Origin of the sequence: Bradyrhizobium sp. I1.14.4 (assembly GCF_050435825.1) — a bacterium.
Taxonomy (GTDB): Bacteria; Pseudomonadota; Alphaproteobacteria; order Rhizobiales; family Xanthobacteraceae; genus Bradyrhizobium.
In genome coordinates this window covers 112,404-166,198 of record NZ_JBNDLA010000005.1, presented here as the reverse complement: position 1 = coordinate 166,198, position 53,795 = coordinate 112,404, and the positions used below count along the sequence as shown (strand labels likewise).

Here is a 53,795-nt window from a genome sequence, read left to right as displayed (position 1 = left end):
CGGCGCCGTGCGAGGCGTCCTGCACGCTCAACATCGACGACAACCCGGTCACCATCAAGACCATCGAATGCGCGATCGTCGACCGCGCCTGGGACAATGGCTGGGTGAAGCCGGAGCTCGCCGCGCAGAAGACCGGCAAGAAGGTCGCCGTGATCGGCTCCGGGCCCGCCGGCATGGCCGCCGCGCAGCAGCTCGCGCGCGCCGGCCACGAGGTGCATGTCTACGAGAAGTTCGCCAGGGCCGGCGGCCTGCTGCGCTACGGCATTCCCGACTTCAAGATGGAAAAGCACATCATCGACCGCCGCGTGGCGCAGATGGAAGCCGAGGGCGTCACCTTCCACTACGGCAAGGCGGTGGGCGGAAGCACGCCCGGCGCGATCGACCCGCAGGAGCTCGCCAAGCAGTATGACGCTGTGGCGCTGACCGGCGGCGCGGAAGCCCCACGCGACCTGCCGATCCCCGGCCGCGACCTCGCCGGCATCCACTTCGCGATGGACTTCCTGCCGCAGCAGAACCGCCGCGTCTCCGGCGAGCCGCTGAACGGCGACGCCGACATCCTCGCCGGCGGCAAGCATGTCGTCGTGATCGGCGGCGGCGACACCGGATCGGACTGCATCGGCACCTCGTTCCGCCAAGGCGCCAAGTCAGTGACCCAGCTCGAGATCATGCCGGCGCCGCCCGAGCATGAGAACAAGGGCGTGACCTGGCCGAACTGGCCGCTGAAGATGCGGACCTCGTCGAGCCAGGCCGAAGGCGCGGTGCGCGAATACGCCGTGCTGACCACGAAGTTCGAAGGCAAGGACGGCAAGGTCACCAAGCTGCATTGCGTCAAGGTCGACGACAAGTTCAAGCCGCTGCCCGGCACCGAGTTCACGCTCGACGCCGAGCTGGTGCTGCTGGCGATGGGCTTTGTCCATCCGGTGCACGAGGGCCTGCTCAAGACGCTCGGCATCGAGCTCGACCAGCGCGGCAACGTCCGCGCCTCCTTGCAGGACTACCGGACCTCGCAAGCCAAGGTGTTCTCCGCCGGCGACATGCGCCGCGGCCAGTCGCTCGTGGTCTGGGCGATCCGCGAAGGCCGCCAGTGCGCGCGCTCAATCGACAGCTTCCTGATGGGCAAGACCGACCTGCCGGGGTAAGCGCCCCGGCCGTTGCGCTGGACTGCACATCACAAACTGAACTGTCATCGCCCGCGAAAGCGGGCGATCCAGTATTCCAGAGATGTTAGAGCTTGAACGGATGGGCCGCGGCGTACTGGATGCCCCGCCTTCGCGGGGCACGACACCTCATTTGGGATGCGACTTACGCATCCTCAGCAGCTAGTTCTGCACCCGCACACCCAGCATCACCACCGTCGATGCCGAGCTCTGTCCGGCCAGGTTCGAATCCAGCCAGTCGCGGCGGACGGTGCCCTTGATCCACAGGCTGCGAGTCATCTTGTAGATCAGGTCGGCGGACACCGAGTAGATCGTGTCGTTGCGGTTGTCGCCCTGGTAGTCGAGCGTGCCGTAGGTGAACTTGCCGATCGCAGTCAGCCAGCGGCGGAAGTCGTGGTCGACCTCGACGGTGTAGGTGCGCGACAGCACGCCCGAGGTGCCGGGCAGCGTGGTCTCGCCGATCTGGGTATCGGAATAGAATTTGGCCGTGGTCAGCGGCGTCGCGGTCCAGGTCAGCGAGGCGGTGGTGAGCAGGCCCTCCAGACGGTTGAGCCGCGTGTCGGCATAGTCGCGCATCGCGTAGCCGATCGAGACCTCGCCGAACAGCAGCCGCGTGAACTCGAAGGACGTGCCGACCTTGGCGTAACCGCCTGAGGAGTTGCGCGCGTAACCATTGCGATCGAGATAAAGGTCGTGGAAGCGGCTGTCGCCCTCCACCTCGACGAACGGCTTCACGGCCGGATTGAGCTCGTAGCTCACACGGCCGATACCGCCATATTGCGTGAAGTTGCGGTCGTCGTTCGACGACGAGGTGCCGTCGGTCAGCTTCGACCATTGGTAATCGGTGCGGTCGACGGTGGCGCCGAGCGAGACCTGCATGCGGTTGAAATTCTGGTCGATGCCGAAAGTGCCGCCGACGGTGGTGTAGATCGGATATTTGGCGAGGCCGGCCTGCACGTTCGGGCTGCCGGGATTGTCGGTCGAGACCAGCAGGCGGGCCTGCGCCGTGAGATGCGTGTATTTGGAGACGTCGAGGCGGCCGTCGATATGGCCGGTGAAACTCGGACGGTCGACGTCGAGCGGCGCCGACAGCGGCGTGCCGTCAATCGGCGTGAGCTGGGAGCCGTAGCCGGTGAAGGAGCCGCGCAAATCGGCGACGACGGCGTGCCGCTCCCAGTCCGACATCGCGACGAATTCCGGCGCCACCATGTAGAAGGCCTTGCCCTGCGGCGAATTCAAACGGCCCGGATTGGTGTCGTAGCCGGCCATCACTTCGACCGCCGTCTTGACCATGAACGAGCCGGCATAGTCGCCGACCGCGCCGAACGGATCGTCATCGATCCTGAGCCGCTTGCGCGGCGGCTGGCCGACGATGGTGCCCGCCATCGCCGGCGGCAGCGGCGTCTTGTTGGCGGTCTCCGATGGCGGGATCGACAGCCGCAACTGCCCGGCCGCGGTCGGCGGCGGCGTCGTGGGCACCGGCGAGCCGGGTCCCGGCCGCGGCTTCGGCCTGGCCTGACCGGGATAATATTTCGGCTTCAGGCGCTTGCGGTTGAGCGAGTCATAGCCCGATGTCGCGGCGCCGTTCGCGGCCGGGAGGCCGTAGGTCGGGATCTGCCCGATGCGCTGGGACGTGGACGTCGATGACGATGAACGTCGGTCGCGATCGGCGTCCGGCAGCTTTAATCCGTTGAGGGGATCGAAGGCATCGGCCGTGGTCCGGCGCAGCGGCGAATCCTGTGTGATCACCTGGCTCTGGCGGCTCGGGCTGAACAAATCCGGCGTCACGGTCTGAGCGCCGGCGAGCCCGGTGGTCGCGGTCAGCGCAAGAACAGTCGGCAGAAGGCATGGCAAAACCACGCGAACGAGGCGTCCGCGCCGATTTGGGCCGCTTGCTGGCCGCCGCCACACGATGGAAATACTCCAACGAATTCATATGCTTGACGCACGCATCCCGCCGGGCAGCGAAAAACGTCCTTAATGGAGTTAAAACAATTATGGTTAATGAGCCGTTGAGGATCGGCCGCCGCGCGTCGCATCGCGGAATCGAACGTGCTAAGGGAGACGCCCGGGTGCAAAACCCATCTCCTGGAATCCGAAATGGCCAAACCGAAACCGCTGATGACCAAATCATCCGGCCCCGATGACGGCGCCGTTCAATCGGCGCTCCGCACCCTCGATGCCGAAGCAAGCGGCGTCGCTGCGCTCTCCGCGGCACTCAAGTCCGACCTCGGCGCGCCGTTCACGGCAGCGTCTGAGCTGATCTGCAAGGCCAAGGGACGGCTGATCGTCACCGGGCTCGGCAAATCGGGCCATATCGGCCGCAAGATCGCCGCAACCTTCGCCTCGACCGGCACGCCGGCGTTCTTCGTGCACGCAGCCGAAGCGAGCCATGGCGATCTCGGCATGATCACCACTGAGGACGTGATTCTGGCGCTGTCATGGTCCGGCGAGCAGCCGGAGATGCGAAATTTGATTGCCTATGCCGCGCGCTTCGGCATTCCGCTGATCGCGATGACCGCCGACAAGGACTCGACGCTGAGCAAGGCCGCCGACGTGCAGCTGACGCTGCCGAAGGCCCGTGAGGCCTGCCCGCACAATCTCGCGCCGACCACCTCCTCGCTGATGATGTTGGCGCTCGGCGATGCGCTGGCGATCGCGCTGCTCGAAGGCCGCGGTTTCACCTCGACCGATTTCAGCGTGTTGCATCCGGGCGGCAAGCTCGGCGCGCTGCTGAAATATGCCCGCGACCTGATGCATAGCGGTGACGCGCTACCGCTGAAGCCGCTCGGCACCGGGATGTCGGATGCGCTGGTCGAGATGACCTCCAAGGGCTTTGGCTGCGTCGGCATCGTCGACCGCCACGGTCATCTCGTCGGTATCGTCACCGACGGCGATTTGCGCCGGCAGATGCGCCCCGACCTGCTGACGCTGTCGGTCGACGAGGTCATGACCAAGACGCCGAAGACGATCGGCCGAGACACCCTGGCCGGCGAAGCGCTGGAGCTGCTCAACGCGTCGAAGATCACGACGCTGATCGTCACGGATGCGAAGAAGCCGGTCGGCATCATCCATCTGCACGATTTGCTGCGCGCGGGCGTGGCGTAAGAGTCACGCTCCGTAGGGTGGGTTAGCCGAAGGCGTAACCCACCTCTTCTCCCGCCGCCGCGCAAATGGTGGGTTACGCTTCGCTAACCCACGCTACGCATCTCACTTCGGAAACTGCGCCGCGGTTGCTTCCAGCGGCAGGGCCAGCGCGTTGGCGAGGTAGGAGACCGTGCGGTAGAAGCCGCACAGCAGGATGATCTCCAGGATCTGATCCTCGTCATGATGCGCCGAGAGCGCGGCGAATTCCGCGTCGTCAAGCGTCGCGCGCGCGTGCAGCGCATCGACCGCCGCGATCATCGCCTGTTCGGCCGGCGACCAGCAGCCGGCATCGGCCTCGCCGCGCACGGTGGCGTGGACCTGCTGCTCCGACAGCCCGGCGGCCGCGCCGAACGCCGTGACATGCACGCCCCATTCATATTCGCAGGCATTGAGTGCGCAGGTCCGGTTGATCACGATCTCCCGCTCCCTGATCGAGAGCGGTCCGCGGTCCAGCAGGCTGCCGCCGCGAAATATCTCCCAGGCGCGTGGATGGCCGGCCATCACGCGGAACAGCAGCAGCGGCGGCTTGCCGCGCATGATGCGGTCGAAATGCTGTTGAACGTCCGCCGCGTAAGGCGGATCGAGCGGCGCGATGCGTGACAAGGCCTGACCTCACTGCTACATTTACTGTAGCCACACGCTACAATATCTGTAGCGATCGACGCAAGAGACATTCAAGGGGGGACTCGCGACATGCCGAAGCAGGCTCCGGCCACAAGACGCGGCGTCCGCGGTTCGCGGACCGGCCGCCCGGTCATGGCGCTGCTCGATTTGCTGGGCCGGCGCTGGACCTTGCGCATCATGTGGGAGCTGCGCGAGGGCGCGCTGACCTCGCGCGCGCTGCGTACCGCCTGCGACGAGGCCTCGCCTACGATCCTGCAGACGCGGTTGACCGAGCTGCGCGATGCCGGATTCGTCGAGTTGACGGACGATGGTTACCGCCTCACCGCGCTCGGCCGCGAGCTGTTCCAGACCTTCACGCCGCTCAATCGCTTCGCCGAGCGCTGGAGCAAGCAGGGTGGCAGCTAGACCGCGGCGACCGTCAGACTCGCGCCATCGGCGCGGACCACCTTCACCCGGCTGCCGGCCGGCGCATCGGGGCCGGCGACACGCCAGACTGTATCGTCGATCCGTACCGTGCCTGATCCGTCGATGATCGGCTTCTCCAGGGTAAATTCGCGGCCGACCAGGGCTTCGTTGCGGCGGTTGAGAAACGGATTGGTCTTGCTCGCCTCGGTCGCGCCCCGGGCGAAATGCCGCCACGCCGGCACCGCCAGCGCGGCGAACACCGCGAACATCAGGAGCTGCATCTGCCAGGACGGCGTGAACACGAACGACAGCAGTCCGACCACCAGCGCCGCGAGCCCGAGCCAGAACAGGAACACGCCGGGTGCGGCGAGCTCAAGCGCCATTAGGATGAAGCCGAAGATCAGCCAGTTCCAGGTACCCAATGTCGAAAACATCTCGGCCATGACTTGACCTCTCACATTGCGGGCCTGCTGCCGTCACGCCCTCACCGCTGCGGCGGCACCGGCGGTGGCGGCGTCGAGCCGGCCGGCGGCACCGAGCCGCGGCGCGCGGCGGCTGCGGCAGATGCGGCGCTCTCGCCGAAGGTGGCCTTGGCGATCTCGCCGATACCGGCGAGCGAACCGAGGATGCTGGTCGCCTCGATCGGCAACATCAGCACCTTTTGGTTGGGCGAATCAGCCAATTGCCCGAACGCCTTGATGTACTTGTCGGCGATGAAATAATTCAGCGCGGCGACGTCGCCCTTGGCGATGGCATCGCTGACCATCTGGGTTGCCCTCGCCTCGGCCTCGGCGGACCGCTCACGCGCCTCGGCGTCGCGGAACGCAGCCTCCTTGCGGCCTTCTGCCTGCAGGATCTGGCCCTGCTTGGCGCCCTCGGCGCGCAGGATCTCGGACTGCCGCTGGCCCTCGGCCTGCAGAATGTCGGCGCGCTTGACGCGCTCGGCCTTCATCTGCCGGCCCATCGCCTCGACGAGGTCGGCCGGCGGCACGATGTCCTTGATCTCGATGCGGTTGACCTTCAGGCCCCAGGGCGACACCGCAGCGTCGACCACGCGCAGCAGCCGCTCGTTGATCTCGTCGCGATGCGACAGCACCTGGTCGAGATCCATCGAGCCCATCACCGAGCGGATGTTGGTCATGGTCAGCACGATGATCGCCTGGTTGAGATTGGCAACCTCGTAGCTTGCCTTCGCGGCATCGAACACCTGGAAGAACGCGACGCCGTCCACCGTCACGGTGGCATTGTCCTTGGTGATCACCTCCTGCTCGGGGATGTTGATCACCTGCTCCATCATGTTCATCTTGCGCCCGATGCGATCGAAATAGGGCACGATCAGATTGAGGCCGGGCGACAGCGTGCGGGTGTATTTGCCGAACCGCTCGATGGTCCAGTCATAGCCCTGCGGGACGGTCTTGATCCCGGCGAACAGCGTGACGATGACGAGAAGAACAAGCGCGATCGCGAAAATATCGAAGCCAGTCATAAGTCCTCCCAGGCCCGCGAGACCGGCGAGACCGTCGCCGGGCACGGTCGTGCATTGGTCGGCAGGACCGCTCCGCCGGTTCAGCCGGCTGTTCTTATCCCTAGCACATAGGAAGCTGCCGTCGGACTACCAGATGCAAACGAACCGCCGTGTCCGCTGTCACGGATCGTTAACAATCAAATCCGGCCTTGCTAGATCCAGCCCTGAAGCTCGCGCAGTACGAGCTGGCGGATCACGTCCATACCGCCGGCGCTGTCGTTGAGGCACGGGATGGCCGCGAACTGCTCGCCGCCATTGTGCCGGAAGATTTCGGCATTCTCCTGCGCGATCTCCTCCAGCGTCTCCAGGCAATCGGCGGAGAAGCCGGGCATCACCACGGCAATTCGCCGTACGCCGTCCCTGGCGAGCTTCTCGACGGTCCTGTCGGTATAGGGCTGCAGCCACTCGGCATTGCCGAAGCGCGACTGGAAGGTGAGGATCAGCCTGTCGGCATCGAGCCCGAGCCGCTTGCGCAGCGCATTGGTCGTGGCAATGCACTGCGCCTGATAGGGATCGCCCTTGTCGACATATTCCTTCGGCATGCCGTGGAACGACGCGACCATGATCTCGGGCTCGAACGGCAGCGTCGCGAGATGGTCATTGATCGAGACGGCAAGCGCCTCGATGTAATCAGGGTCATCATAGTAAGGCGGCGTCACCCGCAGGATCGGCTGCGCGCGCATGGCGGCCAGCACGCGAAACGCCTCGTCGCAGACCGTCGCCGACGTCGCGGCGGAATATTGCGGATAGAGCGGCACCAGCAGCAGCCGGCCACAGCCTTGCGCGGCCAGCGCCTCGATGCGTTCCTTGATCGAGGGGTTGCCGTAGCGCATCGCCCAGTCGACCACGACGTGATCGTGATCGGCGATCGCCTCCGCCAGCTTGTCGGCCTGCGAGCGCGTGATGGTCTTCAGCGGCGACTCGTTCCGCTCGGTGTTCCAGATCTTCAGATAGTCGCGCGCCTTGCGGGCCGGCCGGACGCGCAGGATGATGCCGTTGAGGATCAGCTTCCAGAACAGGCCCTGATCCTCAATCACTCGCGGATCGGACAGGAATTCCCTTAGATAGACCCGGACGCCCGCGGCATCAGCCGTATCCGGCGTGCCGAGATTGACCAAGAGCACGCCGACCCGTTCCGGCTTCGGCGCCGCGGCAGGCTTCGCGCTCTCGAAGGGGATCACGGTGCTCATGATGGCCTTGCGCTTGGCGTCCTTCGCTTGGGGTCTTTGGGCTTCGCGCGTTGCTCCAACCTTGTCAAGCCGAGTGCGGGTTGGCTACGTTCCCGTCCCAAATATGGGGAGGAACCATGACGATCGCCGAATGGTGCGTCTTCGGGACGCTAATGCTCTCGCTCCTGACGATCGTATCGGTGAAATGGGCCGGCTTCCGCGGTTTCGACAATTCGAAGCCGCGCGATCCCGACTTCTACGACAATCCGATCCGCTCGCGCGCGCTCGGCGCGCACCAGAACGGCATCGAGGCCTTCCCGTTCTTTGCCTTCGCCGTGCTGCTCGCCGAATTCCGCGTCGGCCCGCTTCGGCTGATCGATGAGCTCGCGGTGCTGTTTCTGATCGTGCGGATCGCCTACGTCTTCACCTATGTCGGCAACCGCCCGACGCTGCGCTCGATCCTCTGGAGCATCGGTTTTGCGATCAACATCGCGATCTTCTTCCTGCCGGCGATCAGGGGCTATCTGACGAGTTGAGCTTTGGTCTGCTCCCTCTCCCCGTTCTTACTGGGAGAGGGTCGGGGTGAGGGGCTGCTCCCACGAGTCTCGGAAGCGGAGATACCTGTACCCCCTCACCCGGATCGCTTCTCGATCCGACCTCTCCCCGCAAGCAGGCGAGGTAACCTCAAAGGCACGTCGCCCGTTCGGCCGCGACGTAGCCGAACAGCAGCCCGAGCCCGAACAGCAGCACCAAGCCTGCGGCGGCGAACTCCAGGCCGCGCATGATGACCATGCCGCCACCGTCGCGCGCCGCGCTCAGTCGCTCGGCGATGCCGCGCGCCGACACCGCGACGAGTGCGATCGCCGCCACCGTGATGGCGGTGCCGAGCCCCATCACCAAGGTCGCGGCAATGCCGGCCCAGAACAGGCCCTGCGCCAGCGCGAACACCAGCACCAGGATCGCGCCCGAGCACGGCCGGATCCCGACCGTGAGGATCGCGCCGAGGCCGCGCCGCCAGCCGCCGGGACCGGCGAGCTCGGCCGGCGTCGGGCCGTGCGAATGGCCGCAGTGCTCATCATGGACGTGCTGCGCGTCATGACCGTGATCGTGGCCATGATCATGATCATGGCCGTGATCGTCATGCGCGTGACGATGATGGTGATCATGGCCATGATCGTGATGGCCATGATCATGGTGGTCGTGATCGTGATGCTGCGCGCCGGCCATCGCCAGCGCCGGGCGCGGCACCTGCAGTGCGCGGAAGAAGCCGCCGCCCTTGACCCAGACCAGCCGGGCGCCGAACGCCGCGATCAGCGCGTAGCTTGCGATCTCGATCGCCTTCTCCGCCCCGCACATGGTCTTCGCCGTCGCATTGAGCAGCCAGGCGCAGACGCCGACGATGAGAACGGCGACCAGCGACTGCATCAGGGCCGAGACGAACGACAGCACGATGCCGCGCCGCGCGGTCTCGCGATTGGCGACCATGTAGGACGAGATCACGGCCTTGCCGTGTCCGGGGCCGGCGGCATGGAAAATCCCGTAGGCAAAGGAGATCGCAAGCAGCGTCCAGACCGCCGATCCGTCGGATTTCGCGGCGCGGATCGTCGCCGAGATCTCGCGATAAAACTCCGACTGCCTGGCCAGCAGCCAGCCGACCAGCCCGCCCTGCGGCTCCGCTGCGCGCGGCGCGCCGAACGGATTTTGCGCCAGCAGCGCATGAGCCGCCCCGTCGAGCACCGCGAATGCCGCCAGCACGGCAGCAGAGACGGCGAGGCCGCGCAGCGCGCGGGAGACGATCGGCATCATGGGCAATCCACCGTGATCTTGTTGGCGAACATCATGCCGAAATTGCCGTTGCCGCCATCGAGAAAGTTCTGCTCGCCGAGTTTCTGCGCGGCGGCGGTGCCGTCATTCGGCCGTTCGAACTGCATCTTGCAGTCTACAGCAGCGCCGACCAGCTTGACCGGCTCCTTCTGCGCGAACTGGAAGTCGATGAAGTAGGTCGGGTCGAACACTTCGAGCGAGAGCTGCCTGGCCTTGAACGGCGTCTTCACCGGCAAGGTGAAGTGCAGCGTCAGGGACGAATCCTTGTATTCGAGGAAGTAGTCGACCGGCTCGGTGAACTTCTGCTTCTTGCCGTCGCCCTTGGCGAAGGTGAAGTAGGCGTATTCCTTCAGCGACTCGACATTGGTCTGCGCCAGCGGCGCCAGCTCCTCGCGGCTGTAGGCGCCCTTGACCTTGGTCTCGATGCCCTGCAACGCATAGGTCGAGAACATGTCGTCGAAGGTCCAGGCGTGGCGGACCCCGGTGATGGTGCCGTCGGGCGCGTAGATCAGCTCGCTTTTTGCCACGATCCAGACATGCGGATGGGCCTCGGCGGCCGCCGTGCCGAGCACGACTGACAACGCAAGCACGAGCCCGGCGATCAGGCGATTCACGGACGACCGCACCTTCAGGCCGCCTCAGGCGTGTCGAGCAGGCCGCGACGGCGCAGCAGCGCATCCGGCTCGGGCTCGCGGCCGCGGAACGCGACATAGGCCTCCTCCGGATCGCGCGAGCCGCCCGACGAATAGATGTCGTCATGCAGCCGCTTGGCGGTCGCCGGATCGAAGATGTCGCCGGCCTCCTCGAACGCGCCGAACGCGTCGGCGTCCATCACCTCCGACCACATGTAGCTGTAATATCCGGACGCATAGTGGTCGCCGGAGAAGATGTGGCCGAACTGGGTCGGCCGGTGCCGCAGCGAGATCTCGGCCGGCATGCCGATCTTCTCCAGCTCCTTCTGTTCGAAGGCGCGGACGTCCCAGCTCGCCGCCGCCGGCTGGGTGTGGAATTCGAGATCGACCAGCGCCGAGGAGACGAACTCCACGGTGGCAAAGCCCTGGTTGAACTTGCGCGCGGCGAGGAAGCGCTTGAGCAGGTCGTCCGGCAGCGCCTCCCCGGTCTGGTAGTGACGGGCGAAGCGCTGCAGCACCTCGGGCCGCTCCTGCCAGTGCTCGTAGAGCTGCGAGGGCAGCTCGACGAAGTCGGTGAACACTGATGTCCCCGACAGCGACGGATAGGTGACGTCAGAGAGCATGCCGTGCAGACCATGGCCGAACTCGTGGAACAGAGTCCGGGCGTCGTCGGGCGACAGCAGCGACGGCGCGCCGTCGGCGCCCTTGGCGAAGTTGCAGACGTTGATCACCAGCGGCGCGACGTCGCCGTCGAGCTTCTGCTGGTCGCGCAGCGAGGTCATCCAGGCGCCGGAGCGCTTCGAGGACCGCGCGAAGTAGTCGCCGTAGAACAGCGCCTTGTGCTGGCCGTCGCGGCCCTTGACCTCCCAGACCCGGACATCCGGGTGCCAGACCGGCACGTCCTTGCGCTCCTCGAAGGTGACGCCGAACAGGCGGGTGGCGCAGTCGAAGGCGGCCTCGATCATGTGGTCGAGCACCAGATAAGGCTTGATCGCGGAATCGTCAAAATTGGCGCGGCGCTGGCGCAGCTTCTCGGCGTAGTAGCGCCAGTCCCAGGACGCCAAAGTGAAATTGCCGCCCTCTTCAGCGATCAGCGCCTGCATCGAGTCGCGGTCGGCAAGCGCCCGCGCCCGCGCCGGCTTCCAGACCCGCTCCAGCAGGCCGCGCACCGCCTCCGGCGTCTTCGCCATGGAATCTTCGAGGCGGTAGGCGGCGTAGGTCGGGAAGCCCAGGATCTTCGCGGTCTCCTCGCGGAGCGTGAGGATCTCCACGATGGTCGCGTTGTTGTCGTTGGCGTTACCATTGTCGCCGCGGGCGACGAAGGCCTTGTAGATCTTCTCGCGCAGGTCGCGCCGCGACGAGCTCTGCAGGAACGGCTCGACCGAGGAGCGTGACAGCGTCACGATCGCCTTGCCACCCATGCCGCGCTCTTCCGCCGCAGCCTTGGCGGCCGCCACAAATGTGTCGGAGAGGCCAGCGCGATCGCCCTCGCCGAGCTCCATGAACCACTCCTGCTCGTCGCCGAGCAGATGATGGCTGAACGAGGTGCCGAGATGGGCGAGGCGCTCGTTGATCTCGGCCATGCGGGCCTTTGCCGCATCGTCGAGCCCGGCACCGGAGCGGCGGAAGCGGGTGTAGGTGCGCTCCAGCAGCCGCATCTGCTCGCCGGTGAGGCCGAGGGAAGCGCGCTTCTCGTGTAGCATGGCGATGCGGCCAAACAGCACGGCGTTCATCATGATCGGATTCCAGTGCCGCGCCATTCTCGGCGACACCTCCTTGTCGATCTCCAGGATCGCAGGATTGGAATGGGCCGAGACCAGGTCGTAGAACACCGCCGAGACCTTCGACAGCAGCTTGCCGGAGCGCTCCAGCGCCGTGATGGTGTTGTCGAAGTCGGGCAGTGCCGGATCGTGGGTGATCGCAGCCACTTCCGCCGAATGGTCGGCGAAGGCCTGCTCGAAGGCGGGGAGGAAATGCTCCGGCTTGATCTCGGCGAAGGGCGGCGTCTCGAGCGGCGTCTGCCATGCCTTCAGGAGGGGATTGGCCAAATTCCGAACCTCGGCCTCTGCGCTGGTTTCTGACATCGAATATCCCGTTTTCGCCTTGAAAATGCGGACCAATCTATATCACGCGATACAGCATTTTTGGGCCTTTTGCGCTTGATAGATGGGCACTTTTCGGAGAGATTGCGCCCCTGAACAGGACCTATTTCATGACCATGCAGCCCTCCACCTCAGGCAACCGCACCATCGTCTGGCCGAGCGTCATCACGGTGATCTCGGCGGCAATCCTGATCGGCGCGGAAGTGTTCGGCGCGGCGTTCGCCGGCGGCTGGGCGCTCGCGATCCTGCTCGGGCTCGACGATGTCGCCGCGCACATCCTGCAGGCCGTGCTGTTCGGCATCGGCGTCCTGATCATGATCGCCTTCATCCGCGCCGCGCAGCGCGTCGAGCCGTTCACGCGTCGTGCGTGAGACCCGCGATTCAAGAAAGCGCTGCGGCACAGGGCTAAAACGCACAGGCTTTCGTTAGTCATTCTTAACAGCCGTTCATCTTCAACACGTGCTGCGCGCGAGATCGCAAGCACGCGTTAGGGAAATTTGTCGCTATCGCAAAAAAATTCTTGCGCCACGAAGTCAAAAGATTTATTTCCTGCCTTGCCCAATTTCGCACGTGCCTGTGGTCGTGTGTCAGTCGGTAGGTATCCGGACAAGAGGCCGGACAGCCGCCAAGGGGTGGAAGAACCGAGGGTCGCTTACGTCCATCAGGACACGAGGCGGCCAGCATCTCTCTCCAGGGATGCCGTTGAAGGTCTCGCCACTCTTTGCAACCGTGACTGGCAGCCGGAGGCGAACCGGCGCACCCCGCTCTCCACGGGGGACGCGACTTAAAGCAACGACGGATCGGGCTTTTTTGGTCTCTACCGGCAGTCCAACGCCGGCCCGGGCTACTGAAAAGGCTTGTCCTTCATTGCCAGGTGATCGGGCGGGAAACTCTCCCAACCAATCCACGGCAGCACAGTCTGGTTTGAGTCTTTTGGCTTCGTTGCGCCTCCATCGCGCGATGTGGCCGGAGCGCTCTCACCCGACGTCATGTTGATGCGGTTCCCGTCGCTGGGGCCGTTGGAGAGTGCCATGACTGAACGTATTCAGGAATTCCTGCGCAACCGCCGCCAGGATGGTCTCGACACCGAGCCGTGCCTCGTCGTCGACCTCGAGGTCGTGCGCGACAACTACCAGACCTTCGCGAAGGTGCTGCCGGACAGCCGCGTGTTCTATGCGGTGAAGGCCAACCCGGCGCCCGAAGTGCTGTCGCTGCTCGCCGCGCTCGGCTCCTGCTTCGACACCGCGACCGTCGCGGAGATCGAAATGGCGCTGGCCGCCGGCGCGACGCCGGACCGCATCTCCTATGGCAACACGATCAAGAAGGAGCGCGACATCGCGCGTGCCTTCGCGCTCGGCATTCGCCTGTTCGCGGTCGATTGCACCGCCGAGGTCGAGAAGATCGCCCGCGCCGCTCCCGGCGCCAAGGTGTTCTGCCGCATCCTTTATGACTGCGCCGGCGCCGAGTGGCCGCTGTCGCGCAAGTTCGGCTGCGACCCGGAGATGGCGGTCGAGGTGCTCGACCTCGCCAAGCGCGTTGGGCTGGAGCCGTGCGGCATCTCGTTCCATGTCGGCTCGCAGCAGCGCAAGGTGAAGGCGTGGGACCGTGCGCTCGCGATGGCGTCGACCGTGTTCCGTGACTGCGCCGAGCGCGGGATCAACCTCTCCATGGTCAACATGGGCGGCGGCTTCCCGACCAAGTATCTCAAGGACGTTCCGCCGGTCCTGCAGTATGGCCGGTCGATCTTCCGTGCGCTGCGCAAGCATTTCGGCAACCAGATCCCGGAGACGATCATCGAGCCGGGCCGCGGCATGGTCGGCAATGCGGGCATCATCGAGACCGAAGTCGTTCTGATCTCGAAGAAGAGCGATGAGGACGAGGTGCGCTGGGTCTATCTCGACATCGGCAAGTTCGGCGGTCTCGCCGAGACGATGGACGAGTCGATCCGCTACGCGATCCGCACTCCGCATGACGGGGCGGACATGACGCCGTGCGTGCTCGCGGGTCCGACCTGCGATAGCGCCGACGTGCTGTACGAGAAGCTGCCGTATCCGCTCCCGGTGACGCTCGAGATCGGCGACAAGCTGCTGATCGAAGGCACCGGCGCCTATACGTCGACCTACTCGTCGGTGGCGTTCAACGGCATTCCTCCGCTGAGGACCTACCACATCTGACCCGCCTCCTGATCGAGGCCTGATAAACCGGGAGCCGGCCCCGCCGGCTCCCTCCCGATCATTTTTGATTTTTCTGAACGACGCTTGCCGCGGCGCACGACATGCCGTTGCAAGCGAGGACTGACGTGCCATGACTGCAAAACGGAACACCCCCGTTGCCCTCATCCGAAAGGCCGCCCCGTTCGCGATCCGTGCGGAGCGTGCCTCGGACGTCGTCGCGCGCGAAGCGCTGCTGGATGCCTGCTTTGGCGAGAACCGCCATGCCCGCATTTGCCAGCGCCTGCGCGACGGACGCGCGCCCGCCGAAGGCCTGAGCCTTGCGGCCGTGCGCCAGGACGGCCGGCTGGTTGGAACCGTGCGGTTGTGGCACGTCAGCGCGGGGGGCCGCAGCGCGCTGATGCTGGGGCCGCTGGCGGTCGATGACGACTGCCGCGGCCTCGGCGTCGGCGCTGCGCTCATGCTGCGCGCGCTCGCTGTTGCCAAGGCGCGTGGCCATGGCGCGGTGATCCTGCTTGGCGATGCGCCCTATTACACCCGGTTCGGCTTCACGGCCGCCACGACCGGCGAGCTGTCGCTGCCGGGTGCGTTCGAGCGCGAGCGGCTGCTCGGCCTCGAGCTTGTCGAAGGGGCGCTGGACGGCGCCTGGGGCATGATCACGCCGACCGGCGCGATGCCCAAGACGAAGGCATCCCGGACCCGGCGGAAGGCACCGCTGGCCATGCCGCACGCGGCGTAGGGCGGGCGCCATGTCGGAGAACCTTCCCGCAATCGACGGCGCGCGTCCGCGCTGGCGCGGCCTCGTCACCACGGTGATGCTGGTCCTGATCTCGGTCATGATCGTCAGGGACATCCTGATCCGGCGCTGGTCCGGCACGCCGCCGTCGCCGCCGGACACCACGCAGCAGTCCCACTAGCGCCGGCCGCAAGGCCCGAATCCCAGGTCAGACTCCAAGGGGTTGCGCGGGCGCCAAAAATGCCCGTAAACCCCGCACAAAGCCTTTTTCCACCGAGGTCCAACATGCCCCGCCGCCTGATTTCCACCGGCTCGCCCTTTGAGAAGACCGCCGGCTACAGCCGTGCCGTGATCGACGGCGACTTCGCGTTCGTCGCGGGAACGACCGGCTACGACTACACCACGATGACCATGCCGCCCGATGTCACGAACCAGTCACGGAACTGCTTCAAGACCATCGAGGCCGCCCTTAACGAGGGGGGCTTCACGATGGCCGACATCGTCCGCGCGACCTACTATCTCACCGACGCCCGTGACGTGGATGCCCATTTCGCGGTCTGCGGCGAGGTTCTCGGCGACATCCGCCCGGCCGCAACGATGCTGATCGTCGCGGGGCTCTACAAGCCCGAGATGAAGGTCGAGATCGAAGTCACCGCGAAACGACGCAATCCCTGATCCACCCTACCGCCGCTAGGCACTCTCCTGGAGAAAACGATGAGCCCCTCCTCGCAGATCCACGCGAAAATCACCGGCCCCATTGTCATGATCGGTTTCGGCTCGATCGGCAAAGGCACGTTGCCGATGATCGAGCGGCATCTCGATTACGACAAGTCGCGCATCACCGTGATCGATCCCAAGGACGAGGGCCGCAAGGCACATTGCGAGAAGCACAATGTGCGATTCATCCAGCAGGGCGTGACCAAGGACAATTATCGCGACTTGCTGACCCCGCTGCTCACTGAAGGCGGCGGCCAGGGTTTTTGCGTCAATCTCTCGGTCGATACCGGCTCTACCGACATCATGGAGCTCTGCAACGAACTTGGCGCTCTTTATGTCGACACCGTCAACGAGCCCTGGCTCGGCTTCTATTTCGATTCGTCGAAGGGCCCGGAAGCGCGCTCCAACTACGCCCTTCGCGAAGCGACGCTGGCCGCCAAGAAGGCGCGCCCCGCGGGCTCGACGACGGCCGTCTCCTGCTGTGGCGCCAATCCCGGCATGGTCTCCTTTTTCGTCAAGCAGGCGCTGCTCAATGTCGCCGCTGATCTGAAGCTCAATGCCCCCAAGCCGAAGACCAAGGCCGAATGGGCGGACTTGATGCGGCAGGCCGGCGTCAAGGGCATCCACATCGCCGAACGCGACACCCAGCGCTCCAAGTCGCCGAAAGAGCCGGACGTCTTCGTCAACACCTGGTCGGTGGAAGGTTTCCTGTCGGAAGGCGTGCAGCCGTCCGAACTCGGTTGGGGCACCCATGAAAAATGGATGCCCGAGAATGCGCGCACTCACGAAGCCGGCTGCGGCGCAGCCATCTATCTGATGCAGCCCGGCGCCAACACGCGCGTGCGCACCTGGTGCCCGACCCGCGGCGCGCAGTATGGCTTCCTCGTCACCCACAACGAGTCGATCTCGATCTCGGATTACTTCACGGTGCGTGACGCATCGGGCACGGCGATCTATCGGCCGACCTGCCACTATGCGTATCATCCGGCAGACGATGCCGTGCTGTCGCTGCATGAAATGTTCGGCCGCGCAGCGAAGATGCAGGAAAAGCACCACATCCTCGATGAGAACGAAATCGTCGATGGCATCGACGAACTCGGCGTGCTGCTGTTCGGCCATGACAACAATGCCTACTGGTACGGCTCGCAGCTCTCGATCGAAGAGACCCGCAAACTCGCGCCCTATCAGAACGCCACCGGCCTGCAAGTGACCTCCGCCGTGCTCGGCGGCATGGTGTGGGCGCTGGAGAACCCGAACGAAGGCATCGTCGAAGCCGACGAGATGGATTTCGATCGTCTGCTGGAAATCCAGCTGCCGTATCTCGGCCCGGTGAAGGGCTTCTACACCGGCTGGACCCCGCTGACGGATCGTCCGGGACTGTTTCCGGAAGATATCGATACGAGCGATCCGTGGCAGTTCCGGAATGTTCTGGTGCGCTGATCGCGCAGCGCAGTCGATCGATCAGAATGCCCGGCTTCGCGCCGGGCATTTTCTTTTCATGATCTATTTCGCCATGTAGTCGAACGCCACCGAGCCGAGGCCGAGCGTCAGGTCCGCCTTGTAGTGCAGCGCCGAGATCACCTCGCGCACCGGCAGGCGGGCGACGTCGCACAGCGCGTGCGGAAACAGGCCGAGCGCGGCCGGGCCGGTCCAGACCTCCTTCAACGTAATCTCCTCGAGATGAAACCGCACCAGCTCGCAGATCCGCGGGCTGCCGTCGACATGCGGGATGATCTTCAGGATGAAGTTCGGCGCCTTCATCGATTTCAGCACGGTGTCGTGGTCGACCTTGCGGTGCTTGTAGCCCATGGTGGCGGAGGCGCAGAGCACCGAGCCGTAATGCAGCGAGCCGACCAGCACGTCGCTCTCGACCGCGATCTTGGGCTTTGCGAGCTTCTTCGGAAATCCCCACAGCTCGCGGCCGCCGGCGATCGGGCCTTCATCGTCGAGGTACATCGCGTGGGTATAGGCGCCCTCCTCACCCTTGAAGCGAACCGGAATCACCTGCCCGGTCTCGGTGTAGTCGCCGAAGCCGGTCGAGTCGGGCATGCGGATGAATTCATACTTCACCACGGGCTCGGCGACCTCGAGCGGCTCCGGCACCACCGCCGCGAGCGCCTCCGGGTCGGTCTTGTAGGTGATGATGAAATATTCGCGGTCGAAGAACCGATACGGCCCCGGCGGGAACGACGGGTTGGTGAGCGGCATCGAATAGGCGGTGCGCCGGATATCCTCGATCTTCATGAAAGGCCCCATCTGTCGTTGGCAAGACGACAGATTATGGCGGGCACGAGCGGCGGAGGCGAGACCGTATAATCGGCAGCGTCCGTCAAATGCGCATCACACGGCGGCCGAACGCGGCTATTTCTTCTCGATCGGCGGCGCGGTCTTCTCGGCGGGCGCCGGCGGCAGCACCGGCTTGGCGCCGGCCTTCTGCGCCTCGTCGTCGGGACGCGCGGGCTGCGGCGCCGGCGTGGTCGGCCGCTCGCCGCCGGGCTTCGATTCGGCTGGCGGCGCCGTCTTCTGCGGTTCGGGCGAAGGTGTAGGTTGCAGCGGCTGGGTCGCCTGCGCCATCTCCTGCGGCGGGGCGACGTTGATCGCGTGCAGCGACAGCACCGCGATCGCGACGCCTGCCCCCACCAGCGTCGAGGCGATCAGCACGTCCTTCCGCAGCTTGCTCCGATCCACAGCCATCTCGTTCACCCGCGTAGCGTCCGCGAGGTCAACGATCGTGTCACGGCATGGTTCCTGAGCGCAGCCTGCGGGAACCTCGCCTCAGTCCGTGGTGCTGATTTCCCAGGTCGCGTGCCGCACGCCGGGCTGATGCTGCAGGTCGACCACCACGGCGTTCAGCTCGTTGGGGTCGACAGCCGTGGAGACCAGCGTGGCGACGATCTCCAGGAAGTCGTCACCGGCCTCGACCACGTCGACATCGGCGACTGGATAATTCGCGGCCTCGAGCTTCTCGACCAGGCGGTCGCGCATGTCGGGCAATGTCTCGGGGGTGACCGCGAGCTTGAAATAGTAGGTCACCTCCGAGGCCTTCTCGTTCAGCGGGATGCGATTGATGGCGTTGACCAGCGGCCGCAGCAGCGTGTTGCCGGCGATCACGAACACGGTCAGCGCCGCCGCCTGCGCCACCAGATCGGCACCGGCGCAGGAGCCGACCGCGGCCGAGGCCCACAGCGTCGCCGCGGTGTTGAGGCCGCGCACATCCATGCCCTGCTTCATAATGACGCCGGCGCCGAGGAAGCCGATCCCCGACACGACATAGGCGATCACCCGAACCGCGCCATCGGCCCCCGCCAGATGCATCGCGAGGTCGACGAAGGCGGCGGCACCGACCGCGACCAGGACATTGGTGCGCAGCCCCGCGGTGCGCTGCCGGTATTGCCGCTCCGCCCCGATCAGCGTGCCGAGCACGAACGCGGTCGTCAGGCTGACCAGCGTGTCGACGAAGTCGGCGAGCTGAAATGTGGTGAGAAATCGCATGACGCTGCCCCGGCGCGAGCTTCGTGTTTTGACGCGTTTTCTTCACGCGAACCGGTATCCACTTCGCTCGAAAACGCTTCCGATGCAGCGATCTCTTACATTTCCAGGATGCCCGCGTCACCATCTTCCGTGCCGAACGCGAGCAGCGTGCCCTTGGCATTCCATCCCAGCGCGGACACCGCCGTGCCGGCATTCCGGCGCACCAGGATCTCGGCGCCGTCCTCGAGCCGGACCATCAGCACGGTACCGTCGGCATAGCCGACCGCCATGATGTCGTTCTTCGGATGGCAGGCGACCACGGCGACCCGCGCCGGCATCGGCGCCAGCATCGCCGGCTCCTTGCCCATCGGGCCGTCCTTGCTGGTGAACGGCCAGACGATCACGGAATCGGCGCCGGAGGTCGCAAGCCCCTTGCCGCCGGCGCTCCATGACATCGAGCGCACGCGGCCGGGATAGCCGCTCATCCGCATGTGCCGGTTGTCGGCGAGCCGCCAGCCATGCATCGCGGCCTCATGCATTGCCGTAACGAGAAACTTGTTGTCCGGGCTGAACGAGACCGCAAGATGCGAGCCGGCCCATTCCAGGAATTCCGGATTGGCGGCCATGTTGGGAAACCACAGCGTCACGCCGTTGTAATGCGCGATCGCGAGCCGCAGGCCCTTCGGCGCGAACGCAAGCCCGCCGACGGTCGACGGCACCTCGAAGGTTTTCTCCTCGCCCTTGGGGTTGCGCACGAACGCGGTCTTGCCGGCCGACCACGCCAACGTGCCGTCACTGTGCAGGGCGACATTGTCGATCCAGCGCCGCTTGGCATCGGTCGCGATCGTCGAGGTCTCGCCGTTGGCATCGATCGCGATCAGCTTGCCGTCGTCACCGCCGGTGACGAGCCGCTTGCCGTCGGAGGCCGCGCACAGGATGGCGCCGAAATGCGTCGGCGTGCGCGTGATCTCGCCGTCGGCGGTGGCGATCGCGACACTCTCCTCTGCGCCGACGAAGAACGCGCGGTCGCCGAGGAAATGCACCGAACCGACCGCCGCGCCAAGCGCGAGCGGCTTGACGCGGTCGGTGATCGAAACGATGGAAGAAGGGGCCTCGCCCGGGTCGAACTCTTTCATCACGTGGTGATGCACTGCTCGAAGCCGTCGCGGATCGCCTGCTCCGGCAGTTCGCGACCGATGAACACGACCCGGCTCTCGCGCTTCTCGCCGTCCTTCCATTTCCGCTGGTGGTCGCCCTCCAGCATCATGTGGACGCCCTGGAACACGTAGCGGTCGTCATCGCCGGTGAAGGCGAGGATGCCCTTCGAACGCAGGATCTTCTGGCCCTCGGTGGCGACGAGCTGCTGCAGCCAGGGCATGAACCTGGTCGGGTCGAGCGGCTTCTCCGAGCGCAGCGACAGCGATTGCATGTCCTCGTCGTGATAATGCTTCAGCCCATGGCCGTGATCGTGGTGATGGTGATCATAGTCATGACCATGGTCGTGATGATCGTGGTCATGGTCGTGACCGTCGCCGGCCTCAAGGAAATCGGGCTCGATCTCCAGGATGCGGTCAAGATCGAACGCGCCGCGCTCCAGCACATCTGATAGCCCGACCTGACAACGCTCGGTGCGGTGCAGCTTGGCATAGGGATTGATGCCGCGGATGCGGGCCTCGACCTCGGCGAGCTCGGGCTTGGACACCAGGTCGGTCTTGTTCAGCACGATGACGTCGGCGAACGCGATCTGGTTCTTGGCTTCCGGCGCGTCCCTGAGACGATCGCTCAGCCACTTGGCGTCGGCGACGGTCACGACCGCATCGAGCCGGGCGTTCTTCTGCACGTCTTCGTCGACGAAGAAGGTCTGCGCGACTGGCGCCGGATCGGCAAGGCCGGTGGTCTCGACAATGATGGCGTCGAACTTGCCCTTGCGCTTCATCAGGCCGTCCATGATGCGGACGAGGTCGCCGCGCACCGTGCAGCAGATGCAGCCATTGTTCATCTCGAACACTTCCTCATCAGCGCCGATGATGAGGTCGTTGTCGATGCCGATCTCGCCGAATTCGTTGACGATGACGGCGTATTTCTTGCCGTGGTTTTCCGACAGGATGCGGTTCAAGAGCGTGGTCTTGCCGGCGCCGAGATAGCCCGTCAGCACGGTCACTGGAATTTTTTGCGAAGCTTCGGCCATAATAACTCCGGGAACTTGGGTTCGCGCTCAACCCCGGCAGGGAGGCCCCTGCCCTAGTCGGCGAGCGCGCTGGTCAGGGCCTTTATATTGTGCCTGACCATATCAATGTAAGTGGCTGCATCGCCCTTTTCGGCCGTCAAACTGTCCGAATACAGGGTCCCGCCGACCCTGGCGCCGGTCTCGGCCGCGATCCGCTCGATCAGGCGCGGATCGCTGATGTTTTCGAGAAAAACTGCTGGAATCTTCGCGACCTTGATCTGGGCGATGATGGCGGCGATATCGCGCGCGCTGGGCTCGGAATCCGTGGAGACGCTGAGCGGCGAGAAAAACGTAATTCCATAGGCGTCAGCGAAATAGCCGAAGGCGCGGTGGGCCGAGATCACCTTGCGCCGCGGCTCCGGTATTTTCGCCACCGCCTCGTGCACCTCGCGGTCGAGCGCCTCCAGCTTGGCCAGATAGGCGTCGGCATTGGCCTTGAAGATATCTGCACGGTCGGGGGCCACAGCGATCAGCCCGTCGCGAATATTGACGACGTAGATCTTCGCATTGGCTACCGATTGCCAGGCATGCGGGTCGTCATGGTCGCCCATCTTCCGTGGCATGATCCCCTTGGTTGCCACCGCGACCGGCGCCTTGCTGCCGGAGGCCTGCAGCAGCCGTGGCAGCCAGCCCTCGAAGCCGAGGCCGTTGATGACCAGGAGCTTGGCGTCGGCAACCTTCTTCGCGTCCGCCGGCGTCGGCGCATAGACATGCGCGTCGCCGTCGGGCCCGACGAGGGCCGTGACATCGACCTGATCACCGCCGACATTGCGCACCATGTCGGCGAGGATCGAGAAGCTCGCAACGACGTTGATGCGCTCCGCGGCGCGCGCCGGAACGTTCGCCAGCGCCAGCGCCAGACAGATCAGACCGAACAATCGCCGCATCATTACGCCTCGAGATGGCGGCCGGGAAACAGCTGCCGTACCAAACCACTGACACTGCCGAACAGCAGCGACACGATGTAGAGGCCCGCCGCGACCAGGATGATCGCGGGTCCGGATGGAATCCGGGTCTGGTACGACAGCACCAGCCCGGCATAGCCGGACAGCATGGCGCTCGCAACCGCGATGCAGATCATGGTGGTGATGTCGCGCGACCAGAACCGCGCGATGCCCGCGGGCAGGATCATCAGCCCAACACCGAGCAGCGTGCCGAGCGCGTGGAAGCCGTTGACGAGGTTGACCACGACCAGCGCAAGGAAGGCGAGATGCGCCGGCGCACCGGCCCGGCTCACGGTGCGCAGGAACACCGGATCGACGCATTCGATCACCAGCGGGCGATAGATCACCGCGAGCACCAGCAGCGTGATGGTGGCGTTGAACGCGATCACCAGCAGCGTCTGGTCGTCCATCGCCAGGATATTGCCGAACAGCACATGCAGCAGGTCGACGTTAGTGCCCTTGATGGACACGATGGTGACGCCGAGTGCGAGCGAGACCAGGTAGAAGGTCGCGAGCGAGGCGTCCTCCTTCAGCTCGGTGGTGCGGGCGACGAGGCCGGCCAACAGCGCCACGGTGAAACCCGCGATCAAGCCGCCGGTCGTCATCGCGAACAGGCTGAGCCCGGACAGCAGGAAGCCGATCGCAGCCCCCGGCAGGATCGCATGCGCCATGGCGTCGCCGACCAGGCTCATCCGGCGCAGCATCAGGAATACGCCGATCGGCGCACCGCCGAGCGACAGCGCGAACACGGCCGCGAGCGCGCGCCGCATGAATTCAAATTCGGTGAAGGGCGTGATCAGCGCATCAGTGAGCATTGGCGTCAGGCGGCCCGTGAACGCGGATCGGCCGCGCAGGCCGCGGCAGAGTCGTCGAAGGCTTCGCACATCCGCATCGCGACCGTCAGATTGTCCGGCGTCAGCGCCTCTGCGGTCGGCCCCCATTCCACCGGGCCGCGCGCCAGCAGCAGTGTTTCCGGGAAATTGTTGCGCACCATGTCGAGGTCGTGCAGCGCCGCCAGCACCGTGCGTCCCTCGCCGTTCCAGCGCTTCACCAGCGCCAGCAGGTCGGTGGTGGTCTTGGTATCGATGGCGTTGAACGGTTCGTCGAGCACGATCAGGCGGGCGTCCTGCAACAGCACGCGCGCGAATAGCATGCGCTGCATCTGGCCGCCGGACAGCGTGCCGATCGGGCGGTTCTCGAAGCCGTTGAGGCCGACCGCGGCCAGCGCCGCCAAAATCTTGTCGCGCGCGGCCTTGCCGATGCCGCCGAAGAAGCCGGTCGTGCGCCACAATCCGGTGCCGACGAAATCGAACACCGAGATCGGGAAGCTGCGGTCGATATCGGTGGACTGCGGCAGATAGGCGATGTCGCGGTGGTCGAGCCCGTCGAGATCGATCACGCCCGACAGCGGCTTGAGCACACCGGCGATGCCGCGGAGCAGCGTCGACTTGCCGGCGCCGTTGGGGCCGATCACGGCTAGCAGCGCGCCCGCCTCGACCGCGCCGTTGAGGTGATGCACGGCCGGATGGCGGTCATAGCCGAGGGTGACGTCGCGGAATGTGACAAGAGGAGCGCCCATCATTCACCTCATCGCCAGCCAGACGACGGCCCACAGGCAGGCGCTCACCGCGAGCGCGGCGAGCAACCGGGCCGGCACCGGCATGCGCAGGATCGACCAGGGCGCGGCCTGGGGCGGATGCGCCGACGGGCCATGGCGGTGCGCGTGCTGATGGGCGTGGCCGTGATGGTGGGTGTGGTCGTGAGAATGCGTGTCCGTCATGGAACGACTGTTATATTATAACATAACGCGAGTCTACAAACGAGGAACTCATGGCCGATACGCAAAACCGGGAGGGATTCGAGCTGCACCGGCAGGAGTGATGCCCTCGCTACCGCTTTGTCCGGAAAACCCGCCCCGGATGGAACCGTCGGCTACCATCGCCAGGATCAGGGCCAGGATTGGATCGAGCACCGCCCGGACTGGGGCTGGGTGGCCTGGGATCCCCTGAGCCAATTCTGCGCCGGCAGGCCCCGGAACGTGCTGCCGGCCGACCAGGGCGATCATCCGCCGGAAGGCGATCGGGTGAGCCGCAAGGGGCCGAAGTCGTATGTCTACAGCCTGGTCTATGTGAGGGTCATAGCGGCACGGTATCTCTCCGTTCGTCGTCCCTGCGAAAAGCCAGGACCCGTAACCACCGCGTTCAGTGAATAAATGGGATCGCGCCCCCAAAGTCGCGCAACAATCGAGATTTGGGGTAATGGGTCCTGGCCTGCGCCAGGACGACGACGAGGATGGGTTGCAACCCAAGACGTAAAACACCGCGGTGTCGTCACCCGTGCATCGGGTGATCCAGTATTCCAGAGACAGGGGTGCTGAACCGAGAGGCCGCGGCGTACTGGATCGCCCGGTCCCGTCGACGCCAAGGCTTCGACGAGGCCACGAATCCCTGGCACGCCGGAGCTTTAGCGAAGGCGGCAAGCCGGGCGACGACAGGTGTGTGTATGTGGACGCAATTTCGCGTTCTCGCGACATGATCTGTCCGAAGTTTTGCATTTCGTTTCGCCACTCTGGAGACAGAGGGCGCAGGGAAAGCCGGGTGCCGATCGCACCCATGGGTCCCGTGCAACAAAAAGCACGGGAGGTAGGACCACAGGTGTAACCGGAAACATCCCGGCTTTCCCTGCGCGATGGGCTACGGCTTATACGTGCTCTCCCCGGCGAGACTGGGCTTTTTTGTCACCGTCTTCACGAGGCGCATTCGCGCCTTGTAAAAAGACACCTACCACTAGGGCGTCAGGCCTGCACGACTTCGCCGTCCGCCTCATGCGCACTCGTCAGTCGCGCAATCGGCGTCCACCGCATCTCGACCCACGTTCGTGACGACCGCGAAGCGCCCCTCGATCGGGCGAGACGGCTGGTTCTATACCACTGAGTTGTGCTTCTGATAAAGCGAAATATTATGCGTTTGAGGATTGACAGGTTTTTCCTGAGTTGCCCGTCGGGTTGATTTGTCGCTCCCGCAGGGTGGGGGAGAGACGGGAGCTACTGGCACACCGGCGCGGTGAGTTTTGGGTCAGCTGGTCTTGCTGTCCAATACCCCCGCTGACTGAGTTCCGTCTCGTTTGTCGCGGGAGCACATACGTAGCTCGTTTTGCCAACGCACATCGGCGAGCCGATCGAGTAGATGAGGTTCTCGTAGATGCAATAATTGCCGATCCCGGACGGCAGATCGGTCGGCGGCGTTGTGGAGCCCCCAAAATAGGGCTGCGATGAGACGCCCGGCGCCCTGTCTTGTGCCTCGGCGGCATGAAGGGAAATCAAAAGCGTCAGCCAGGTGACGATGCGTAGCATGATCCCTCCGGTCAAGGAATGCCGGCGAAGCGTCGGGGCGGCTTCCCGTGCGGGAGCACACGGGCAAGCCGCAGCGGAATCGCTAGCAGGCCAATATGACACTTGCTTTGCAAGTTCTCTGAAGAACGGACGCGGTCTCGGCTTGAGCCGAGGTCCCTTGGGTCCATCGCGTCATCTGCAGCGCCACCGCGACCTCGAACAGCAGCGGCGGCCTGCGCCGATCCGGCTTCACTGCGCCTTCGTAGCCGCATCGGTGTCGTAGACCACGCCGCAGACCCTGTGAGCGTAGCAGGAGCGCAGGTGACACCGCTCATCCAGCGCGCAGCCGCCGTAGATCAGGGCGAAATAGCCGACGACGGCAACGAACGTCGTGCCAAGCAGGCATCTGGTCCAGAGATCCATCGACGACGACCCCACCCGCTTGCGAGCCGCACCACCACGCGCACGTTACCCTTGGTATGATTGAAGCGCAAACAGGTTCGCCGCCGCGTCACGCCTCGCGCGCGTAGCTCTTCAACCTTGCTTCCAGCACGGCGATCACCTGGTCGCGGACCGGATCGCGGGAGCCTTTCAGCCAGGCGGCGGCGAGCGGCAGGCGGCCGGCGCTGCTGCCGCGCTTGAGCCTGAGGGGAACGAAACGCACTCCCGGGATCGCCATCCGTGCAGTCCAGCGCGGCACGATGGCGACGCCGAGCCGCGCCGCGACCATGTTGACGATGGTCTGCTTCTCGTCGGCGATCTCCTGGATGCGGGGCGTCAGCCCGGCCTCGTCGAACAGTTTTGTCGTGAGATCGTGGCTGTGTGGCCGCGAGCGGCGTTCCGGCACGATCAATGGCTGATCGGCGATATCGGGCAGGACGATCTGCTTGCGCCGCGCCAGAGCGTGCTTGTGCGACAACGCCACCACTGCGGTTTCCTGCAGCAGCGGGAAGAACTCGATGCGCCGATCGGGCCGCTGCGGCGGGCGCACGAAAGCGAGATCGAGCGCGCCCGACAGAAGTTTTGGCAACAACCGGATGGTCTTCTCCTCGAGCAACTGCACGGCAACATCAGGATAGGCGGCGCGGACGTCGCGCAGCAACGGTGGCAGCAGGCCGGCGGCGGCGCTGTCGATCGCGCCGATCCGGAAACGCCGCGCCTGTGGCTTGCGCAGCCGGCGGCGAAAGCCGTCCTCGATCGCCTCGGCGCGGCCGAGCAGCGCGCGTCCCTCGCGCAGCAGCGTCGCGCCGTCCTCGGTCAACGACACCGCGCGCGTGGTGCGCGCGAACAGCCGCACCCCGAGATCCTCTTCCAGCAACTTGATGTGGCGGCCCAGCGCCGACGGCATCATCTGCAGGCGCTGCGCGGCGCGGCCGAAATGCAGTTCCTCGGCAGCCGCCACGAAGCAGCGAAGCTGGTGCAGTTCCAAGGCCCGGGGTCTCCTTCCGACCGTTCTGTCGCCGTCATGGCCGGGCTTGTCCCGGCCATCCACGTCTTTCTTCGCACAGCCAAGACGTGGATGCCCGGCACGAGGCCGGGCATGACGCTAGGTGAGGCGGGACCACTCCCGGCGATTATATCATTTTTTTGTATAAACCCACGTGGATTGAATCGGAAGGGCGCGACCTCCTAGGGTTCCCGGTGGCGCGGCAACATGCGCCGTCCCAACAAACAAGACGAACCCCCGGGGAAGCCCATGGAAAGCGAGCTTGGCAGGCGCGTATTGCGCAAGATCTCACTGCGCATCGTGCCGTTCATCATGCTGCTGTACTTCGTGGCCTTCATCGATCGCGTCAATATCGGCTTCGCGTCGCTGACCATGAACAAGGACATCGGCCTGTCGCCGACCGTCTATGGCTTCGGCGCCGGTATCTTCTTCTGGGGCTACTTCCTGTTCGAAGTGCCCTCCAACATCATCCTGCACAAGATCGGCGCGCGGATCTGGATCGCGCGGGTCATGATCACCTGGGGCCTGGTCTCGGCGGCGATGGCGCTGGTGCAGGGCGCGACCAGCTTCTACGTGCTGCGCTTCCTGCTCGGCGCCGCCGAAGCCGGCTTCTTCCCCGGCATCATCCTCTATCTTTCCTACTGGTTCCCGGCGCGGCAGCGCGCCGCCGTCACCGCGCTGTTCATGGCCGCAGCGCCGCTCTCGACCGTGCTCGGCTCGCCGGTGTCCGGCGCGCTGCTGGAGATGGACGGCCTCTACGGCTTCAAGGGCTGGCAATGGCTGTTCGTGCTGGAGGCGGTGCCCGCCGTGCTGCTCGGCTTCGTCGTGCTGGGCTTTCTGACAGACCGGCCGGAGCAGGCCAGATGGCTCGCCGACGACGAGCGCGCCTGGCTGGTCAAGACCATGAAGGCCGAGAACGACGGCAAGGCCGCGACTGCGAGTCACAGCATCTGGCGCGGCCTCGCCGACCCGCGCGTGCTGGCGCTGGCGCTGGTCTACTTCGGCACCTCCGCCGGGCTCTATACGCTCGGTGTGTGGGCGCCGCAGATCATCAAGGCGTTCGGCCTGTCGTCGATCCAGGTCGGCTTCCTCAACGCGGTGCCGGCGACCGTCGCCGTGATCGCCATGGTGTTGTGGGCGCGGCACTCCGACCGCACCGGCGAGCGTACCTGGCACGTGGTGCTGGCCTGCCTGATGGCGGCGGCGGGCCTCGCACTCGCCGGACTGTGGACCGGCCTTGCCGCCGTCATCGCGGCGCTGACGCTGGTCAATATCGGCATCTCCTCGTCGAAGCCGCCGCTGTGGAGTATGCCGACCATGTTCCTGTCCGGCTCGGCCGCCGCCGCCGGCATCGCCACCATCAACTCGATCGGCAATCTCGGCGGCTTCGTCGGCCCGGCGATGATCGGCTGGATCAAGGAGCGCACCGGCAGTTTCGAGGGCGGTCTCTATTTCGTCGCCGGCCTCCTGGTGCTCTCGGCCGTGCTCACCCTGCTGCTGTCACGCGCACAAGGCGCGCCGGCGCCAGCCGAACCACAACCCAACCCCATGCGAACCAGCTAACCATCGATCCGGAGAGACCCATGCGCACTCATTCCATCGCCGCCATCCCCGCCGATGGCATCGGCCCCGAAGTGATCTCCGCAGGCGTTCGCGTGCTGGAGGCACTGGCAAAGCGCAGCGGCGACATCAGCTTCAACGTCAAAACCTTCGACTGGGGCTCGGACTACTACAAGAAGCACGGCGTGATGATGCCGGCCGACGGCCTCGCCGATCTGAAGAAGTTCGACGCGATCTATTTCGGCGCGGTCGGCGCGCCCGACGTGCCCGACCACATCACGCTGTGGGGCCTGCGGCTGCCGATCTGCCAGGGCTTTGACCAGTACGCCAATGTGCGGCCGACAAAAATCCTGCCCGGCGTCGCCTCGCCGCTGCGCAATGTCGGCGTCGGCGATCTCGACTGGGTGATCGTGCGCGAGAATTCGGAAGGCGAATATGCAGGGATGGGCGGCCGCGCGCACAGGGGCCTGCCGGAAGAGGTCGGCACCGAGGTCGCAGTGTTCACCCGGGTCGGCGTGACACGGATCATGCGCTATGCGTTCCAGCTCGCGCAGTCGCGGCCGCGCAAATTCCTCACCGTGGTGACGAAGTCGAACGCGCAGCGCCATGGCATGGTGATGTGGGACGAGATCGCGGCCGAGGTGGCGAAGGAATTCCCCGACGTCACCTGGGATAAGATGCTGGTCGACGCGATGACGGTGCGGATGACGCTCAATCCGAAGAGCCTCGACACCATCGTCGCGACCAATCTCCACGCCGACATATTGTCCGATCTCGCCGGCGCCCTGGCCGGCAGCCTCGGCGTCGCGCCGACCGGCAACATCGACCCGCAGCGCCGCTTCCCCTCGATGTTCGAGCCGATCCACGGCTCGGCCTTCGACATCACCGGCAAGGGCATCGCCAACCCGGTCGCGACCTTCTGGACCGGCGCGCAGATGCTGGAGCATCTCGGCGAAAACGACGCCGCGGCGCGCCTGATGGCCGCGGTCGAGAAGGTGTGCGCGGCCGGCGTGCTGACGCCCGATGTCGGCGGCACGGCGACGACCAAGGAAGTGACCGACGCCGTGATCGACGCGATCCATGGATCGAATGTGTGAGGGACGTTGGCTCTCTCCCTTCGCCTCTCCCGCTTGCGGGGGAGGGAGCCTGAGAAGGTACTCACCTCACGAAAGCGCCCCCGCCTCCGCACAATTGGTCAGCCGCGCGGGCACGCCGATGGCAGTGCAGCCGGCGGGCACGTCCGACGTCACCAACGCGCCGGCGCCGATCTTGGCGAAATCGCCGACAGAAAGATTTCCGATCACCGTTGCGCCGGCGCTGAGCAGCACGCCGCGGCCGATCTTCGGGGCGTTGCGTGGGTCATCCTGATGCCGCGCGATGGTGACGTTATGCAGGATCGTGACCTCGTCGCCGACCGAGGCCAGCGCGCCGATGATGATGCCGGTGCCGTGATCGAGGAACACCGCCGTCCCGATCCGGGCCGAGGGGTGAATGCTGATTTGCAACGCGTCCGCCGCTGCACCCTGTATCAGCCGCGCAAGATCTGGACGCTCCTGGCGCCACAGCCAGTTCGACACGCGCCAGGCTTGCAGCCCGACGTAACCCTTGAAGTTCAATAGCGGCGACAGCAAGCCTGATATCGCCGGATCGCGGCGCAGGATGGCGACCAGATCACAGGCCGCGGCATCGACCAGCGCGCGATCGGCGGCGAACGCCTCGCGGGCGGTTCGCATGAACTGCGCGCGATCGGCCTCGGCGCGGCCGATGCGCCGGCCGATCAGGAAGGCGAGCGCGCCGCCGAGGTCGCCCTGATCGAGGATGAAGGCGGCCGACGCCTCAAGAAAAGGATCGGCCGCGATCGCAGCTTCCGCTTCGCGCCGGATCGAACGCCACAGATCATCGTAGGTCGCAGGTGCCGCCATGATCCTCGCCCCGCCGCCCAAATTGCCGAAGATGCCGCCCAAATTGCCGAAGATAGAGTGGGCGTGACCAGGCCAAAATGCAAACCGCCCGCTTGCTTGTCGCAAACGGGCGGCTCGGAGCCATCAGGTGTTATGGGGGCACATCGCCTGAAGGCTAGCTACTGCCTCGCGGCTCGCCTTGCGCAATCAGCCTTGTGCGATCAGCCTTGCGGCGGCTGGTCGTTCGGCGGGGTCGGACGGGTCTTGTGCTGGGCCATGAAGGCGTCGAACTCTTCCTTGTCCTTGGCGTGGCGCAGACGGTCGAGGAAGTTCTTGAACTCGACCTGCTCTTCCTCGAGCCGGCGCAGCGTGTCCGTGCGGTACTCGTCGAAGGCGCGGTTGCCGCTCGATGGCGGACCGAAGCCAAAGCCGAAGCCGCGGCGCTCCATGCGGCCCTTCATGCGCTCCATCTTGTCCTGCATCCGCTCCATCTTGTTCTGCCAGCGATCCATGTCGTTGTGACTCCAACAGGCCATCTTTCTGCTCCCGAGTGTGAAAAAGAGAAGGGCGAGACCGATCGGCCACCAGATCATGAATCCGAGGATGATCCCGGCGATCTTCAGGGGATGCCACGGCGTCGCGTAGAAGTAGGGGCGGTAGGGCTCTTCGACGGGGCCGCGCCAGCGATTGACATCAGCGGTGTAGGCCATTTCCTTCTCCATCACGGCATCACGCCGTTGTGAATGTAAATAACATTTACATAGGTAGCCGATCCCTTGGGAAAGTCAAGCAGCGCGGATGACGCACCCTCGCAATTTTTTCTGCAATTATTTTTGAAATTTTATTTCGGTTTGCCCCAGGGACCAGCCTTGTCGCCGGCCGGTTTTTCATCCGCGGACGCAGCTCCCGGTTTCTGGTCGGTCCGGAAGCCGAGCCCGCGCAGATAAATCAGCACCTCGGCCTCGAGCAGATCCTCCGGCGACATCGGCAGCTTGCGCCGCGCGGCGTCGCCGCGGCCGAACAGCGAGGCGACGCCATGCGACATCGCCCAGATGTGCAGCGCCATCATCATCGCCGGCGGGCGCGGCTGGCCTGGCGGCGCCAGCGCCGCGAGCCGTTCGGCGGCGGCGCGGATGATCGCGAACGCACGTTCGCTTGCGGCCATCAAGGTCGGATTGGAATCGACCGGCAGGCCGGATTCGAACATCGCGGAGTAGAACGCAGGCTCCTCGCGGGCGAAGGCGAGGTAGGCCTTGCCGACCCGCTCGAACGCCGTGACGGTATCGGGGCGGCCATCGTCCCACGCTTGCGTCAAGAGCGATTCGAATTGCTCGAAGCCGCGCTGCGCGATACTGGCGATCAGTTCGTCGCGGTCGCGGAAGTGGCGGTACGGTGCGGCGGGGCTGACGCCGGCCATGCGCGCGGCATCGGCGAAGGTGAAGCCGGCCGGCCCTTTCTTCGAGATCAAGTCGAGCGCGGCCTGCAGCAAGGCCTCTTTGAGATTGCCGTGATGATAGCCGCGCTCGGCGCGGCCTTGGTCCTTGCGCCAGCTCATGTGAACGGCTTTTACATGAGCTGGCGGTAAAGGTCACTAGCGGCGGGTCAGCCGCCAATCAAGATTAACGGATGATTTCGTCGCGCAATCGGGCTTAGCGTCCCGCGAGACTACCGCCCAGGGATCGGCAGCACCGGCATGATCTCCACGGCTTCGCCCGGGAAGATCGCAAAGTGCGGGTGGTTCTCGAACAGCTTTGCCGCCGCCTCATGCGAGGGTGCGCGCACCACGGTGAAGCCGGTCATCAGATTGGCGATGTCGGCGGTGCCGTCGGCCCTGACCTTCTTGGTCTTGCCGAGCGGTCCGCCCATCTCGACGATCACGTCGTGGTGCTTCTCGACCCAGGCGCCCCACGCGGCCATGCCCTGCTGCTCCTTGGCGCGCCGTTCGGCCTCCGGCAGCGCATTCCATGCTGCCATCCGGGCGCCGGTTTTGCCGCCGCCGAGATAGACGGCGAGAAAGGTGTTGGTGCTCATCTTGCGTCTCCGTTGTGGTCGTTGGTGGTTGACGATCGGTTGGTGGCGCGGTGACGCCATGCGGCGGCATCGCTGGTCGTTCGAGCTTCAGCGGAGCGCCTTGCCCCAGCCGCCCTGCGGATGCTCGAAGGTGGCGGCCGCCTGCTGCACCTCCTCGGAGAAATCGGCCATCTCCTGCACCTGGCGGATCTCGATCATCTCGTTCGCGGTGGCCGGGCACTTGCTGGCCCATTCGATCGCCTCCGCGCGCGAGGCGACGTCGATCATCCAGAAGCCGCCGATCACTTCCTTGGCCTCGGTGAACGGACCGTCGATCACGACGGGGGCGCCGGTGTCGAACCTGACCCGCGCGCCTGACGCCGGCGGATGCAGGCCTTCCAGCGTGATCAGCACGCCGGCGTCCTTCAGCGCCTGATTGTATCGCATCATCGCGGCGACCCGTTCGGGGTCGAGCTCGAGCTTGGCCGGCGCGGACTCATAGCCGAGCGGGATCATCAGCATCATGAAACGCATTGGTCGGATTTCCTTGCTTGTTGAATCACGCGAGAATTCTCACTCTCGTCATTCCGGGCTGATCGCTTAGGCGATGCCCGGAATGACGGCAACATCACTTCCTGCCCGCCTGCGCACGCAGGCGTTCTCCCTGCTCGCGCAGCTCGGGCGTCAGCGCTTCGCCGAAATCCTCCGCCGCAAACACCTGGCGGATTTCGATCTCGGAGCCGCCGTCGAACGGCGCGCGCTTCATCCAGCCGATCGCCTCGTCGAGCGATTTGGTCTCGATCAGCCAGAAGCCGGCGACGAGGTCGCTCGTCGGGCTGAACGGGCCGTGCGACACGATGCTCTGCCCGCCGGCATATTTGACCCGGGCGCCCTTGTTGGTCGGATGCAGCCCCTCGCCGGCCTGCATCACGCCGGCCTTGACCATCTCCTCGTTGAACTTGCCCATCGCGGCGAGCAGCTCGGTGCTCGGCATCACACCGGCCTCGGTATCCCTGTTCGCCTTCACGATCACCATGAATTTCATTGTCCTGCTCCGTTGTGTCGGACCGGCGTCGCCGGTACTCGTTTCAAGGACGACGCCGGCCTTGCCACACCGACAGGCGCAGCGAAATTAGTTCGCAGGTCATTGCATCGCGCATGACATCGCCCTCAGCGCTCCTGCCTGACGAGTTCGCCGTCCTGATGCGACGGGCCGAAATACACATCGATGCGCGACACCTTGTCGCCGTCGAACACGAAGAACTCGGTGTTGCGGAAGCTCTTGCCGTCGCGGGCCACGCAGCGATAGGTGACGAAGGCTTCGGCTCCGTCGACCATGATACGCTCGATCTCGTGGCGGCCGATCCAGCCGCTGTCGCGCCAGCACTCGACGAAATAGCGCGGCTTGTCGATGTTCTCGCCATCGGGCGTCGAGAAGCGGAAATCCTCCGCGAACGCCGCCTCGACGCTCGCGCGGTCATTGGCGAGATAGGCGGCGAAGAGCCCGCGGATGATCTCCGCCCTGTTGCCAGCTGCAGCCATGTCGTCTCCACATGCTTCGCCCGGGCCCCCGGAGCGACCAGCGCTCCAGAACCCGGGCCTCAGGGAGATGACGAACGGGACGGCGCGAAAACGACATCGCGCCGCATTTATTTTCGGAACCCGGATCGGACGTCGTTTTCAGGTTTCGCTCGGGAACATGCCGAAATAGGGCTCGGCCTGCTTGAGGACCCGTGCGAAAGACGGACGCGCCTTCAGCCGCTCGAGATAGGCGGCCAGATGCCGGTGGCCCGCTGCGATCGGCTCGACCTTGTTGCCGTAGAACAGCGCCGGCGCGGCTGCGCAATCGGCCAGCGAGACATGCTCGCCCATCATCCAGCCGCCATGCGCCAGTTGCTGATCCAGGATCGCATAGGAGGTGCAGAGCTGCGCCCGCGCCTCGGCGACGCCATACGGATCCTTGCTGTCCGCAGATCGCAGCCGGTCGCCGACGATCTTCTGCATCGGCAGATGAACATAGAGATCGAGGAAGCGATCGCGCAGCCGGGTCTGCAACGCGAGCTCCGGGTCCTCGGGGATCAACCTGACGGTGCCGGGATAATGCCGGTCGAGATATTCGATGACGATGCTCGATTCAGGCACCGTCTCGCCGCGCGTTTCGTCGCGGAGCACGGGAAAGCGGCCGATCGGCGATAGCGCGAGCAGCGCCGCACGCTGTGCGGGATCGCCGAGGTTGACCATATTCGGCGTGAACGGCGCGCCGTTCTCGTAAAGCGCGACCAGCGCCTTCCAGCAGAACGAGGACAGCGGGTGGTAATGCAGGGTGAGCGACATCGGAACTCCATGATTGGACCAGTGCCCGCAGGACGAAGCCGGAGCGGCCCGGCCGACATTCTGTGCGGGGATATTTTGCCGGCATGCAAGCCGGTTGACACGCCTCGGCGAAGATCGCAGACGAACTGGCTCGCCCAACCGAACCGATGGACCGCCCAATGACTTCCTCTGCACAAAAAGTCGCGCTCGTGACCGGCGCCGCGCGCGGCATCGGGCTCGCCGCAGCGAAGCGCTTTCTCGCTGACGGCTGGCGCGTTGCGCTGCTTGATATCGAGGGCGAGTTGCAGGAGAGCGCCGTCGCGGCGCTGAAGCAGCCCGACAATACGCTGGCGCTGACCTGCGACGTGTCGGATGCCGATGGCGTGACCAAAGCGATCGCCGCGATCGCAGGCCGCTTCGGCCGGCTCGATGCGCTCGTCAACAACGCCGGCGTTGCCGTGTTCACGCCGGTGCTAGAGACCTCGGACGCCGACTGGAGCCGGATCATGGCCGTCAACCTCACCGGTCCGTTCCTGTGCACCAAGGCGGCCGCGCCATTGATGCGCGAGCATGGCGGCGGCGCGATCGTCAACATCACCTCGATCTCGGCGGTGCGCGCCTCGACGCTGCGCTCGGCCTACGGCACCAGCAAGGCCGGCCTCGCGCATCTCACCAAGCAGCTCGCGGTCGAGCTCGCCTCGCTCGGCATCCGCGTCAACGGCGTAGCGCCCGGACCGGTCGAGACCGCGATGGCGAAAGCGGTGCACACGCCGGAGATCCGCGCCGACTATCACGACGCGATCCCGCTCAACCGCTACGGGCTGGAGGAGGAGCTGGCGGAAGCGATCTTCTTCCTGTGCTCGGATCGCGCCAGCTACATCACCGGACAGATCCTCGCCGTCGACGGCGGCTTCGACGCCGCCGGCATCGGCCTGCCGACCCTGCGCGGCCAGCGGCGGAATGGGTGACGGCTGATCGAACGACCGAACAGCCGCGATGGGACTGCGCTCCCTCGCCCCGTTCTTACGGGCTCGAGACAAGCGACGCTTGCTCTTGGAGGGTTGGGGTGAGGGGCTGCTTCCGCGAGTACCGAACGCGGTGAGACCCGTACCCCCTCACCCGGATCGCATCTCGTGGCGGGGCGAGGTGAAGTGGAGCTCGCTCCACTATTCGCACCCGTTCACCGCGACGACGCGCCACGCGTCTGCCAGCCTATCGATCCGCGTCAGCGACAGCGGATCGATGACAAAGCGCAGCGCGAGCTCCGGCGCCAGTTCGAGCGCGATCGCGAGGATCGCGCGGGTGGTGCCGGAATGCACGACCAGCACGACGTCGCCCGCCGGCAAGCGCGCCAGCCCTGCCCGCGCCCGCGCGATCTGATCGGCGAAGCTTTCACCGCCCGGCGGCCGGTTGGTCCCCGGCGAATTCCAGAACGCACGATAGGCCGCGCCGAGCTCGGCCTCGATCTCGCTATGGCGACGGCCGGTCCAGTCGCCGAAATCCTGCTCGCGAAAGGCATCATCTTCCGTCGCCGTGAGGCCGAGCCGCGCGGCGGTCTCGCGGGTGCGGCGCGCCGGACTGCAAATCGCGACGGCGTGAGGCGGCAGCCGCGCCTGCAACGCGGCGAACGCCGCTGCATCGCTGAGATCCGCGGGCGCATCCGGCGCATGGATCACGCCGCGCGGACCGTCGACCGGCGCGTGGCGGATGAGCCAGAGATGAGTTTCGCCCATCTTCCGCTTCGGCTTTCCATTTTGACGCGTTTTCTTCACGCGAACCGGCACCCACTTCGCTTGAAAACGCCCTACCCCAACCGCGCCGCGAGCAGCACCAGGACGGCAGTCTCCGCGACCTGCTCGGCGCCACCAAGCACATCGCCGGTCTGGCCGCCGATCTGCCGTTTTGCCAGCTGCGCCATGATCAGTGCGCTCGCGCCGGCCGCGATCGCCGCCAGCAGCGCATTGCTGAAGGGCAGCGCGAGGATTGCGATCACCAGCGCGATACCTGCGGCGACCGCGGCAATCGTGCCGTCGGGCCGGCCGGCATTGGCTACGAGCCCGTCCGTGCGCGCATAAGGCAGACTGATCGTGATCCACGGCAGCACACCACGGCCGAGCGCATGCGCCGCGATCAGGCTCTGCACCACAAGACCGTTCTGAAGGGCAGCCAGCGCCGCGAGCTTGGCGGTAAAGCTCACCACCAACGCGAGCGCGCCATAAGTGCCGAGCCGGCTGTCGCGCATGATCTCGAGCTTGGCCGCAGGATCGCGGCCGCCGCCGAACCCGTCGGCAACGTCGGCAAGCCCGTCTTCATGCAGCGCGCCGGTCAAGAGCGCACCGACGCCGAGCGCGAGCGCCGCCGCGGCGAGGTCCGGCACGCCGATCACCCGCAACAGCAGACAGAACAGGCCTATCGCCGCGCCGATGCCGGCCCCGATCAGGGGAAACAGCCGCTGCGCCCGCGCAAAACTCTCCGGCCGCGCGCCGTCCGGATGCGGCATCGGCAGGCGGGTCAGAAAGGCAGTGGCGGTCCTGAGATCGTGGAGCCACTCACGCATGGTCTTAGCCTTCAAAGTCTTGGCCTTCAAAGTCTTGGCCTTCAAATTGCACTAAATCGCGATGAGATCAGGTCCGATCGCCAGCCCGCTTTAGCTCCTCGTTTGAGCATGATCCCTCCTGAAAAGCGCTTCACAGCGTTCCGGATCATGCATTAGCTTGCGGCCCGCTCGACGAGGGAATCGCATGCAATTCAGTACTCTAGACGACATCCGCAGCTTTTGTCGCGACCTGCCCGCAGGCGACGAGGCGAGCGCTGCGGCAGCAAGCCTGCGCCAGCAGAACCTGACCAAGCCGCCGGGCAGCCTCGGCCGGCTGGAAGAAGTTGCGATCTGGCTGGCGCGCTGGCAGCGGCGCGAGATTCCCCGGCTCGATAAGGTGACGATCGCCGTGTTCGCCGGCAATCACGGCATCGCCGAGCGCGGCGTCTCCGCCTATCCGGCCGAGGTCACCGCGCAGATGGTGGCGAACTTCGCAGCGGGCGGCGCTGCGATCAACCAGATCGCAAAACTTGCCGGCGCCGAGCTGCGCGTCGAGCCGCTCGAACTCGCACGGCCGACGCGCGACTTCACGATGGCGCCGGCGATGGATGGCGCCGATTTCCTGGTCGCCCTCGACACCGGCTGGCGCGCAGTGCCCGAGCAATGCGACCTGCTGGTGGTCGGCGAGATGGGCATCGCCAACACCACCGTGGCTGCGACGCTGTGCGCGGCATTGATGGGCGGGCGCGGCGCACGCTGGGCCGGCCGCGGCACCGGCGTCGACGATGCCGGCCTGCTGCGCAAGCGCGCCACGATCGACACCGCGCTGAAACTGCACCGCAACCTGCTCGACGATCCCCTGGCTGTCGCAGTCGCGCTCGGCGGGCGCGAGTTCGCAGCCATCGCGGGCGCCGTGCTGGCAGCGCGTGCACGATCCATTCCGGTGCTGCTCGACGGCTTCGTCGCGACGTCGGCGGTGCTGCCGCTGGCGCGGCTTGCTCCCAATGGCCTCGCGCATTGCCGCGCCGGGCATGTGTCGGCCGAGCTCGGCCACCGCGAATTGCTGCGTGAACTTGCGCTCGCCCCCCTGCTCGATCTCGAGATGCGGCTCGGCGAAGCCTCCGGTGCTGGAATTGCGATCCTGCTGCTGCGCGCCGCCCTCGCCTGTCACGCCGGCATGGCGACCTTTGCCGAGGCCGGCGTCTCCGGCGGGGGCTGAGGCCCCGGAACCACCGAACAGCGCCCAAGAACCCGGTGCATATCGTGCATGCAGGCCGGCAATCTTCGCGTGCGCAGCATGACCTATGCGCGCTGGAGGCCTAACCTCTGCCCCGGTGGGGCGCCGTCAGCGTCTCGGCCATGTTGAACCGGATACCGGGGAGAAATCACGTCATGTCGGGCGTCCTCATCAATCTGATCATTCAAGTCATCAGCGGAGCCGTCGGCGGCAATGTCGCCGCGGGAGCGGCCAAGAACATCGATCTCGGCACGCTCGGAAACACCATCGCAGGTGCCATCGGCGGCGGCGCGGGCGGACAGCTTCTGGGCATGCTGATCCCGCTGCTCGCCAATTCCGGTGCGACGCCTGACATCGGCAGCATTATCGGACAGGTGGCCGGCGGCGGCGTTGCCGGCGCGGTGCTTACCGCGATCGTGGGTGCGCTCAAGAACCGGGCAGCCTGAGCCAGTCTGTGCGGAAGGGGGATCGGTCTTGACGATGCCCCATTCCGGCGCAAGCCTTGCAGCTTCAGATGCGGCGGGACCTCGATCGCATCGCGGGCATGGATTGCGCTGATGAAGATAGTTGTCGCGGCGGCAGCCCTCTGCGCAACGGTTTGCTGCGCGCAGGCCGACGTTCGTATCCTCGCCAGCCCCGGCGGGGAGGTCGGCCCGTTCATCGAACTGTTCGACAAGGTGCGTGCGTCGGGTGAGCGCGTGGTGATCGACGGGCCGTGCCTGTCGGCCTGCACGCTGGTGCTCTCGATGGTGCCGGGCGACCGCATCTGCGTGACGCGGCGCGCTGTGCTCGGCTTCCACGCCGCGCGTTCGATCGACCGACGCGGCCGAACCTATGCGGAGCCGGAAGCATCCGAGGCGGTGCTCGAAGCCTACCCGGCGCCGGTGCGCGGCTGGATCGTGCGCCGCGGCGGCCTGAGCTCGCGCCTGCTGCTGCTGCGTGGCCGCGATCTCGCCGCGATCTATCCGCGGTGCAGGTAGGTGCGGTTAACACAGTCGCCATTGCGAGCCGCGACAGCGACGAAGCAATCCATATTACTATTACTACTTGTGGTGCGATGGATTGCTTCGCTCCGCTCGCAATGACGTAGGTGCAGCAGTGCGCACCGTGACTGTCCCTGCCCGGATGCTTGCCGAGGTTCCGCCTACATCCCTTGCGGGCAGTTCACCATCCAGGGGATGCCGAACTGATCGACGCACATGCCGAAGCCGTTGGAGAAGAAGGTCTTGCCGAACGGCATGGTGACCGTGCCGCCCTCGGACAGCGCCTTGAAGCGGCGTTCGGCTTCGGTGGGGTCCTCGACCTGCAGCGCGACGTGAAAACCCTGCGGCTTCTGGAAGTGGCCGGGCGGGGCGTCGGAGGCCATGATGATCTCGCCGTCGATCGAGACCCTGGCGTGCATGATCTTGTCCTTCCAGCCGGGCGGCGTCTGCATCTCCGCATTGCCCTCGCCGTAGGGATGGGTTTCCTCAATCCGCGCACCGAGAACCTTCTGGTAGAAATTCAGCGCGGCGCCGCAATTGCCGTCGTAGGAGAGATAGGGGTTGACCTGCATGACATGCTCCCTGGGGTAACCAGAGCCTCGTTCCGATATAATCGAAACGAGGCTCCGGATTCTTGTTTGACGCGTTTTCTTCACGCGAACCGGTAACCACTTCGCTCGAAAACGCTCTATTTTTCAGTCAGCTTCTTCAGATTGGCGAGACCGGGACCGTACATGGCCCATGTGACACTGGTCGCATTTCCCTGCGGCAGCATTGTGGATGAATCGAACAATCCCTCAACGGTGAAACGGAAGCAGCGCGCGCAGATTGCCGTCGCGCAGATAGAGACCACCCCACACCATCAGGCCGAGATAGAGCCCGAACAGCGTGTGGGTGAACATCGGGCTACCGATCCGCACATGCGATGCGATCGCGCCGCCGAGATAGCCTGTGAGCAGGATGGCACCGAGGATCGAGGTCGGCGGCACCGAGTAGAGCAGCGTGCAGACGATGGTGATGATGCCCAGGCTGCGCGCCAGCGCATCGCTCGCGCCAAAGCCCATCTTGTCCATGGTCTCGGTGACCACCGACAACGGCACCAGCTTGATCGCGCCGTCGAACAGCAGGAAGAGGACAACAACGCCGCTCATGACGCGGCCGGTGATGCGGGCAGGCTTTGAGACTTCGGCGTCGACGATCGTCGGCATGACAGGCTCCGTAACGCTTGGTGATGCTCTGCCTTCATGACGAACGGCGGGGTGCGGGGCCGACAAGGACGGTGAAGAATTTTTCGGAAGCCACGACCGGAGTTGCGAGAGCAACGCACACATTGATCAGTTCGCCCGGGGCTTACCCCTCTTCCCACCCTCCCCCACAAGGGGGGAGGGAGCCTGACTATTGTGCCCACCTCACGCAATTGGCTGGCGATGTTCTTGCTCTCACGTCAGGGAAGCACCGGCGGAGGGGTTCCCTCTCCCCTTGCGGGAGAGGGTTAGGGAGAGGGGTGCCACACGGGAAGGTTCTCAACTTGCACTCGGACGAGGTGCGACCAAGTGAGAGCTACTTCGCCTTCACATTGCGCGGCTGGCTGTCGCGCATCAGGCGGTCGATGTGCATGCGGATGTGCGCAGCTTCGGCGGTGGTGTTGGCGAGCGCGATGGCGCGGTCGAACGTGACGCGGGCTTCCTCGTTGCGGCCGAGTTGCATCAGGAATGCGCCGCGCACGCCGAAATAATGGAAATAATTGGAGAGCCGCGGCGCCAGCGGCTCGATCATCTCGAGCGCGGCTTCCGGCCCCTTCACCTTGGAGACCGCAACGGCACGATTGAGCGTCACCACCGGCGACGGCTGCATGATCTCGAGCGCGCCATAAAGCAGGTCGATCTGGGTCCAGTCGGTATCCTCGGGCTTTTCCGCACGGGCGTGAAGGGCCGCGATCGCCGCCTGCACCTGATAGGGCCCGCTCCTGCGGTGGCGCATCGCCTTGTCGATCAGCGCGAGACCCTCGGCGATCAGCTTCTGGTTCCACAGGCTGCGGTCCTGGTCGTCGAGCAGGATCACTTGGCCATCAGCGTCGAAGCGCGCGGCGGCGCGGGCATGCTGCAACAGCAATAGCGCCGTCAGCCCCATGATCTCCGGCTCGCTCTGGAACAGCCGCAGCAGCAGGCGGGCCAGCCGGATCGCCTCCTCGCACAGCGGCGAGCGGATTTCGGCGGTGTCGCCGCTCGCCGAATAGCCCTCGTTGAAGATCAGGTAGATCATCGCCGCGACCGAGACGAGGCGCTCGCTGCGCTCGACCGCGCCCGGCGTCTCGAACGGCACGTTGGCATCGGCGACGCGCGTCTTGGCCCGCGTGATGCGCTGCTCCATCGCGGCTTCCGAGACCAGGAAGGCGCGCGCGATCTGCTTCACCGACAGGCCGGAAACGATGCGCAGCGCGAGTGCGATCTGCTGGGTCGCCGGCAGGTCCTTGTGACAGCAGATGAACAGGAGCCGCAGGATGTCGTCGCGGTAATGCGAGCCGTCGAGCCGCTCGGCAAGCTCGTCCTCGGTGTCGTCGAGGTCGGAGATCGCCTGGTCATCGTCGGGCAACGGCTCCTGCTTCTTGCTGCGCCTGATGTCGTCGATCGCGACATTGCGGCCGACCATGATCAGCCACGCCGCAGGATCGCGCGGCGGGCCGTTCTGCGGCCAGCTCTTGAGCGCCCGCAGGCAGGCGTTCTGGAAGGCTTCCTCGGCGGTGTCGAGATTGCGGAAGTAGCGCAGCAACGCGCCAACCGCCTGGGGACGCGCCGATGTCAGCGCGGAATCGATCCAGGCGGTGTCGGTCACGCTCACGCCTTCGCTCTCCCCTCTACAGTCTCCTTGGCACTTCCCTGACTGAAGTAGCCGACCGGCCGGATCTCATAGGTGCCGCCGGGATTGGCCTCGCCGAGGTCGCGCGCGATGTCGAGCACCTCGTCGAGGTTCCTGCCCTCGACCAGATAGAAGCCGAGCAGCTGCTCCTTGGTTTCGGCGAACGGGCCGTCCAGCACCAGCGGCGGGTTTTCCTTGCGCAGCGTGGTCGCCGCCGTGGTCGGCAGCAGCCGCGCCACCGGGCCGAGCTTGCCCTGCTTGGCGAGCTTGTCCTGCACGACGGACAGTTTCTGCATGACCGAGGCGTCGTGCTCCTTGCTCCAGGAACCGACCATGTCTTCGTCGTGATAGCAGAGGATGGCGTACAGCATCGAAAAGGCATCTCCGTTCATTGCAAGAACGAACGATTATGCCCGCTGCCGACATGGGGCGCGAAAGAAATTTGGGTTCCGAATGCAGGTGATGGATCTGATCGAAGCTTCATCGCGAGCCTCGACCGACCGGACCTCGGCAATCGCGCATCAGGCCGTCACCGCAACGATCATGACGCGGTTATCAACAGACGGCGTAGCGGGCGGCGATCCGGGGCGCCTTGGCCTCGTCTCTCTCCGGCGGCCGACGTGGCTCCTCTGCACCGGACGGGACGCCTGGTGCCTCGGAGACTCCGTTGGTTGCGCCTGCGACGGGGCCGGCTGGGACTCGGCCTGCGCCGGCGCAACGGCCGGTTGTGTTTGAGCGGGCGTGTAGGCGGCTGCGAGCACGAGGCCGCGGCTCTGACCGGCGTGGGCGGTGGCGGCGCAGGCGACGATCAAAGCCGAGGTCAGGACCAGTTTGCGCATGGAAGTTCTCCCCTGTTGATGGCAGGAGACTAGGGGGCGGGCAGGACCCACTCTGTGACACGCATCACACTGGCGTTGGAGGTATCCGAATGAGTAAAGGCGCGCTCGCGCTGCTGATCAATGGCGGCGCGGAAAACTGGTCGTCGGCGCGCTGGAAGGCGCGGTTCGATACGGTCTGCCCGGACCGCGGCGTGGTGCTGCTGCCGGACCCGGCGCTCGATCCCGCCGAGGTGCACTATGCCGCGGTGTGGAAGCCGAAGCCGGGCGAGCTCGCGGCGTTCGGCAATCTGCGCGTCATCTTCAATCTCGGCGCCGGTGTCGATGCGCTGATGATCGACCGCTCGCTGCCCGACGTGCCGCTGGTGCGGGTCGCCGTCTCTGATCTCACCGACCGCATGACCGAATATGTCGTGCTGCATGTGCTGATGCATCACCGCCAGGAGCTCTATCTGCGGGAGTCGCAGCGGGCCAAGCGCTGGGCGCCGAAATATCAATGGGCGGCGGGCGCGATCACCGTCGGAATCATGGGGCTCGGCACGCTCGGCGCGGCCTCGGCGCACGCGCTCCGCGCGCTCGGCTTCCGGGTCGTCGGCTGGAGCCGCAACGAGAAGCGGATCGACGGCATCAGTTGCACCCACGGCGCCGACGGGCTGGAGGCGTTCCTGCGCGAGACCAACATCCTGGTCTGCCTGCTGCCGCTGACGCCTGATACAAGGCACGTGCTGAATCGCGAATTGTTCGCGAAGCTGAACCGCAACAGCCCGCTCGGCGCGCCCGTGATCGTCAATGCCGGCCGCGGCGCCTTGCAGAACGAGGCCGACATCCTGCGCGCGCTCGACGACGGCACGCTGGGTGCCGCCTCGCTCGACGTCTACGAGACCGAGCCGCTGCCCGAGGTGAGCCCGTTCTGGAGCCATCCGAAGGTGGTGCTGACGCCGCACAACGCCGCTGACACCGACGCCGACGAGATCTCGAAATATGTCGCGCAGCAGATCGCGCGCTTCGAGGCCGGCGGCGCGCTGGAAAACCTCGTTGACCGCAAGCGGGGGTACTAAGGCGGTGTCGTCCCGGGCAAGCCAACGGGTCGGCGCAAAGCGCCGCCCGATGACAGGCTCCGCGCGACCCGGGACCCATAATCACGACACACTGTTGTTGAGCAGAATGTCCCCGCGCGTGCCCCAAAGAGAGGCCGCGAGGTATGGGTCCCGGCCTTCGCCGGGGACGACCACGGATCTGTGGATCACGGCAAGGCGGCCCAGAGCCTTTGCGTCAGCCCATCCCGGCAACGATCTCCGCGAGCCGGTCGTAGGCCGGCTCGACGCCCTTCTCGATGCCGGAATTGAGGTGGCCGTCGCGAGCCTCCTTGGTGGGATGCTTGATCGTGGTGGTCAGCGTGGTCGTGCCGCCTTCCTCGACGAAGGTCGAGGTGACCAGATATTCGTCGCTGGTGAAGCCCGGCATCGCAAAGGTCTCGCCGAGTGCGATGCGGTCCGGGCGCGCGACCTCGCGGTAGGTGCCGGTGAGGACGTGCTCGATCCCCTCCGGCGAACGGAATACGTAGCGATAGCGGCCACCGACGCGCAGGTCGATCTCGCAAACCGGCATCGCCATTGCGTCGCAGCCGAGCCAGCGAACGAGATATTCCGGCTTGGTCATCGCATCGAACACCAGGTGCCGCGGCGCGTCGAACTGGCGCGTCATGGCGAACTCGAGATCCGACGGGGTCGTGATCCTCAGTGTCTTATCCACGCGAGCGTCCACGTTGCTTCTCCTTCTTTATTCTGACTTTGCGGGTGGTGCGCGGCGAGGCCTTTGCGACCTGCTCCGCCTTCATCTCCTTGAGCAGGCCGTCGAGGCGGTTGAAGCTCTCGTCCCAGAAGCGGCGGAAATTCCCGAGCCAGCCGTCGACCTTTTTGAACGAGGCGGGCGCGATCCGGCACGGCCGCCACTGCGCCTCGCGCCCGCGCGAGATCAACCCGGCATGTTCCAGCACCTTCAGGTGCTTGGAGATCGCCGGCAGGCTCATGTCGAACGGCTTTGCCAGCTCCATCACCGATGTCTCGCCGAGCGCGAGCCGCGCCAGGATCGCGCGCCGGGTTGGATCGGCCAGCGCCGCGAAGGTCGAACTGAGGGGGTCGAGCGGCATTTATTTAGCTCATCGGTTAAATAACCTTTGGGTTAAATAAAACCAAACCGCGCCGGCGTCAACGGCGGATTCTTGCCGCTGACGCAGACGTGAGCGGTTTAGGACTTGCGCGCGAAGATGACGTGCGTGGCGTACGGGCTCGCGACGTGCGAGACGACGCCATAGCCGAGAGCAGGCAGGTCGAGGCCCGCGAACAGGCTCTCGCCGGCGCCGAGCACGACCGGCGGCAACACCAGCTGCAGCTCATCGAGGAGGCGCGCTTGCAGGAATTGCCGCACCACCGACACACCGCCGCCGACGCGGATGTCCTTGTCCCCCGCAACCGCGCGCGCGCGCTCCAGTGCGGCAAGCATGCCATCGGTCACGAAATGGAACGTGGTGCCGCCTTGCATCGGCAGGTCGGGCCGTGCGTGATGGGTCAGCACGTACACCGGCGTGTGGTACGGCGGATTGTCGCCCCACCAGCCTTTCCAGGCATGATCCGGCCAAGGCCCGCGGATCGGGCCGAACATGTTCCGTCCGAGGATCCAGGCGCCGATGTTTTCCATCGACTTGCGGGCGATCTCGTCGTCGAGCCCGGTCGTCCCGCCGTCCTGGCCGATCATTGCGCGAAAGGCGCGCGTCTCGAAGAACCACGCGGCGGGCAGGGCCAGGCCGCCCTCGCCGAATGGATGTTCGAGGCTCTGGCGCGGCGCGGCGCCAAATCCGTCGATCGAAACCGTGAACGCAGAAGTCCTGACTTTTCCCATGATATTCCGCTTCCGTGAGTTGAGGGACCTTACGGAAGACGAGCCGGAAAAACAGCGGCCGACATTTGCTGCGGCAGAAATTTCGCCCGTGGCTATTTCGGCCCGCACAGCACGTCGAGGGCGCCCTTCACGATCGCCTCGAGCTCCTTGCGCGGCACCCGGGCGCGGGCACGGATCGCGATGGTATGGATGGTGGCGGAGGCGAGATGCGCCAGCGACGCCGGATCGGGGCCGTCAGGCAGCTCGCCGCGCTCCTTGGCATGGCGGAAGCAGGTGGCGAACGCCTTGTCGAGCCCGGTCAGCCCCTCCAGCACCATGGTACGGATGCCGGGATCGGATACCGCCTCCGACGCCGCGGTCATCACCGTGAAGCAGCCGCGTGGGCCGGACTCGCCGGAGAGATAGATGTCGAGCGCGATCCGATAGATGCGCTCGAGCCGCTCCCGCAGCGGCGCATCGGCGCGGAAGATGTCGGCCATCGCGGCGCGCGCGTCATCGCGGTAGCGCTGGTAGCTCTTGATGTAGAGCTCGCGCTTGTCGCCGAACGCGCCATAAAGGCTCGGCCGGTTCATGCCGGTTGCGGCGCTGAGATCATCGAGCGAGGTCGCGGCAAAGCCGTCGCGCCGGAACAGGTCGAGCGCCTTGCCGAGCGCGACATCAGGCTCATAGGCGCGCGGCCGCCCGCGCCGCTTCGGTGCGACCGGCGCCTCGATTTTGGCAGCAGATGGCGGCTTCTTGCTCTTTTGTACCATTTCGCATTTAATTCCTTGACGCCATTAATATTATCCAAGACAGTACAAAAATCAACAACGGCCGGACAGCCGTGCCAGACACTCCAAGGAGGCACAAATGGACCTTTATTTCTCGCCGCTTGCCTGCTCGATGGCGACCCGCGTCGCGCTCTATGAAGCGGGCCAGCCGGCCAACTATCTCGAGGTCGATCCGAAGACCAAGCAGGTGCGCAACGACGGCACCGACTTCAACAAGGTCAACCCGCTCGGGCTGGTGCCGACGCTGCGCACCGACGACGGCGTGGTGCTGACCGAGAACGCCGCGATCCTGCAATATGTCGCCGACCAGTTCCCGCGCGCCGGCCTCGGCACCGCGTCGAACGCCGAGCGTTCACGGTTGCACCAGTGGCTGTGCTTCATCGGCACCGAGCTGCACAAGGGCCTGTTCCTGCCGCTGCTCGACAAGAAGGCGCCGCCCGACGCCAAGACTTACGCGCTGGAGAAGTACGTGTCGCGGCTCGATTATCTCGAAAACCATCTGAAGGGCCGCGACTACCTGCTCGATCATTTCAGCGTCGCCGACGCCTATCTCGTCACGGTGATCAACTGGACCATGGCAACGCCACCGATCGAGCTCGCGAAATGGCCGGCGCTGAAGGCCTACTACGAGCGCCTGCGCACGAGGCCGTCGGTTGCGAAGGCGGTCGCGGAAGAGTTCGAGCTCTACAAGGCCGAGATGGCGCGGCATAAGGCTGCGGCGTAAGGCTTGACGCACGAGGTGTACCGGCTCCCGAACGGGGGCCGTTCATCCTTCGAGGCTCGCTCCGCTCGCACCTCAGGATGACGGAGCTGGCTTTCTTTGCGCGCTGAGTGCTAGCCGGTCACTCAACCTTATCCCGTCATGCTGAGGAGCGCGGAACGCGCGTCTCGAAGCACGACGGCCCGGCGCGCTGCCGCACGATCAGAACGGACTTTCCCCCAATCCGGGCACGTCGGCCGGACGCGGGCCCGGGGCGGGCCAGTGGAAGCGGCGGTCTTTCTCTGCAATCGCGATGTCGTTGATCGAGGCCTCGCGGCGGCGCATCAGGCCGTGCCCATCGAACTCCCACTGCTCGTTGCCGTAGGAGCGAAACCAGTTGCCGCCGGCGTCGTGCCATTCGTACTGGAAGCGCACCGCGATGCGGTTGCCGTCGAACGCCCAGAGATCCTTGATCAGGCGATACTCCATCTCCTTTTCCCACTTGCGGGTCAGGAAGGCCTCGATCGCGGCACGGCCCTGAAACACCTCGGCGCGATTGCGCCAGCGGCTGTCCTCGGTATAGGCGAGCGCAACCCGCGCCGGGTCGCGCGAATTCCATGCATCTTCCGCCATGCGCGCCTTCTGCGCGGCGGTCTCGCGGGTGAAAGGCGGCAGCGGCGGACGTGACATCGGCGATCCCTCGCGGTTGTTTTGTCACACGCAAATCTAGCGCCCTGCGGCACAGAGTCGATGGGCCGTTTCCTATCGCCCGATAGCTAGGCCAAATCGGCCTTCATCAGCGCCCGGATGGCCTTCGGTATCGGCTGCGCGCGGCCGCCGCTGATGAAGGCGACGCGGACCTCGGCCTTCACAAGCACGTCATCGCCGCGCCGAACCTCCTGCGCAAGCATGATGGACGCGCCCTTCACCGCGATCGGCCAGGTCACCACGTCGAGCACGTCGTCCATCCGCGCGGGCTTGAGGAAATCGAGCGTCATCGAGCGCACGACAAAGGCGAAGCCACCGGTCTCCTCTTGCGCCTCGTCGAACAGCGCCTGCTGCTCGGCGCCCATCAGGCGGAGATGATTGGTGCGACCGCGCTCCATGAAGCGCAAATAATTGGCGTGGTAGACGATGCCGGAGAAGTCGGTGTCCTCGTAATAGACGCGGACCTGCATATGGTGGCGGCCGTCGCGGATCTGGCCGTCGAGAATGGGTGAAGTCATTGGCTATTCCGCAATCCCGGCGGCGAGGGACAAGGCTTGGGCTGCCGCCAGCGCACGCTTGTCGCGCGTCCAAAGCAACGTCTCCGGCGTGAGTGCCGTGGCGGCAAGAAGATGAGCATCGACGTAACCGATCCCCGATCCGGGCAACTTTCGATCCGATATGAATTGCAGGACCTCATCGGTGGTTGCGACGATCGCTTTTGGAAGCGTATTCAGGTCGCCCATCATGTCGGCGATCTTCGGCACGTGCCCGAGCATCAATTCGCCGATGACAAAAGGATGCATAACGACGTCCCCGTGGTCTAGAAATCCGGCTAGTTGGCGGTCGCCGCGGCGAAAGTGATCGATCCAAATCGACGTATCAACAAGCACCCTCATTTGGGGCGCCGGCGCGGCGGTGCCTTGGCGTCCGGCTGCGTACCACCCATCCGGGCGAGACGGCGGGCGGCTTCACGTTCGACGAACGCCTTCAACGCCTCCCGTATGACGGCAGACTTCTCTGTGACACCGGCAAACTCCTGCGCCTTGGCAAACAATTCATCGTCAATGGCAATGGTTGTTCTCATGATGGCGGTCCTCGGCATCAAATATAACATCAATTGATGCCGATTTCCATGCCCGCAAGCGCGGTCAGGACACCACCGGTCCCTTTGCGCCGAGCGTGACCTGCACGATCTCGGGCGGCACGCCGAGACGGAACGGCATGATGCTGCAGCCGAGGCCGCCGGAGACGACGACGTCGCATTTCAGCTTCATGTGGCCATAGGCGAGCCGCATGCCGTGCTTGACCGGCACCGCGGGCGACCATCCGAGCAGCCGGACCTGGCCGCCATGAGTGTGGCCGGACAGTTGCAGTGCGACGCGCGGGGGCACGCGGAGCGCAACGTCGGGCTCGTGCGCGAGCAGGATCACCGGCGCGTCGTCGGTGACCTTGGCGAGCGTGGCGTTGAGATCGTCGACGCCGATGCGCCGGACCTCGCGATAGCGCCGCGCCGGCAGATAGGCGAGCTGGTCGCCGAGACCCGCGAGCCAGAACGCACGGCCACCCTTGACCAGCCGCACTGCGTCGTTCTCGTAGACCGGGATGCCGGTGCGCTCCAGCGCACGGCGCGCGACGGGTGTGCCCTGCCCTTGCCGCTGTACCGTCTTGTCGTCCCAATAATCGTGATTGCCGAGCACGGCATGCACGCCGAGCGGCGCCTTCAGGCCCTTCAGCACCGCAGCCCATTCGGAGGCCGGAATGAACCGCGTGACGTGGCGCAGCCCCGCGACATAGTCGCCGAGCAGCACGATGATGTCGGCATTCAGCGCATTGGTCCGCTCGACGATCTCAGTGATGCGGTCGAGCGACATCCAGGGATCGCAGGCGTGAATGTCGGCGAGCGCAGCGATCCTGAGCGGAAAGTCCGCCGGCCATTGCCGGGGCGACAGATCGTAACGCGTGAGCGCGAGGCGGACGACCGGCTCGCTGACGCCGTAGGCCGCGGTCGAGGCGGTGGCGGCGGTCAATCCGCCGGCGGTGCGTAGAAAGCTTCGACGTGAAATCATGGACGTGTGATCGGTGATGCCTGGCGCTTCCTGGAAGCGCTCCAAGCGATCATAGGCCCTTTGATTGGAGCGAAATTGGGCCGCGTTTGTGCAGACGGCCTGCAGGGACGTCGCAATGGTTAGCGGGCAAGGTTACCGGCAGCGCGATACGCTGCATCAACACGTCTTTTCACGTCTTCGGGAGCGCGGACTCAGTCCTCGTCGCCATTGCCGCCGAACAGGCCGAATTGCGAGGGATCGCGGTTCGGCTCGGCGAGACCGAGATGGCGGAAGGCATGCGAGGTCAGGAGCCGGCCGCGCGGGGTGCGTTGCAGATAGCCACACTGGATCAGATAGGGCTCGATGATGTCCTCGATCGCATCGCGCGGCTCCGACAGCGCCGCCGCCATGGTCTCGACGCCGACGGGTCCGCCGCCATAGTTCAAGGCAATGGTGGTGAGATAACGCCGGTCCATCGCGTCGAGCCCGGCGCTGTCGACCTCGAGCGCGCTCAGCGCCCGGTCGGCGATGCCGCGGTCGATGGCGTCGGCATCAGCGGCCGACGCGAAATCGCGCACGCGGCGCAGCAGGCGGCCGGCGATGCGCGGCGTGCCGCGGGCACGGCGCGCGATCTCATTGGCGCCGTCCGGGCTCATGCCGATGTTGAGCACGCGGGCGCCGCGGGTGACGATCTTCTCGAGCTCTTCCTCGGTATAGAAATTGAGCCTGATCGGAATGCCGAAGCGGTCGCGTAGCGGGTTGGTGAGCAGGCCTGCGCGCGTCGTCGCGCCGACCAGCGTGAATTTCGACAGCTCGATCTTCACCGAGCGCGCCGCGGGACCTTCGCCGATGATCAGGTCGAGCTGAAAATCCTCCATCGCGGGATAGAGCACTTCCTCGACCGCCGGGCTCAGGCGATGGATCTCGTCGATGAACAGCACATCGCGCTCTTCCAGATTGGTGAGCAGCGCCGCGAGATCGCCGGCCTTCGCGATGACCGGGCCGGAGGTGGCACGGAAGCCGACACCGAGCTCGCGCGCGACGATCTGCGCCAGCGTGGTCTTGCCGAGGCCGGGGGGGCCGACGAACAGCACGTGATCGAGCGCCTCGCCGCGTTTCTTCGCGGCCTCGATGAAGATCGAGAGATTCTTGCGCGCCTGGGCCTGGCCGACGAACTCGGTCAGCGACTGCGGACGCATCGCGGTGTCGCCGACATCGTCGGAGCGGCGTTCGGGCGTGACCATGCGCGAGGGCGTGTTCATGATGCGAGACTAACACGGGGCTGGTAGTTCCCCCTCGCCCCGCGCTTGCGGGGAGAGGGTCGGGGTGAGGGGCTCTCTCGGCCCGGCGATGCGCATGGAGAGACCTGTACCCCCTCACCCGGATCGCTGCGCGATCCCACCTCTCCCCGCAAGCGGGGCGAGGTGAAGAACGGCTCACGCGAGTATCGACTATTCACTTCGACAATTCCTTCAGGCCGAGCCGGATCAGCTGCGCGGTCTCGGCCTTCTCACCGGCGCTGCGCGAGGCGGCGGCGATGGCGGCGGAGGCCTGCGGCTGGCCGTAGCCGAGATTGACCAACGCGGAGATCGCGTCTGTGACCGGGCGTGGCGCGCGGTTGTTGTCGATTGCGCCTGACAACTGCACCACGGCGGGATCGACGTCGGCAAAGCCCGGCGCCTTGTCCCTCAACTCGCTGACGATGCGCTCGGCGACCTTCGGCCCGACCCCCGGCGTGCGCGCCACCGCTGCCTTGTCACGCAGCGCGATCGCGTTGGCGAGATCGGTCGGCGGCAGCGTGCCGAGCACCGCGAGCGCGACCTTGGCGCCGACGCCCTGCACGGTCTGCAGCAGGCGAAACCATTCGCGCTCGAGATCCGAGCGAAAGCCGAACAGCTTGATCTGGTCTTCGCGGACATAGGTCTCGATCGAGAGCACGGCGGCGCCGCCCGGCGACGGCAGCGCCTGCAACGTGCGACTGGCGCAATGCACCTGATAGCCGACGCCGCCGACGTCGAGGATCACGTAATCCTCGCCATAGGAATCGATCAGGCCCTTGAGCTTGCCAATCATGAGGACCACCCGGATTGGATGCTCGCTTCGACACGTGTGAGGGAGGCACCAGCGGAAGGGTTCCCTCCCCCCTTGCGGGGGAGGGTTAGGGAGAGGGGTGCCGCTTGTTCGATCGCCGCACGCATGACGCGATAAGCACTCGCACCGCGCTCGATTGTATCGCGCGCTTCGTTGACGCCATGTCGTTGCATTTCATAGGCCGTCGCCTGGGGCTTACCCCTCTCCCCAGCCCTCCCCCGCAAGGGGGGAGGGAGCTTGACGAGCGTGCGCCCCTCACGTCGCGCGAAGTCGCAATCGTCAATCATAGGCTCGCCACCCTGAGGCGCAGCGCGATGCTCTGGCGGTGATGCGCATGCGTAATCGCGACCGCGAGCGCGTCGGCGGCGTCGGCGGATGGCGGCTCGGCCTTCGGCAGCAGGATCTTCAGCATCACCTGGATCTGGTTCTTCTCGGCATGACCGGCGCCGACCACGGTTTTCTTGACCTGGTTCGGCGCGTATTCGGCGACCGAGATACCGAACATTGCGGGCGCCAGCATGGCGACGCCGCGGGCCTGACCGAGCTTCAGCGTGGCAACGCCGTCCTTGTTGACGAAGGTCTGCTCGACCGCCGCCTCCGCCGGCCTGTAGTCGCCGAGCACGGCGGCCAGCCCTTCATGGATCGCGAGCAGCCGGTTCGCCAGCGGCAGATCGTCCGGCGGCTCGACCGAACCGCAGGCGACATAGACCAGACGGTTGCCT

The 53,795-nt window shown here is 65.5% G+C and carries 64 protein-coding genes and 1 pseudogene (2 of these 65 cut by a window edge); 18 read left to right on the top strand and 47 right to left on the bottom strand.

Annotated features, from left to right (window positions below; all coding sequences use genetic code 11):
- Positions 1–1,139 carry the 3' portion of a glutamate synthase subunit beta gene (locus ABIB78_RS12980; RefSeq protein WP_429024823.1) on the top strand. It extends 319 nt beyond the left edge of the window, so 1,139 of the gene's 1,458 nt are visible here — the last part of the coding sequence; its start codon lies off the left edge, out of view; the stop codon is at positions 1,137–1,139.
- Positions 1,140–1,319: 180 nt separating this feature from the next.
- Here ABIB78_RS12980 and ABIB78_RS12975 read toward each other — a convergent pair whose 3' ends face one another.
- Positions 1,320–3,017 (bottom strand): outer membrane beta-barrel protein, encoded by a 1,698-nt coding sequence (locus ABIB78_RS12975; protein WP_429024821.1) that lies wholly within the window; start codon positions 3,015–3,017, stop codon positions 1,320–1,322.
- Between the two features lie 240 nt (positions 3,018–3,257).
- Here ABIB78_RS12975 and ABIB78_RS12970 point away from each other — a divergent pair, with 240 nt between their 5' ends.
- Positions 3,258–4,265 (top strand): KpsF/GutQ family sugar-phosphate isomerase, encoded by a 1,008-nt coding sequence (locus tag ABIB78_RS12970; RefSeq protein ID WP_429024820.1) that lies wholly within the window; start codon positions 3,258–3,260, stop codon positions 4,263–4,265.
- Between the two features lie 102 nt (positions 4,266–4,367).
- Here the strand turns inward: ABIB78_RS12970 and ABIB78_RS12965 are convergent, their stop codons facing one another.
- Complete coding sequence (locus ABIB78_RS12965) at positions 4,368–4,907, bottom strand: carboxymuconolactone decarboxylase family protein (RefSeq protein ID WP_429024818.1); 540 nt, start codon at positions 4,905–4,907, stop codon at positions 4,368–4,370.
- Between the two features lie 90 nt (positions 4,908–4,997).
- On the opposite strand from ABIB78_RS12965, the gene ABIB78_RS12960 reads away from it, so the two are divergent.
- Entirely contained in the window at positions 4,998–5,333 is a 336-nt protein-coding gene (locus tag ABIB78_RS12960) for a winged helix-turn-helix transcriptional regulator (protein WP_429024816.1), read from the top strand.
- Here ABIB78_RS12960 and ABIB78_RS12955 read toward each other — a convergent pair.
- The 3 genes from ABIB78_RS12955 to hemH all read right to left on the bottom strand — a co-directional run bounded on the left by ABIB78_RS12955 (position 5,330) and on the right by hemH (position 8,048).
- Positions 5,330–5,776, bottom strand: coding sequence for an NfeD family protein (locus ABIB78_RS12955; RefSeq protein ID WP_429024814.1), 447 nt, complete (start codon positions 5,774–5,776; stop codon positions 5,330–5,332). The two genes, ABIB78_RS12960 and ABIB78_RS12955, sit on opposite strands and share 4 nt — an antisense overlap.
- A gap of 41 nt (positions 5,777–5,817) precedes the next feature.
- Complete coding sequence (locus ABIB78_RS12950) at positions 5,818–6,819, bottom strand: SPFH domain-containing protein (RefSeq protein ID WP_429024812.1); 1,002 nt, start codon at positions 6,817–6,819, stop codon at positions 5,818–5,820.
- 191 nt (positions 6,820–7,010) lie between these two features.
- Positions 7,011–8,048 (bottom strand): ferrochelatase, encoded by a 1,038-nt coding sequence (hemH, locus tag ABIB78_RS12945; protein WP_429024810.1) that lies wholly within the window; start codon positions 8,046–8,048, stop codon positions 7,011–7,013.
- 116 nt (positions 8,049–8,164) lie between these two features.
- Here hemH and ABIB78_RS12940 point away from each other — a divergent pair, with 116 nt between their 5' ends.
- A complete protein-coding gene (locus ABIB78_RS12940) occupies positions 8,165–8,563 on the top strand; it encodes an MAPEG family protein (RefSeq protein WP_429024808.1) in 399 nt (132 codons plus the stop codon).
- 148 nt (positions 8,564–8,711) lie between these two features.
- Here ABIB78_RS12940 and ABIB78_RS12935 read toward each other — a convergent pair whose 3' ends face one another.
- From ABIB78_RS12935 to ABIB78_RS12925, 3 genes are read right to left on the bottom strand one after another with little or no spacing between them, the layout of a single operon-like run.
- A complete protein-coding gene (locus tag ABIB78_RS12935; protein ID WP_429024807.1) occupies positions 8,712–9,830 on the bottom strand; it encodes a nickel/cobalt transporter in 1,119 nt (372 codons plus the stop codon).
- A complete protein-coding gene (locus tag ABIB78_RS12930) occupies positions 9,830–10,465 on the bottom strand; it encodes a DUF1007 family protein (protein WP_429024805.1) in 636 nt (211 codons plus the stop codon). Before ABIB78_RS12930 ends, ABIB78_RS12935 begins: the two co-directional genes overlap by 1 nt.
- 14 nt (positions 10,466–10,479) lie before the next feature.
- Positions 10,480–12,567, bottom strand: coding sequence for a M3 family metallopeptidase (locus ABIB78_RS12925; RefSeq protein ID WP_429024803.1), 2,088 nt, complete (start codon positions 12,565–12,567; stop codon positions 10,480–10,482).
- Positions 12,568–12,695: 128 nt separating this feature from the next.
- Here ABIB78_RS12925 and ABIB78_RS12920 point away from each other — a divergent pair, with 128 nt between their 5' ends.
- The 6 genes from ABIB78_RS12920 (at position 12,696) to ABIB78_RS12895 (ending at position 17,649) form a co-directional block, all read left to right on the top strand.
- Positions 12,696–12,956, top strand: coding sequence for a hypothetical protein (locus ABIB78_RS12920; RefSeq protein WP_028341358.1), 261 nt, complete (start codon positions 12,696–12,698; stop codon positions 12,954–12,956).
- Positions 12,957–13,616: 660 nt separating this feature from the next.
- Positions 13,617–14,759, top strand: a complete 1,143-nt coding sequence (locus tag ABIB78_RS12915) for a type III PLP-dependent enzyme (protein ID WP_429024801.1) — start codon at positions 13,617–13,619, stop codon at positions 14,757–14,759.
- A 130-nt stretch (positions 14,760–14,889) separates the two neighbouring features.
- A complete protein-coding gene (locus tag ABIB78_RS12910) occupies positions 14,890–15,495 on the top strand; it encodes a GNAT family N-acetyltransferase (RefSeq protein WP_429024799.1) in 606 nt (201 codons plus the stop codon).
- A 10-nt stretch (positions 15,496–15,505) separates the two neighbouring features.
- A complete protein-coding gene (locus tag ABIB78_RS12905; RefSeq protein ID WP_429024797.1) occupies positions 15,506–15,673 on the top strand; it encodes a hypothetical protein in 168 nt (55 codons plus the stop codon).
- A gap of 104 nt (positions 15,674–15,777) precedes the next feature.
- Complete coding sequence (locus tag ABIB78_RS12900; RefSeq protein WP_429024794.1) at positions 15,778–16,167, top strand: RidA family protein; 390 nt, start codon at positions 15,778–15,780, stop codon at positions 16,165–16,167.
- A gap of 39 nt (positions 16,168–16,206) precedes the next feature.
- Positions 16,207–17,649 (top strand): homospermidine synthase, encoded by a 1,443-nt coding sequence (locus tag ABIB78_RS12895; RefSeq protein WP_429024792.1) that lies wholly within the window; start codon positions 16,207–16,209, stop codon positions 17,647–17,649.
- A 63-nt stretch (positions 17,650–17,712) separates the two neighbouring features.
- Here the strand turns inward: ABIB78_RS12895 and ABIB78_RS12890 are convergent, their stop codons facing one another.
- The 12 genes from ABIB78_RS12890 to ABIB78_RS12835 form a co-directional block, all read right to left on the bottom strand.
- Positions 17,713–18,453: an acetoacetate decarboxylase gene (locus ABIB78_RS12890; RefSeq protein WP_429024790.1), complete on the bottom strand. Its 741-nt coding sequence runs from the start codon at positions 18,451–18,453 to the stop codon at positions 17,713–17,715.
- Positions 18,454–18,570: 117 nt separating this feature from the next.
- A complete protein-coding gene (locus tag ABIB78_RS12885; protein ID WP_429024788.1) occupies positions 18,571–18,903 on the bottom strand; it encodes a hypothetical protein in 333 nt (110 codons plus the stop codon).
- Positions 18,904–18,984: 81 nt separating this feature from the next.
- Positions 18,985–19,701 carry an MgtC/SapB family protein gene (locus tag ABIB78_RS12880; protein WP_429024786.1) on the bottom strand — a complete coding sequence of 239 codons (717 nt, stop codon included), beginning with the start codon at positions 19,699–19,701 and terminating at the stop codon, positions 18,985–18,987.
- A 95-nt stretch (positions 19,702–19,796) separates the two neighbouring features.
- On the bottom strand, positions 19,797–20,816 hold the full coding sequence (locus ABIB78_RS12875; RefSeq protein ID WP_429024783.1) for a WD40 repeat domain-containing protein: 1,020 nt from the start codon (positions 20,814–20,816) through the stop codon (positions 19,797–19,799).
- Entirely contained in the window at positions 20,816–21,868 is a 1,053-nt protein-coding gene (locus ABIB78_RS12870) for a CobW family GTP-binding protein (RefSeq protein ID WP_429024780.1), read from the bottom strand. The genes ABIB78_RS12875 and ABIB78_RS12870 overlap by 1 nt, the downstream gene beginning before the upstream one ends.
- Before the next feature lie 53 nt (positions 21,869–21,921).
- Entirely contained in the window at positions 21,922–22,794 is an 873-nt protein-coding gene (locus ABIB78_RS12865) for a metal ABC transporter substrate-binding protein (RefSeq protein WP_429024778.1), read from the bottom strand.
- 2 nt (positions 22,795–22,796) lie between these two features.
- Positions 22,797–23,666: a metal ABC transporter permease gene (locus ABIB78_RS12860; RefSeq protein ID WP_429024775.1), complete on the bottom strand. Its 870-nt coding sequence runs from the start codon at positions 23,664–23,666 to the stop codon at positions 22,797–22,799.
- 5 nt (positions 23,667–23,671) lie between these two features.
- The gene (locus tag ABIB78_RS12855; RefSeq protein ID WP_429024773.1) at positions 23,672–24,430 is read right to left on the bottom strand and encodes a metal ABC transporter ATP-binding protein; all 759 of its coding nucleotides are present in this window, start codon (positions 24,428–24,430) and stop codon (positions 23,672–23,674) included.
- 3 nt (positions 24,431–24,433) lie between these two features.
- Positions 24,434–24,631 carry a hypothetical protein gene (locus ABIB78_RS12850; protein WP_429024770.1) on the bottom strand — a complete coding sequence of 66 codons (198 nt, stop codon included), beginning with the start codon at positions 24,629–24,631 and terminating at the stop codon, positions 24,434–24,436.
- Positions 24,632–25,894: 1,263 nt separating this feature from the next.
- Positions 25,895–26,203, bottom strand: a complete 309-nt coding sequence (locus ABIB78_RS12845) for a hypothetical protein (RefSeq protein WP_429024768.1) — start codon at positions 26,201–26,203, stop codon at positions 25,895–25,897.
- 228 nt (positions 26,204–26,431) lie between these two features.
- Positions 26,432–26,605 (bottom strand): hypothetical protein, encoded by a 174-nt coding sequence (locus ABIB78_RS12840; protein WP_429024766.1) that lies wholly within the window; start codon positions 26,603–26,605, stop codon positions 26,432–26,434.
- An 88-nt stretch (positions 26,606–26,693) separates the two neighbouring features.
- Positions 26,694–27,611: a LysR family transcriptional regulator gene (locus ABIB78_RS12835; protein ID WP_429024764.1), complete on the bottom strand. Its 918-nt coding sequence runs from the start codon at positions 27,609–27,611 to the stop codon at positions 26,694–26,696.
- Between the two features lie 267 nt (positions 27,612–27,878).
- Between ABIB78_RS12835 and ABIB78_RS12830 the strand changes: the two genes are divergently transcribed.
- Positions 27,879–29,192 carry a D-galactonate transporter gene (locus ABIB78_RS12830; RefSeq protein WP_429024763.1) on the top strand — a complete coding sequence of 438 codons (1,314 nt, stop codon included), beginning with the start codon at positions 27,879–27,881 and terminating at the stop codon, positions 29,190–29,192.
- A gap of 20 nt (positions 29,193–29,212) precedes the next feature.
- Positions 29,213–30,286: a tartrate dehydrogenase gene (locus ABIB78_RS12825; protein WP_429024760.1), complete on the top strand. Its 1,074-nt coding sequence runs from the start codon at positions 29,213–29,215 to the stop codon at positions 30,284–30,286.
- A 66-nt stretch (positions 30,287–30,352) separates the two neighbouring features.
- On the opposite strand, the gene ABIB78_RS12820 is transcribed toward ABIB78_RS12825, so the two are convergent.
- The 8 genes from ABIB78_RS12820 to ABIB78_RS12785 all read right to left on the bottom strand — a co-directional run bounded on the left by ABIB78_RS12820 (position 30,353) and on the right by ABIB78_RS12785 (position 35,434).
- Positions 30,353–31,111 carry a serine O-acetyltransferase gene (locus ABIB78_RS12820; RefSeq protein WP_429024758.1) on the bottom strand — a complete coding sequence of 253 codons (759 nt, stop codon included), beginning with the start codon at positions 31,109–31,111 and terminating at the stop codon, positions 30,353–30,355.
- A 200-nt stretch (positions 31,112–31,311) separates the two neighbouring features.
- Positions 31,312–31,800 (bottom strand): DUF2852 domain-containing protein, encoded by a 489-nt coding sequence (locus tag ABIB78_RS12815; RefSeq protein ID WP_429024756.1) that lies wholly within the window; start codon positions 31,798–31,800, stop codon positions 31,312–31,314.
- Positions 31,801–31,931: 131 nt separating this feature from the next.
- Positions 31,932–32,645, bottom strand: coding sequence for a TetR/AcrR family transcriptional regulator (locus ABIB78_RS12810; RefSeq protein WP_429024755.1), 714 nt, complete (start codon positions 32,643–32,645; stop codon positions 31,932–31,934).
- A 110-nt stretch (positions 32,646–32,755) separates the two neighbouring features.
- A complete protein-coding gene (locus ABIB78_RS12805) occupies positions 32,756–33,121 on the bottom strand; it encodes a hypothetical protein (protein ID WP_429024753.1) in 366 nt (121 codons plus the stop codon).
- A gap of 87 nt (positions 33,122–33,208) precedes the next feature.
- A complete protein-coding gene (locus ABIB78_RS12800) occupies positions 33,209–33,634 on the bottom strand; it encodes a YciI family protein (protein WP_429024751.1) in 426 nt (141 codons plus the stop codon).
- Positions 33,635–33,728: 94 nt separating this feature from the next.
- Positions 33,729–34,145: a YciI family protein gene (locus ABIB78_RS12795; protein WP_429024749.1), complete on the bottom strand. Its 417-nt coding sequence runs from the start codon at positions 34,143–34,145 to the stop codon at positions 33,729–33,731.
- A gap of 125 nt (positions 34,146–34,270) precedes the next feature.
- Complete coding sequence (locus ABIB78_RS12790; protein WP_429024746.1) at positions 34,271–34,642, bottom strand: nuclear transport factor 2 family protein; 372 nt, start codon at positions 34,640–34,642, stop codon at positions 34,271–34,273.
- Between the two features lie 138 nt (positions 34,643–34,780).
- A complete protein-coding gene (locus ABIB78_RS12785; protein ID WP_429024744.1) occupies positions 34,781–35,434 on the bottom strand; it encodes a glutathione S-transferase family protein in 654 nt (217 codons plus the stop codon).
- Positions 35,435–35,592: 158 nt separating this feature from the next.
- On the opposite strand from ABIB78_RS12785, the gene ABIB78_RS12780 reads away from it, so the two are divergent.
- Complete coding sequence (locus ABIB78_RS12780) at positions 35,593–36,381, top strand: SDR family NAD(P)-dependent oxidoreductase (RefSeq protein ID WP_429024742.1); 789 nt, start codon at positions 35,593–35,595, stop codon at positions 36,379–36,381.
- A 198-nt stretch (positions 36,382–36,579) separates the two neighbouring features.
- Here the strand turns inward: ABIB78_RS12780 and ABIB78_RS12775 are convergent, their stop codons facing one another.
- Together ABIB78_RS12775 and cobS are read right to left on the bottom strand one after the other, a co-directional pair.
- A complete protein-coding gene (locus ABIB78_RS12775) occupies positions 36,580–37,146 on the bottom strand; it encodes a histidine phosphatase family protein (RefSeq protein ID WP_429024740.1) in 567 nt (188 codons plus the stop codon).
- A gap of 71 nt (positions 37,147–37,217) precedes the next feature.
- On the bottom strand, positions 37,218–37,970 hold the full coding sequence (gene cobS / locus ABIB78_RS12770) for an adenosylcobinamide-GDP ribazoletransferase (protein ID WP_429024738.1): 753 nt from the start codon (positions 37,968–37,970) through the stop codon (positions 37,218–37,220).
- Positions 37,971–38,154: 184 nt separating this feature from the next.
- Here cobS and cobT point away from each other — a divergent pair, with 184 nt between their 5' ends.
- The 3 genes from cobT (at position 38,155) to ABIB78_RS12755 (ending at position 40,166) form a co-directional block, all read left to right on the top strand.
- Complete coding sequence (gene cobT / locus ABIB78_RS12765; protein WP_429024736.1) at positions 38,155–39,168, top strand: nicotinate-nucleotide--dimethylbenzimidazole phosphoribosyltransferase; 1,014 nt, start codon at positions 38,155–38,157, stop codon at positions 39,166–39,168.
- A gap of 173 nt (positions 39,169–39,341) precedes the next feature.
- Entirely contained in the window at positions 39,342–39,632 is a 291-nt protein-coding gene (locus ABIB78_RS12760) for a hypothetical protein (RefSeq protein WP_016842535.1), read from the top strand.
- Between the two features lie 111 nt (positions 39,633–39,743).
- Positions 39,744–40,166 (top strand): hypothetical protein, encoded by a 423-nt coding sequence (locus ABIB78_RS12755; RefSeq protein ID WP_429024733.1) that lies wholly within the window; start codon positions 39,744–39,746, stop codon positions 40,164–40,166.
- Positions 40,167–40,330: 164 nt separating this feature from the next.
- Here ABIB78_RS12755 and ABIB78_RS12750 read toward each other — a convergent pair whose 3' ends face one another.
- The 5 genes and pseudogenes from ABIB78_RS12750 to ABIB78_RS12730 form a co-directional block, all read right to left on the bottom strand.
- Complete coding sequence (locus tag ABIB78_RS12750) at positions 40,331–40,741, bottom strand: VOC family protein (RefSeq protein WP_429024731.1); 411 nt, start codon at positions 40,739–40,741, stop codon at positions 40,331–40,333.
- Positions 40,742–40,857: 116 nt separating this feature from the next.
- Positions 40,858–40,947, bottom strand: a pseudogene (locus tag ABIB78_RS12745) (polyketide cyclase); the annotation flags it as partial.
- A gap of 19 nt (positions 40,948–40,966) precedes the next feature.
- Entirely contained in the window at positions 40,967–41,377 is a 411-nt protein-coding gene (locus ABIB78_RS12740; RefSeq protein ID WP_429024729.1) for a DoxX family protein, read from the bottom strand.
- Between the two features lie 352 nt (positions 41,378–41,729).
- The gene (locus tag ABIB78_RS12735) at positions 41,730–43,007 is read right to left on the bottom strand and encodes an RNA polymerase sigma factor (RefSeq protein WP_429024726.1); all 1,278 of its coding nucleotides are present in this window, start codon (positions 43,005–43,007) and stop codon (positions 41,730–41,732) included.
- Positions 43,004–43,396, bottom strand: a complete 393-nt coding sequence (locus ABIB78_RS12730) for a YciI family protein (RefSeq protein ID WP_429024724.1) — start codon at positions 43,394–43,396, stop codon at positions 43,004–43,006. Before ABIB78_RS12730 ends, ABIB78_RS12735 begins: the two co-directional genes overlap by 4 nt.
- 557 nt (positions 43,397–43,953) lie before the next feature.
- Between ABIB78_RS12730 and ABIB78_RS12725 the strand changes: the two genes are divergently transcribed.
- The gene (locus ABIB78_RS12725) at positions 43,954–44,919 is read left to right on the top strand and encodes a 2-hydroxyacid dehydrogenase (RefSeq protein WP_429024722.1); all 966 of its coding nucleotides are present in this window, start codon (positions 43,954–43,956) and stop codon (positions 44,917–44,919) included.
- A gap of 214 nt (positions 44,920–45,133) precedes the next feature.
- Here the strand turns inward: ABIB78_RS12725 and ABIB78_RS12720 are convergent, their stop codons facing one another.
- The 4 genes from ABIB78_RS12720 to ABIB78_RS12705 form a co-directional block, all read right to left on the bottom strand.
- Complete coding sequence (locus ABIB78_RS12720) at positions 45,134–45,613, bottom strand: SRPBCC domain-containing protein (protein WP_429024720.1); 480 nt, start codon at positions 45,611–45,613, stop codon at positions 45,134–45,136.
- Entirely contained in the window at positions 45,606–46,010 is a 405-nt protein-coding gene (locus ABIB78_RS12715; protein ID WP_429024718.1) for an ArsR/SmtB family transcription factor, read from the bottom strand. The genes ABIB78_RS12720 and ABIB78_RS12715 overlap by 8 nt, the downstream gene beginning before the upstream one ends.
- 98 nt (positions 46,011–46,108) lie before the next feature.
- On the bottom strand, positions 46,109–46,759 hold the full coding sequence (locus ABIB78_RS12710; protein ID WP_429024716.1) for a dihydrofolate reductase family protein: 651 nt from the start codon (positions 46,757–46,759) through the stop codon (positions 46,109–46,111).
- Positions 46,760–46,851: 92 nt separating this feature from the next.
- A complete protein-coding gene (locus ABIB78_RS12705) occupies positions 46,852–47,511 on the bottom strand; it encodes a TetR/AcrR family transcriptional regulator (protein ID WP_429024714.1) in 660 nt (219 codons plus the stop codon).
- A gap of 97 nt (positions 47,512–47,608) precedes the next feature.
- Between ABIB78_RS12705 and ABIB78_RS12700 the strand changes: the two genes are divergently transcribed.
- Complete coding sequence (locus ABIB78_RS12700; protein WP_429024712.1) at positions 47,609–48,253, top strand: glutathione binding-like protein; 645 nt, start codon at positions 47,609–47,611, stop codon at positions 48,251–48,253.
- A 198-nt stretch (positions 48,254–48,451) separates the two neighbouring features.
- Here ABIB78_RS12700 and ABIB78_RS12695 read toward each other — a convergent pair whose 3' ends face one another.
- The 8 genes from ABIB78_RS12695 to ruvC all read right to left on the bottom strand — a co-directional run.
- Positions 48,452–48,919, bottom strand: a complete 468-nt coding sequence (locus tag ABIB78_RS12695) for a DUF1348 family protein (RefSeq protein ID WP_429024710.1) — start codon at positions 48,917–48,919, stop codon at positions 48,452–48,454.
- An 86-nt stretch (positions 48,920–49,005) separates the two neighbouring features.
- Entirely contained in the window at positions 49,006–49,455 is a 450-nt protein-coding gene (gene ybgC, locus ABIB78_RS12690) for a tol-pal system-associated acyl-CoA thioesterase (protein WP_028332822.1), read from the bottom strand.
- A gap of 3 nt (positions 49,456–49,458) precedes the next feature.
- Complete coding sequence (locus ABIB78_RS12685) at positions 49,459–49,833, bottom strand: type II toxin-antitoxin system VapC family toxin (protein ID WP_429024708.1); 375 nt, start codon at positions 49,831–49,833, stop codon at positions 49,459–49,461.
- Complete coding sequence (locus tag ABIB78_RS12680) at positions 49,830–50,021, bottom strand: type II toxin-antitoxin system VapB family antitoxin (protein ID WP_429024706.1); 192 nt, start codon at positions 50,019–50,021, stop codon at positions 49,830–49,832. The genes ABIB78_RS12685 and ABIB78_RS12680 overlap by 4 nt, the downstream gene beginning before the upstream one ends.
- 64 nt (positions 50,022–50,085) lie before the next feature.
- A complete protein-coding gene (locus ABIB78_RS12675; RefSeq protein ID WP_429024704.1) occupies positions 50,086–51,003 on the bottom strand; it encodes a metallophosphoesterase in 918 nt (305 codons plus the stop codon).
- Positions 51,004–51,194: 191 nt separating this feature from the next.
- Complete coding sequence (gene ruvB, locus ABIB78_RS12670) at positions 51,195–52,244, bottom strand: Holliday junction branch migration DNA helicase RuvB (RefSeq protein WP_429024702.1); 1,050 nt, start codon at positions 52,242–52,244, stop codon at positions 51,195–51,197.
- 193 nt (positions 52,245–52,437) lie between these two features.
- On the bottom strand, positions 52,438–53,055 hold the full coding sequence (gene ruvA, locus ABIB78_RS12665; RefSeq protein ID WP_429024700.1) for a Holliday junction branch migration protein RuvA: 618 nt from the start codon (positions 53,053–53,055) through the stop codon (positions 52,438–52,440).
- A gap of 301 nt (positions 53,056–53,356) precedes the next feature.
- Positions 53,357–53,795: the 3' portion of a crossover junction endodeoxyribonuclease RuvC gene (gene ruvC, locus ABIB78_RS12660; RefSeq protein WP_429024698.1), read on the bottom strand. It continues 89 nt past the right edge of the window; the window shows 439 of its 528 coding nt (coding positions 90–528); its start codon lies beyond the right edge, outside the window — the gene reads right to left on this strand; its stop codon occupies positions 53,357–53,359.

Coding starts and splice junctions, on each gene's coding strand:
- ABIB78_RS12970 (WP_429024820.1), top strand. CDS start 3,258: ATGGCCAAACCGAAACCGCTGATGACCAAATCATCCGGCCCCGATGAC.
- ABIB78_RS12960 (WP_429024816.1), top strand. CDS start 4,998: ATGCCGAAGCAGGCTCCGGCCACAAGACGCGGCGTCCGCGGTTCGCGG.
- ABIB78_RS12955 (WP_429024814.1), bottom strand. CDS start 5,776: ATGGCCGAGATGTTTTCGACATTGGGTACCTGGAACTGGCTGATCTTC.
- ABIB78_RS12950 (WP_429024812.1), bottom strand. CDS start 6,819: ATGACTGGCTTCGATATTTTCGCGATCGCGCTTGTTCTTCTCGTCATC.
- hemH (WP_429024810.1), bottom strand. CDS start 8,048: ATGAGCACCGTGATCCCCTTCGAGAGCGCGAAGCCTGCCGCGGCGCCG.
- ABIB78_RS12940 (WP_429024808.1), top strand. CDS start 8,165: ATGACGATCGCCGAATGGTGCGTCTTCGGGACGCTAATGCTCTCGCTC.
- ABIB78_RS12935 (WP_429024807.1), bottom strand. CDS start 9,830: ATGCCGATCGTCTCCCGCGCGCTGCGCGGCCTCGCCGTCTCTGCTGCC.
- ABIB78_RS12925 (WP_429024803.1), bottom strand. CDS start 12,567: ATGTCAGAAACCAGCGCAGAGGCCGAGGTTCGGAATTTGGCCAATCCC.
- ABIB78_RS12920 (WP_028341358.1), top strand. CDS start 12,696: ATGACCATGCAGCCCTCCACCTCAGGCAACCGCACCATCGTCTGGCCG.
- ABIB78_RS12915 (WP_429024801.1), top strand. CDS start 13,617: ATGACTGAACGTATTCAGGAATTCCTGCGCAACCGCCGCCAGGATGGT.
- ABIB78_RS12910 (WP_429024799.1), top strand. CDS start 14,890: ATGACTGCAAAACGGAACACCCCCGTTGCCCTCATCCGAAAGGCCGCC.
- ABIB78_RS12905 (WP_429024797.1), top strand. CDS start 15,506: ATGTCGGAGAACCTTCCCGCAATCGACGGCGCGCGTCCGCGCTGGCGC.
- ABIB78_RS12900 (WP_429024794.1), top strand. CDS start 15,778: ATGCCCCGCCGCCTGATTTCCACCGGCTCGCCCTTTGAGAAGACCGCC.
- ABIB78_RS12895 (WP_429024792.1), top strand. CDS start 16,207: ATGAGCCCCTCCTCGCAGATCCACGCGAAAATCACCGGCCCCATTGTC.
- ABIB78_RS12890 (WP_429024790.1), bottom strand. CDS start 18,453: ATGAAGATCGAGGATATCCGGCGCACCGCCTATTCGATGCCGCTCACC.
- ABIB78_RS12885 (WP_429024788.1), bottom strand. CDS start 18,903: ATGGCTGTGGATCGGAGCAAGCTGCGGAAGGACGTGCTGATCGCCTCG.
- ABIB78_RS12880 (WP_429024786.1), bottom strand. CDS start 19,701: ATGCGATTTCTCACCACATTTCAGCTCGCCGACTTCGTCGACACGCTG.
- ABIB78_RS12875 (WP_429024783.1), bottom strand. CDS start 20,816: ATGAAAGAGTTCGACCCGGGCGAGGCCCCTTCTTCCATCGTTTCGATC.
- ABIB78_RS12870 (WP_429024780.1), bottom strand. CDS start 21,868: ATGGCCGAAGCTTCGCAAAAAATTCCAGTGACCGTGCTGACGGGCTAT.
- ABIB78_RS12865 (WP_429024778.1), bottom strand. CDS start 22,794: ATGCGGCGATTGTTCGGTCTGATCTGTCTGGCGCTGGCGCTGGCGAAC.
- ABIB78_RS12860 (WP_429024775.1), bottom strand. CDS start 23,666: ATGCTCACTGATGCGCTGATCACGCCCTTCACCGAATTTGAATTCATG.
- ABIB78_RS12855 (WP_429024773.1), bottom strand. CDS start 24,430: ATGGGCGCTCCTCTTGTCACATTCCGCGACGTCACCCTCGGCTATGAC.
- ABIB78_RS12850 (WP_429024770.1), bottom strand. CDS start 24,631: ATGACGGACACGCATTCTCACGACCACACCCACCATCACGGCCACGCC.
- ABIB78_RS12845 (WP_429024768.1), bottom strand. CDS start 26,203: ATGCTACGCATCGTCACCTGGCTGACGCTTTTGATTTCCCTTCATGCC.
- ABIB78_RS12840 (WP_429024766.1), bottom strand. CDS start 26,605: ATGGATCTCTGGACCAGATGCCTGCTTGGCACGACGTTCGTTGCCGTC.
- ABIB78_RS12830 (WP_429024763.1), top strand. CDS start 27,879: ATGGAAAGCGAGCTTGGCAGGCGCGTATTGCGCAAGATCTCACTGCGC.
- ABIB78_RS12825 (WP_429024760.1), top strand. CDS start 29,213: ATGCGCACTCATTCCATCGCCGCCATCCCCGCCGATGGCATCGGCCCC.
- ABIB78_RS12820 (WP_429024758.1), bottom strand. CDS start 31,111: ATGGCGGCACCTGCGACCTACGATGATCTGTGGCGTTCGATCCGGCGC.
- ABIB78_RS12815 (WP_429024756.1), bottom strand. CDS start 31,800: ATGGCCTACACCGCTGATGTCAATCGCTGGCGCGGCCCCGTCGAAGAG.
- ABIB78_RS12810 (WP_429024755.1), bottom strand. CDS start 32,645: ATGAGCTGGCGCAAGGACCAAGGCCGCGCCGAGCGCGGCTATCATCAC.
- ABIB78_RS12805 (WP_429024753.1), bottom strand. CDS start 33,121: ATGAGCACCAACACCTTTCTCGCCGTCTATCTCGGCGGCGGCAAAACC.
- ABIB78_RS12800 (WP_429024751.1), bottom strand. CDS start 33,634: ATGCGTTTCATGATGCTGATGATCCCGCTCGGCTATGAGTCCGCGCCG.
- ABIB78_RS12795 (WP_429024749.1), bottom strand. CDS start 34,145: ATGAAATTCATGGTGATCGTGAAGGCGAACAGGGATACCGAGGCCGGT.
- ABIB78_RS12790 (WP_429024746.1), bottom strand. CDS start 34,642: ATGGCTGCAGCTGGCAACAGGGCGGAGATCATCCGCGGGCTCTTCGCC.
- ABIB78_RS12785 (WP_429024744.1), bottom strand. CDS start 35,434: ATGTCGCTCACCCTGCATTACCACCCGCTGTCCTCGTTCTGCTGGAAG.
- ABIB78_RS12780 (WP_429024742.1), top strand. CDS start 35,593: ATGACTTCCTCTGCACAAAAAGTCGCGCTCGTGACCGGCGCCGCGCGC.
- ABIB78_RS12775 (WP_429024740.1), bottom strand. CDS start 37,146: ATGGGCGAAACTCATCTCTGGCTCATCCGCCACGCGCCGGTCGACGGT.
- cobS (WP_429024738.1), bottom strand. CDS start 37,970: ATGCGTGAGTGGCTCCACGATCTCAGGACCGCCACTGCCTTTCTGACC.
- cobT (WP_429024736.1), top strand. CDS start 38,155: ATGCAATTCAGTACTCTAGACGACATCCGCAGCTTTTGTCGCGACCTG.
- ABIB78_RS12760 (WP_016842535.1), top strand. CDS start 39,342: ATGTCGGGCGTCCTCATCAATCTGATCATTCAAGTCATCAGCGGAGCC.
- ABIB78_RS12755 (WP_429024733.1), top strand. CDS start 39,744: ATGAAGATAGTTGTCGCGGCGGCAGCCCTCTGCGCAACGGTTTGCTGC.
- ABIB78_RS12750 (WP_429024731.1), bottom strand. CDS start 40,741: ATGCAGGTCAACCCCTATCTCTCCTACGACGGCAATTGCGGCGCCGCG.
- ABIB78_RS12740 (WP_429024729.1), bottom strand. CDS start 41,377: ATGCCGACGATCGTCGACGCCGAAGTCTCAAAGCCTGCCCGCATCACC.
- ABIB78_RS12730 (WP_429024724.1), bottom strand. CDS start 43,396: ATGCTGTACGCCATCCTCTGCTATCACGACGAAGACATGGTCGGTTCC.
- ABIB78_RS12725 (WP_429024722.1), top strand. CDS start 43,954: ATGAGTAAAGGCGCGCTCGCGCTGCTGATCAATGGCGGCGCGGAAAAC.
- ABIB78_RS12715 (WP_429024718.1), bottom strand. CDS start 46,010: ATGCCGCTCGACCCCCTCAGTTCGACCTTCGCGGCGCTGGCCGATCCA.
- ABIB78_RS12710 (WP_429024716.1), bottom strand. CDS start 46,759: ATGGGAAAAGTCAGGACTTCTGCGTTCACGGTTTCGATCGACGGATTT.
- ABIB78_RS12705 (WP_429024714.1), bottom strand. CDS start 47,511: ATGGTACAAAAGAGCAAGAAGCCGCCATCTGCTGCCAAAATCGAGGCG.
- ABIB78_RS12700 (WP_429024712.1), top strand. CDS start 47,609: ATGGACCTTTATTTCTCGCCGCTTGCCTGCTCGATGGCGACCCGCGTC.
- ABIB78_RS12695 (WP_429024710.1), bottom strand. CDS start 48,919: ATGTCACGTCCGCCGCTGCCGCCTTTCACCCGCGAGACCGCCGCGCAG.
- ybgC (WP_028332822.1), bottom strand. CDS start 49,455: ATGACTTCACCCATTCTCGACGGCCAGATCCGCGACGGCCGCCACCAT.
- ABIB78_RS12685 (WP_429024708.1), bottom strand. CDS start 49,833: ATGAGGGTGCTTGTTGATACGTCGATTTGGATCGATCACTTTCGCCGC.
- ABIB78_RS12680 (WP_429024706.1), bottom strand. CDS start 50,021: ATGAGAACAACCATTGCCATTGACGATGAATTGTTTGCCAAGGCGCAG.
- ABIB78_RS12675 (WP_429024704.1), bottom strand. CDS start 51,003: ATGATTTCACGTCGAAGCTTTCTACGCACCGCCGGCGGATTGACCGCC.
- ruvB (WP_429024702.1), bottom strand. CDS start 52,244: ATGAACACGCCCTCGCGCATGGTCACGCCCGAACGCCGCTCCGACGAT.
- ruvA (WP_429024700.1), bottom strand. CDS start 53,055: ATGATTGGCAAGCTCAAGGGCCTGATCGATTCCTATGGCGAGGATTAC.